The following is a 56,793-nucleotide window of genomic DNA, read 5'->3' as shown; positions in this document are numbered from 1 at the left end:
GGTCTCGTTTGCCAACTCTTTTACCCTGCTGCTGGTGGGGCGTGCCTGTCTTGGGCTGGCGCTCGGCGGCTTCTGGGCAATGTCGGCGTCGCTAACCATGCGTCTGGTGCCCGCTCGCACGGTGCCGAAAGCGCTGTCGGTTATCTTTGGCGCAGTCTCTATTGCGCTGGTGATTGCCGCCCCGTTGGGGAGTTTTTTAGGCGGTATTATTGGCTGGCGTAACGTATTTAATGCGGCGGCGGTGATGGGGGTGTTGTGCACCATCTGGGTGGTGAAATCACTGCCTTCGCTGCCCGGTGAGCCGTCGCACCAAAAACAAAATATGTTTAGCCTGCTGCAGCGTCCGGGCGTGATGGCTGGCATGATCGCCATCTTTATGTCGTTTGCCGGGCAGTTTGCCTTCTTTACCTACATCCGGCCGGTGTATATGAATCTGGCGGGCTTTGATGTTGATGGCCTGACGCTGGTGCTGTTGAGCTTTGGTATCGCCAGCTTTGTCGGCACGTCGCTCTCTTCGATGATCCTGAAGCGCTCGGTCAAACAGGCGTTAGCCGGAGCGCCGCTGGTGCTGGCACTCAGTGCGCTGATCCTGATCCTGTGGGGCAGTGACAAAGTGGTTGCGGCTGGCATTGCGATTGTCTGGGGGCTGGCATTTGCGCTGGTGCCGGTGGGTTGGTCGACATGGATCACCCGCTCGCTTGCCGATCAGGCGGAAAAAGCCGGTTCGGTGCAGGTCGCCGTGATCCAGCTGGCTAATACCTGCGGTGCTGCGGTGGGAGGTTATGCGCTCGATAACCTCGGACTGCTGTCGCCGTTGGTGATTTCCGGCAGCCTGATGCTGCTGACAGCGTTGGTGGTAGCAGCGAAAGTGCGCATAAAAGAGGCGCAGTAATCTCCAGCTTTGTGTGCCGGATGAGATGCTGACACCGCCATCCGGCATTTTGCCCACTTCTTAATCAAAACCATTATCTTCGGCGGTATGGGCAAACCACTCGCCGCTCTTTTTCACCGTACGTTTTTGCGTGTCTAAATCTAACTGAACAAAACCGTAGCGGTTTTTATATCCGTTGAGCCAGGACCAGTTATCAATAAAGGTCCACATATGGTAGCCAAGGCAATTACAGCCTTCGCTGATGCCTTTATGCAGCCATTTAAGGTGTTCTGAGACAAACTCAATACGGTAACTATCGTTAATCTGACCTTCCTGAATAAAACGTTGCTCGTTTTCTACGCCCATCCCGTTTTCAGAAATAAAGCAGCGCGGGTTGCCGTAATTATCACGCAGATTAGTAATAATATCGTAAATACCCGGCTCATAAATTTCCCAGCCGCGGTACGGATTCATTTTACGTCCCGGCATTTCGTAGTAATCAAACAGCGACTCTGGCATAAATGGCGCGTCAGGATTGACGGCGCTATCACGACATTTCACCCGGCGTGGCTGGTAATAGTTAATGCCGAGCAGGTCGATTTTGCCATCGGCTATCAACTGGCTGTCGCCGGGCTGACAGGCCGGTAGCTGATCGTATGCTTTCAGCAGTTCCACCAAATCCGCCGGATATTCCCCTTTTAGCACCGGGTCAAGGAAGCTGCGGTTAAACAGCAGATCCGCATAGTGCGCGGCTTTCACATCCGCCGTGTTTTGCGAGCGCGGGTAAGACGGTGTTAAATTCAGCACCACGCCGATTTCACCGTTGTAGTTTCCGGCGCGATAAGCCCGTACCGCCGCCGAATGCGCCAGTACGGTGTGATACGCCACGGTCGCCGCACGTTTGAAATCCACCACGTTAGGGTAATGGAAGTCATACAGGTATCCGCCTTCTACCGGAACAATCGGCTCGTTGAAGGTGAACCAGTGCTTCACCCGGTTGCCGAACAATGTAAAACACGTTTGGGCGTAGCGACCAAATGCTTCGACCACCTCACGGTTTTCCCAGCCGCCTTTCTCCTGCATGACCATTGGCATGTCGAAGTGGAACAGGGTGATAAAGGGCGTGATATCCTGCGCCAGCAGTTCGTCGATGACGTTGTTATAGAAATCGACCGCTTCAGGATTCACCTCGCCGGTACCGTCCGGGATCAGGCGCGACCAGCTCAGAGACGTACGAAAGCTGTTGTGCTTCAGTTGCTTTAGCAGCGCGATGTCCTGCTTCCAGTGCTGATAAAATGTCGAGGTGTTCGCCGGGCCGACCCCCTGATGGAAACGGCCTGGCTGGCGGTCGAACCACACGTCCCACGTGGTCTGGCTTTTGCCACCGTTCAGGCTATCCCCTTCGGTTTGCAGCGCCGAGCAGGCACTGCCCCACCAGAAGTTTTCGGGAAAACGGTATCGCATTATCTTGCTCCTTGATGTATTTCATTTCCCTACACAATAGGCGATTTTTATTATAAGAAACCGGTTACAGTGCTCGTTTTTCAATGTGATAGTTACATATCCGGGCATTCAATCTTGCCCAACGCTTCCCAGTAGTTGTTCTGATTACTCCTTTGAATCGCCACAATGGCTTCGCGGATATGCTGTTGGTTACGCGTATCGGCCATAATCGTTTTTTCCCATACTTCATCCGACGGCGACCCTTGCGGGGTACAAATCTTGCGTAAGTCCTTCAATATGGTGTTTTTTTCGTGGACTGACTGTAGAGAACCGTAAGCCGAGTCGGCCTGCGCCAGACCCGGCAGCGTGAAAAGGATGGCAATAATCGGAAAAACGGCTCGTTTCATGATAATAATCCTTGTTGTCGATGCGCATCATCTCAAGAGTAAGTGTAGACGGCCTACGACTCACTCATCAGGCTGTGTTAATGTCGAAAAAATAATCAGACAAAAGTTTTAGTTTTTCAGGAGGATAGAATGCAGATACAGATTACGGATACGGTTACTGAAGACGATCAAAACGCGCTACTAACCGGGTTGCGCACTTACAATCGGCAGTTCCTGAAAACGACCAATTTTGGCGATCTGGCGGTCTACTGGCGCAATGAACACAATGAAATACTGGGTGGGCTGATCGGCAAAATCAAAGGTGAATGGTTGTGTATCGAGTTTTTGTGGATGCATGATTCCCTGCGTAAAGGCGGTTACGGCACAAAATTGATGCAGGTCGCCGAACAGACGGCGCGTGAGCGAGGATGCCAGCATGCGCTGGTAGACACCATGAGTTTCCAGGCGCTGCCGTTTTATCAGAAAAACGGCTATCAGTTGCAAATGACCCTCGATAACTTTCCGGAAACCGGTTCCGCGCGCCATTATTTGTCGAAAACGTTTTGATGACCGGAAGGTCTGGACGCCGCTTCACTTTCTTGCACAGCAGAATAGTGTATGTTCTGAACAATCATTTATTTCTTAAGCGGTAAAGAGATGAGACGGATTGAGATAATACTGGGGGAGCTGGAACGGCTGACGCAAGGACTGAATCTTGCCCATCTGGCGCAGGAAACGGCGTTCACGGCGGAGGCTATCGGCTTTAACCTCGGTCTGGCGCGCAACTCGGTCAGTAAAGATCTCAATCAGCTCTGGAACGACGGTCTGGCGATTAAAAGCCGCGGGCGCCCGGTATTCTTTCTGCATCGTCAGGTGATTGAAACGCTGCTGGGACGCAAGCTGGATGAGTCCGAGCGCGAAGTGCAAACCGTTGCCGATCTGTTGCCTGCTCAGGAAAACCCGGCGACAGACGATCCCTTTTTCGGCCTGATTGGTTACGATCGCAGCCTGCGCGACGCGGTGGAAAAAGGCCGCGCGGCGGTGCTGTATCCTCACGGACTGCACGTTCTGCTGACCGGTCCCTCCGGTGTGGGCAAAACCTTTTTTGCCGAACTGATGCACCGTTTTGCCTGCGAACGCACGGCGGGAACGCCGCCACCGCTGGTTTACTTTAACTGCGCGGAATACGCCCATAACCCGGAGCTGCTATCTTCACATCTGTTTGGTCATCGACAGGGGGCGTTTACCGGCGCAAACGAGAATAAACCCGGTCTGGTTGAGCAGGCCGACGGCGGTTATCTGCTGCTCGATGAAGTGCATCGTCTGCCGTATGAAGGCCAGGAAAAGCTGTTCTCTATTCTCGACAAAGGCGAATACCGGCCGCTGGGTTCAAGCGCTACAGCGCGTTCTATTTCGGTTCGCCTGATTTGTGCCACCACCGAACCGGTGAATTCGGCGTTGCTGCGCACCTTCCAGCGACGTATTCAGGTGTGTATCGATTTGCCCGGCATCCGCCAGCGTTCGGTGGAAGAGCAGGTTGAGCTGATCGTTGGCTTCTTACAGCGTGAGAGCCGTAAAATAGAACGCACGGTAAGCATTGATAAAACGCTGTTGCTCTGGCTGCTGAACAAGCCGCTGGAAGGGAATATTGGCCAGCTCAAGAGCGATATTCAGTTTCTCTGCGCCCAGGCGTGGGCATCAGGAATGACCGAGCATAGTGATACGCTACAGCTGGATAAACGGCTGGCGGAAATACCGTTTAACGCCACGGCGGAACAGCGTCTGCTGGTTGATGCGCTGTTTGGCGGTAAAGAGCGTCTGAGCGTGGATGCCCGCACGCTCCCGACATTAAAACACTCGCTGGCAACCGGGGCGGAAATTGAAGAGAGCGATCTCTTTTACAGCTTCCTGACCCGGGAATATATCAACCTGCGTAACAGCAACGTCCCGCCAGCTGAAACGCTGGCTATCCTCAAAAACAAGCTCAGTTCGATTTTTGAATATGGTCTCTACAGCCGCGACAGTGTGACGCATCCCCCGCGCTATGGCGACCAGATTGAAGAGCGCGTCACGCTACTGATCGGCTGCGTTGAGCAGGTGCTCGGTTTTACGCTGCCGGAGAATCTGGTCAACCCGCTGCGCAAACACTTTCTGGCGCTGATTGGCTACGTTCAGCGTGGGCTTATTCCTCAGCTTTATTCTTCCAGCCTGATCCTCGATCGCTGTAAAGATGAATATGACAATGCCACGCTATTATGCCGGAAAATCAATGAACTGCTGCATATTCAGTGCCCGGCAACGGAAGTGGTCTGGCTGTGTCTGTTCCTCAAAGAGTGTCGCCATTATCGACAGCGTATCGACGCCAGCCCGGACTGTGGCGTGATTTTGATTGCCCACGGTGCGACGACGGCAACCAGCCAGGCGCAGTACGTGAATCGCGTGCTGGAGCGCGAGCTGTTCAGCGCCATCGACATGCCGTTTGAGCAGTCGGTGCACGACACGCTGGAAACGCTGACGCAGATGATCCAGACCCGGCAATATCGCCGGCTGATCCTGATGGTGGATATTGGTTCGCTGGTCCATTTTGGCAGCACGATCAGCAAATTATTCCAGATAGATGTACTACTAATGCCCAATATCACGCTGACCAGCCTGCTGGAATTGGGTCTGGACTTAAGCTATGAAACCAGCGACTTACCGCAACTGGCGGCGTTAATGCAGAGTAAAGATATTCCCTGTCAGCTCTGTACGCCGCAGCAGGAAAATAGCGGTAAAGTGCTGGTTATTTCCTGTATTACCGGCATGGGCACGGCGGAAAAAATCAAAAAGGTGCTGGAGGAGAGCTTCGGCGAGCTGATGTCGCAGGACACGCGGATGGTTATCCTCGATTACAACGAAGTCCGCAGTCTGGAGCGCGTTCAGCAGGCGATTAACGCCAGTGAACGGCTGGCGGGAATAGTCGGTACTTTCCAGCCGGGACTGCCGGATATTCCGTTTATCTCGCTGGAGGAGTTGTTCTCCGAACAGGGACCGGAACTGGTGTTGAGCCTGCTGACGCCGGATCTGTCCAGCAGCGAACGCCGTCTGGAGATGGAGCGCAGCGCGATGCGCTTTATCAGCGCGTTAACCATGGAGAGCATCATTAACCATATTTCGGTGCTCAACCCGCAGCGTATTCTCAAGGAGATGGAAGGCGTGCTTAACCATCTGACCACCTCACTTTCGCTGAAACCGAGCCGTCAGGTGACACTGCGCTTCCTGATCCACTGCTGCTGTATGGTCGAGCGTATCGTGATTAACCGCAAACCGTTACAGATGGCGCTGGAAAACAAGCCGGACCTGGATGCTCACGCGTTTAGTGTCATTAAATCCGCTTTCCTGCCGATCGAAGAAGCCTATGCCATTCGGTTATCGGACGCGGAATATTTTTATATCTACGAACTTCTGTATAGCTAATCCCTTTACTGGCGCGGCTCGCTGCCCCGCCAGCACCTCTCTCTTCCCCGCGTGACACAAATTCTGGCACAGCCTTTGCTCTGTTTACCTATGTCTATGTAATCGAGCCAGGAGGCCATTTTGACTACCACTGAATCCTTGCCCCAGATCCTGCTGCTGACCCATGGCGGCTGGGGGCAACAGCTTTGCAACAGCCTGCGCATGGTGGCGGGTGAAATCAAAGGCGTGACGGAAATTGCGCTGATGCCCGTTGATACGCTCGGCGAGTTTTATCAGCGTGTCGAAGCCGTGGTGAAAACCATGCCGGAAGGTTCACTGATCCTGACTGATTTTATTGGCGGCACCACCTCTAACGTGGCGGCGCGGCTGAGCGCCGATTACCCGGTGGCAGTGATTTCCGGGCTCAATGCCTCTTTGCTGCTGGAGGCGCTCGACAAACGCGAGCATGGGCAGTTGACCACCTGCGTGGCTGAACTGGTCGAAGCCGGGCGCAGCAGTTGCCTGGATGTCGCTGCCCATGTGCGTCAATTACAACAATCAAAGTAGGGAAGAAAACATCATGGCAAACATCGTCTTATGTCGTATCGATAGCCGTCTGATTCATGGACAGGTAGTAACGAAGTGGGTTGGACAATCTCAGGCCAACCGAATTGCGGTAGTCAGCGACGAGCTGGATGCCGATCCGTTTATGAAAAACATCTACCTGATGGCCGCGCCGCCAAACATCAAAGTGGATTGCTTCGGTAACCAAAGTTTTGCTGCCGCCTGGAAAGAAAATCAGCTTGGCGACGGTAAGGTTCTGGTGCTGTTTCCCTCTCTGGCGGCGGTTCAGGAGGCGGTCCAGTTGGGTTTTGATGTCACCACCATTCAGGTGGGTGGGCTGGGCGGCGGGCCAAACCGTAAAGCGGTATTCCAGAATATTACGCTGGATGAAAAAGACGTCGGCATTCTGAACGACCTGAAAAATCGTGGGATTAAGGCTGTCTTCCAGACTATCCCGGAAGATAAGCCGCAGTCGCTGGACGATATCCTGAAAAAATTCTAATCCTTTGATAACAGGGTAATTAATTATGGATACTTTAGTCTTCGCAAGCCTGATGGGGTTGTATTACTGGTTTGCGCGTTTACGCCTTGGCTACACCTTCTCCGCCATGCTGCTGCAACCGGTTGTTATCGCTGTTTTTGTGGGCCTGCTGTTAGGCAACATGGAAACGGCGATGATTATCGGCGCAGGGATGCAGCTGGTTTACCTTGGCGTGACCTCCACGCCGGGCGGTAACGTCCCGTCGGATCCGGCGCTGGCCGCCTGTATTTCAATTCCTATTGCCGTGAAGGCCGGTATGGACCCGAACCTGGCTATCGCGCTGGCGATCCCATTTGGCGTCATCGGCGTGTTCCTCGACCAGCTGCGCCGCACCTTAAACGCCGCCTGGGTACATATGGCCGACAAGCATGCGGAAACGGCCAATATGGCGGGCATTATGCGCTGTGCGTTCCTTTACCCGGCATTACTCGGGCTGGTACTGCGTTTCCCGGTTGTCTTCGCCGCCAACTATTTTGGTCAGGACGTGGTGGAAAGCTTCCTTAAGCTGATGCCGCACTGGCTGACGCACTCCTTTGAAATTATGGGCGGTATTCTGCCAGCGCTGGGCTTCGCCATTACCATTATGGTGATCGGTAAAAAGAGCCTGCTGCCGTGGTTTATCGGCGGATTTTTTGCGGTGCTGTACCTGAAGGTGGACATCATGGCGATGGCAATCTTTGGTACCTGCGTAGCCTTCCTGATTAAAGGTCTGGCGAAAAATGAAGGAGCAGCATGATGAGCAGCGATGTAATGCAACATGAACTGGTTGAACGTGCGCGAGAAAGCGGCACGCTGACCAAAGCGGATATCACCAAGGCCTGGTTTATCTACTGGCTGGGCGCGGAAGTTTCCAGTTCCTATGAGCGTTTGCAAAGCCTGATTTTCTGCGCCTCGATGACGCCGATCATCAAAAAACTCTACCCGCAAAAAGAAGAGCAGGTGGAAGCGCTGAAACGCCATCTGAACTTCTTCAACTCAGAGCAGACGTTTGGGGCGGTGATTCAGGGGATCTCCATTGCGATGGAGGAGCAGAAAACGCGCGGCGAGCCGATCAGCGATGCCTCCATTACCGGGATCAAAACCGGCTTGATGGGACCGCTGGCCGGGATGGGAGACTCCATCATCTGGGCTGCCGTCATGCCGCTATTAATTGCTATTTTCATCCCGTTCGCCGCCAATGGCAGCGCGATGGGCGGCATTGTGCCGTTAATTCTCTATCCTGCCATTACGCTGGCGATAAGCTACGGGCTGGTTCACAAAGGTTATACGCTGGGGCGTGATTCGATTATCGGCCTGCTGCAAGGGGGGCGAATAAAAGAACTGATCTACGGCGCTAACGTATTGGGTCTTATCATGATGGGCGCGCTTTCTGCGAGCTATATCAAGATAGTCACACCGCTAAAAATTAGCGCTCTGAAAGGCTCTGAAGTGGTGGTCCAGCAGATCCTCGACTCTATTGCCCCCGGCCTGTTGCCGCTGGCGGCGGTGTTCGCCATCTACTTCTATCTGGTGAAAAAAGGGCCGCGTTACACCACTATTTTGCTGTCGATTGTCGCGCTCAGCGTGGTCTGTTCGTTGCTGGGGGTGTTGTAAGCCATGACACAGAATATCTATCAACAACTGGGGCTAAAACAGGTGATTAACGCCTGCGGCAAAATGACGATTCTGGGCGTTTCCAGCGTGGTGCCGCAAGTGATGCAAGCCACCGCGCGGGCAGCCTCGGCCTTTGTTGAAATTGACCGGCTGGTGGACCGTACAGGTGAGCTGGTTTCCCGTTACACCGGTGCTGAAGACAGCTATGTCACTTCATGTGCCTCCGCAGGGATTGCGATTGCCGTTGCCGCGGCCATTACCCGCGGTGACCAGGCGCGAGTCACGCTGATGCCGGACAGCACCGGCATGGCGAATGAAGTGGTGATGCTGCGCGGGCATAACGTTGACTATGGTGCACCGATCACCAGCGCTATCCGCTTAGGCGGCGGGCGAGTGGTGGAGGTTGGTTCAAGTAATCTCGCAGCCCGCTGGCAACTGGAAAGCGCGATTACCGACAATACCGCCGCGCTGCTGTATGTGAAATCGCACCACTGCGTGCAGAAAGGCATGTTGAGCATTGCGGATTTTGTGCAGGTCGCGCAGGTCCATAATCTGCCGCTGATTGTCGATGCCGCTGCCGAGGAGGATTTACGTGCCTGGGTGGCGAGCGGGGCGGACATGGTGGTCTACAGCGGGGCAAAAGCCTTTAACGCGCCGACCTCGGGGTTTATCACCGGGAAGAAACAGTGGATTGCGGCGTGTAAAGCGCAGCACCACGGGATTGCCAGGGCGATGAAAATCGGCAAAGAGAATATGGTCGGGCTGGTGTATGCCCTGGAAAACTATCATCAGGGGCAAACCGTGGTTACTGCCGAAGAGCTCCGGCCCGTGGCGGAGGCGATTTCAGAGATTCGCGGACTGGATGCGGATATCGAGCAGGATGAGGCCGGACGCGCCATCTGGCGGATCCGTATTCGGGTGAACGCGCAAGTGCTGGGGATAGATGCTTACGCCGTAGAAGCGCAGCTGCGCGGGGGCGATATCGCGATTTACGCGCGTCGTTATAACCTTCATCAGGGTGTCTTTAGTCTTGACCCGCGTACGGTCGCAGAAGGGGAAATGGCACTGATCGTGGCGCGACTAAAGGAGATTGCAGAGCATGCAGCGCATTAATTTTTATCGTAATAAAGTGGCCATTAACGTGCTGGCGAAGGATATCGCCAACGCCCGGGAAATCTATGATGCTGCCGAAGGTCATGCGGTGATCGGCATTCTTTCTGCGCAGTTTTCCTCGGTTGAGGAAGGGGTTCAGGAAGTAAAACGTTGGATGACCGACGTGCCGTCGATTTCCGTGGGGTTGGGGGCAGGCGATCCGGCGCAGTATTACAAAGCGGCGATGATTGCCTCACAGGTCCACCCGGCACACGTCAACCAGACCTTTACCGGCTGCGGTTTTGCGGCTGGTGCGCTGGCGGCAACGGGCGGTGAACAGACTCATATCAACGCTCTGGTTAGCCCGACCGGAACGCCCGGTGAGGTGCTGATCTCCACCGGCGTCAGCAGCAGTCAGGGCATACCAGCGCGCGTTTCCTGCGATGCGGCGGTACGCATGATGCAAGATATGGGGGCGCATGCGGCGAAGTTCTTCCCAATGGGCGGTGAGCAGTCGCTGCCTGAGCTGTATGCACTGGCGACGACCGCTGCGCGAAACGGCATGACGCTGGTTGAACCGACCGGCGGTATCGATCTCGATAACTTCGGCATTATCCTGAAAACCTGTCTGGAGGCGGGAGTACCGCGGGTGATGCCGCATGTGTATAGCTCGATTATCGATCCACAGACCGGTAATACCCGACCTGAAGATGTCGTCAGGTTGATGGAGATAGTCAAAGCGCTGGTGTGATGCCTCCATCGTCAGATAGCGAATAAAAAATGCCCGGTAAGCCCTAACGCCGCCGGGCATTTTTGCGAACGCCATTCCCTGAATATGAATGCATTACACCAGTATATATTTATCCCCGAAAGCGTCTCGCAGAGGGATAATTTCCCTGATGTCGTCTGTGCTAGTGGCGAGTAATGTCCCGTCATCTTGTTCTTCTGGTGACGGACCGCCATGCAAAAATCAACAACCTCTACGCCGCATGATGCGGTATTTAAAAAGTTCTTAAGCCATCCAGAAACGGCACGGGATTTTCTTGATTTTCATCTTCCGGCATCTCTGCGTGAACTTTGCGATATGAAAGCATTGAAGCTTGAATCTGGCAGCTTTATTGAAGAGGATTTGCGAGCCTGTTACTCCGACGTGCTGTGGTCACTGAAAACCAGTGAAGGGGATGGCTATATTTATGTGGTTATTGAACATCAAAGCACGCCGGATGCGCATATGGCTTTTAGGTTGATGCGCTATGCAATAGCGGTGATGCAAAGGCATCTGGATGCTGGAAATAAAAAACTACCATTGGTGGTACCAATGCTTTTCTATCATGGAGTTACCAGCCCCTATCCGTACTCGCTATGTTGGTTGGATGAATTTGACGATCCAGAAACCGCGCGGCAGCTTTATGCCTCTGCATTTCCACTTGTGGATATTACAGTCATACCTGATGAAGAAATTGTGCAACATCGACGAGTGGCAATGTTGGAGCTGATCCAAAAACATATTCGTCAGCGCGATCTGATTGGGCTGGTGGAGCAATTGGCCTCTCTTTTGGTTAATGGATATGCTAATGACAGGCAGCTAAAAGCGCTGTTAAATTACATCATGCGTTCCGGAGATGCCCCCCGTTTTAATGAGTTTATCCATGAAATTACTGAACGCCTACCCCAACAAAAGGAGAGACTGATGACTATTGCGGACAGATTACGTGAGGCGGGCAAACAGGACGAAGCGTGGCGTATTGCCCGTCTTATGTTAGAGAATGGAATTGATAGTGAGGTAGTAGAGAAAATCACAGAACTGACTCTTGAAGAAATTATGGATGTTAATCATCAGCCTGCATTTTGGGCGTGGTAAGCATTAGCGTCATGGCCCTTTGTGTACAAGTCTTTGTTATGCTTTTTTCTTCTTGTTGATGCTTTTTCGTTTTTTAAACCGCAGCGGCCTTCCCGCTATAGTCATTTCATTACTCATCAGGCGGTTATTGCAAAAGGAAAAAAAGTGAAACTGAAGAGACCTTATTTCGGGGCCGGGGCTGTGGTATTGCTGGCGGGATTATTGCTGGCAGGTTGTGACCAGCAAAGCAATGATGCAAAACACATTAAAGTCGGCGTGATTAACGGCGCAGAGCAGGATGTGGCAGAGGTTGCGAAGAAAGTGGCCAAAGAGAAGTACGGCCTCGATGTTGAGCTAGTGGGCTTTAGCGGTTCTCTGCTGCCTAACGATGCCACCAATCATGGTGAACTGGATGCTAACGTCTTCCAGCATCGTCCGTTCCTGGAGCAGGATAATAAAGCGCATGGCTATAAGCTGGTGGCGGTAGGCAATACCTTTGTCTTCCCGATGGCCGGTTATTCGAAGAAAATCAAAACGGTTGCCGAGCTAAAAGACGGTGCGACGATTGCGATACCTAACGATCCAACCAATCTCGGACGTGCGTTGTTGTTGCTGCAAAAAGAAAAGTTAATCACGCTGAAAGACGGCACCGGGCTGCTGCCGACGGCGCTGGATATCACCGATAACCCGCGTCATCTGAATATCATGGAACTGGAAGGTGCGCAGCTGCCGCGCGTGCTGGACGATCAGAAAGTGGACGTGGCGATCATCAGTACCACCTACATTCAGCAAACCGGGCTTTCTCCGGTACATGACAGCGTATTTATCGAAGATAAAAATTCACCGTACGTGAACATCCTGGTGGCACGAGAAGACAACAAAGATGCCGAGAACGTAAAAGTGTTCCTGCAATCTTATCAGTCACCGGAAGTGGCGAAAGCGGCTGAGAAAATCTTTAACGGCGGCGCGGTTCCGGGTTGGTAATATCCCCCGTTGTCGCGCCGCTCGGTGTTATACCGTTCTGGCGCGGCGGCGGGAGTCCATTGAAATCAACACCACTGAAGAGAGGATCAGCAGTGTGCCCAGCCAATCGGGAAGGGTAAATGTAATCCCTAGCAACAACAGCGACAGCAGGGCGCTGCTCAACGGTTCCGCACAGCTTAAAATGCTCGCTTTCGGCCCGCCAATCATCTGTGCGCCTTTCAGGTACAGGCTAAACGTGAGTGACGTGCCGATGACTACCAGATAGAAAAACGCCAGAATTAAACTGCCATTAACCACGAAGTTTGTTCCTTCTCCGGCATAGAACGGGAGCAGGATCAAGCCACCTATCAACATGCTCCAGCCGACAATCGGCAGCGTACCGTAGCGGGCGATAAGCGTAGAGGGATACGTGGTGTAGAACGCGGCGGCAAAGGCTGAGGCTATCCCCCAAAACAGCGCGGCAGGTGAAATGGACAGCGATGTCGGGTTGCCGTGAGTCACCAGCAGGAACGTGCCGATAAGCGAGGTCAAAATGGCCGTTAGCACTAAAATGCCCGGTCGCGCTTTACGCACTACAGAGAACCACGCCACGATAATAGTCGGTGACAAAAATTGCAGTACCGTTGCGGTAGCGGCGTTGGATTTTTCAATGGTCAGCAGAAAAGTCAATTGTACGGTGAGCGCGCCGACCACCGAAAAAATCAGCAGACTGATGGCGTCTTTGCGATTTTCGAAGATGGAAAACACTTTGTCGCCGTGCACAAAAGAGAGCATCAGCAGAATGAACCCGGCGAAAATCAGGCGCGTCATGGTCAGAAACTGCGATGACATCTGGCTTTGCTCCATGATGTACTGCGCGCAAACGCCTGAACTTCCCCATAATACGGCGGCAATCAGGACGTTTATCATCCCTCTTCTGGTGGAACTCATTATTCCCTCGGTATGGTTGTATTGTCTTATTTGTGTGCAGGCATCATAGCAGAGATGGCGGGGCGAGGGAGGTCATGACTGACTGAATATCCCCCGCAAAGCGGGGGATCGTGTAGAGAATTAAGGCGCAATCGGCGTCAAATAATCCAGTTGCAGCGGCTCAGCGAGCAGATCGTCCATCTGCAGAATGAACGCCTGAAAATGTGGCAGGGCGATATGGGCGTCCAGCCCAGTTTGACTGCGCCAGGATTCGCGCACGTAGAATACATCCGGCGTGTCGCGTAACTGGAACAGAGCATACTCAATATTGCCCGGCTCCCGGCGAGTGGGCTGTAGCAGAGCTTGCAGCGCTTGTTTCAGTGCGTTGATTTTCCCATGTTTGGCCTTCAGCACCGCAATAATTGAAATCACCTCAGCCTCAGACATGTTAAAACCCCTCCAGAACAATCTTGCCAACCGAACGTCCGGTTTCAATTTGCGCGTGAGCTTTTTGCAGATTCGCCGCCGTGATCGCGCCAAAATGTTCCCCCAGCGTGGTGCGGATGGTGTAGTTGTCGATCAACTGCGCCACGCGGGTTAATAGTTGGTGCTGCGCGATGATGTCGTGGGTTTCAAACATTGAGCGAGTGAACATAAATTCCCAATGCAGCGAAATGCTTTTTGCCTTCAGCGGACGGGCATCAAGGAATTCAGGGTCGTCAATCAGCGTCAGTTTGCCCTGCGGCGCGAGCGCATCAATAATCTGCTGGTAGTGCTGCTCTGTATTGTTCAGGCTGGCAACGTGTGTTACCTCTTTAATGCCTATCCGCGCCAGCTCTTCGGTCAGTGGTTTGCTGTGATCGATCACATGATGTGCACCTGCTTCACGTACCCATTTCTGGCTTTCCGGGCGCGACGCTGTACCGATAACGGTCATTTTGGTCAGTTTGCTTGCCAGTTGGGTCAGGATGGAACCAACGCCGCCCGCAGCACCGACAATCAATAATGCGTCGCCTTCGTTGCCATTTTCCTTAACGCCCAGGCGGTCGAACAGCATTTCCCAGGCGGTGATCGCGGTCAGCGGCAGCGCCGCCGCAGAGGCGTTATCCAGCGATTGTGGCTTCAGCGCGACAATGCGTTCGTCAACCAGCTGAAATTCACTGTTGCTGCCCGTCCGGCCCAGCGCGCCGGCGTACCAGACTTCATCGCCAGGTGCGAACAGGGTGACTGCTTCGCCGACGGATTTCACCACGCCGACCGCATCCCAGCCCAGCACACGTGGGGTGTCAGCGTTGAAACCTGCGCGTACTTTGGTATCGACAGGATTAACAGAAATGGCTTTCACCTCAACCAGCAGGTCATGCCCTTTGGCGACCGGCACGGGCAGGTCAATTTCTTGTAAAAATGCGATGTTACTGCCGTCGGTTGCGGCGTGGGTAATGGCGATGGCTTTCATAATCTCTCCGGTTCAGAAACCTTATATCTGTTGAATAATTCGATGGTAAACCGGCAGCAGAACGGGAAAAATAGCCTCACGGCGACAGGACTTATACTCGGGGAGTGAAAATGTTCCGGCTTGAAGACCTCACGTTGTTTGTCCGCGCTGCGGCGCTGAACAGTTTTAGCGATGCCGCGCGCGAAGCCGGCGTCCAGCCAGCTCAGGTCAGCTCTGCCATCAAGCGCCTGGAGTCCACGCTGACCATCCGCTTGTTTGCCCGCTCCACGCGCAGCCTGCGACTGACGCCGGAAGGTGAGGTCTGGCTACCCTATGCTCGCCAGATGCTGGACGTGATGCACGCCGGACTGCAAAAAATTCAGACCCCGGAGGATGAAATTTGCGGCACGCTGCAAATTGCGGTGCCGTCCGATCTCGGGCGTAACCTGCTGCTGCCGGTTTTTCAGTCGTTTCGTCGTCGCTATCCCGCGCTGCGCCTGCGGGTCTTTTTCTCCGATCAGGTGACCGATGTCTTCAAAGATCCTGTCGATGTAGCGTTTCGTTACGGCAACACCGAGGATGCGTCTTACATCGCGCTGCCCGTGGCACCGGGTAACCGACGCGTGCTGGTGGCCTCTCCCGAATGGGTTGCGCAAAATGGTACGCCGCAAAAACCGGATGATTTAGCGCAGTTGAATGCGATGACCTTCGTATTACGCGGGCGTCTGCACGATCGCTGGACGTTTACGCGTAATGGTGAGGTCAGCAGCGTGCAGGTTAATGGCACCATTATGAGCGATGATGCCGAAGTGATCCGGCGACTGGCGATTGCCGGAGAAGGGGTTGCATACAAGTCGTGGCTGGACGTGAGTGAGGATGTGCGTGACGGTCGATTGCAGCTGCTGATGCCTGATTATCAGGGAGAAAAAGTTCCGCTGAATATGATTTGCCCACATCGCAAGCAGCTTTCAACGGCGGTACGTCTGCTGCACGACGCCGTAAAGGCGCGGTGTGAAATGCTGGCGCAGAGCTAATTTACGCTTTGCGCCAGATGATTATCGTACGGTGACTCAGTCTTTTTTCGCAGCGTTTGCAAAGAAGATATCAGTCTGAATATCTTTAGTGCGGATGGTAAACAGCTGATTAGTCAGATCTTCCGTCAGCTTCTCGGCGTCGGCCATGATGCGCAGGTTGAAGTCATTCAGCATCTTATCGGCGGCAGGTTTATCAGTTTTCGCCATCTTCAGATACTCGGCTTCGACCTCTTTTTGCTCCTTCGCCACTTTGTCTTCCCACGCTTTGTAGGCTTTTTTGACAATTGGCGCGAGCTTCGGATAGTCGGTCATGGTCAGCGTCTGTAATTTACGATACTTCCAGTAAATGGATTGATCGTCTGCTTTATCGGTACCCATCGTGTAGTTAGCCGGATACGCTTTCAGGCCGCTGTAGTAAGGAACAAAGGCGGTGAGATCGGCCATGCCCAGGCCAATGTAGGTCGTTTCGCCAATCTCTTTTGGCAGCCACGGGCGGACCTGCATGACGTGTGCTTCGTAGGTGCGGAAGACGCTCACAGGGCGCCACGGCTCTTTGCCGTTTAGACCGTTGGTGTACGGGTCATGGCTGGTACCTTCATAGTGACTACGCAGCACTGCCTTCACATCATCCAGCGTCATTTTCTTCTCAGGCTTCAGGAATACCGGGAACTCACGGCCTGCGGCCATATCCTGTTTGGCTGAAGGATTAAACGTTTTCTGGATGGTCCATACGCGGGGATCGTTATACGTACGGTCACGTTCGTCATCACGGGTATAGGCTTTGGAGAAGTTGAATTTTCCGTCTTTCGCCGGATTGTACAGACCTTTTTCGGTAGCGAATTCAACCAGGTTTTTGGACGCCATCATGTCCGGGTTCTTAGGATCGTAATCCTGTAAGCGCCCCTGATTACCGGTGGCAAAATACTGGTTGTTGGGCAAGCGTTGCGCCATCCACTGGTGACCGCTTCCGGTCTCCAGATACCAGATTTCTTTGTCATCGACGACGGCAACGCCAAAGCCTTCACCGGCTCCGGCGGTCTCGACGATATGCCCCAGCAGCGCTACTGCTTCACGTGCAGTTTTGCTCTGTGACAGCAGAATATCCGGGATATCATCTTCGGTGATCCCTTTATCCTCAACGTATGGGTCGGCGACCAGCGCTTCTGGCGAGGCAAAAATAGATTCCGTACCGCTGACGCCGACGCCCAGTTCGTTAAATCCGGTGGCACCGTGCAGCTGAGTTTTCCAGTTCGGAACGGTGGTATAACGCAGAGAATTTTTCGGCAGCGGCCAGGTGAAATCATTCGCGCCATTGTGCGCTTTGGTGCTGTATACCCCAGTCTGGTTCTGTTTTGCCGGATGAATCAAAAAATGTTGCGCTTTCAGAGCATCGCTGTCCGCGCTACGGGCGACTAGCATGGAACCATCTGCCGACGCTTCATTGCCGACCAGCAGGGTCGTACATGCAAAACCAGATGAAACAACCGCTAAGTTAACTGCAAGTGCAAGCAGGCACTTTTTAAAAGCAAACATTACGTATCCCTCATAAGTACGCCATAAATACACCGGAAACATACCGTTTCCTGAAAATGCGATAACGCCTGAATGCTCAGACATTGCTCGCCAGAGAGATAAACGCCCCTGCCCACGTTTTCTCCAAATATCCATGCGTATGTTGAAGTCTTCTGGACAAAATATAACGCCCATTTCGCTTAATTATTACGCAACGGATATCAAGGTATTCAGGATGTTTCCTGATTCGGGGAGAAGAATAGCAATGGCTTATTAGTGGATTCAGTGACCCACGTCGCGTAAGTTGATGAGAGCAAATATGAATCTCATCGAGAAAGGCGTGCTTTTTGTATCCGGATATTAAGTTACCTTTTACGACAGTAAAGCGAGGGAACATTTGAGCTTGCCACAATCCACGCTCCCTTATACTCCTCCATGATCAGGCTCAGGCGCTGTCCGGTTTGGCGATAAAAACTGGGCAACGTCTGGTTGATGTCATCTTCATTTGCCGAATCAGAAAAAGTTTTTACCAGTTGCGTTGACTGTAGCACGCGCGCATCGTGGTGTTGGGTATAGGCAAAATAGATATTTCTGCTAATCCCCGTGGTATCACGTCCGTAAAGTTTTCCGGTTAAGGTGGCCAACCCCTGATGATTATACAGTCGATACGACACCGTGCCGGTAAAGCGGTTGCTACCAATATTCCACTCAACGTTTCCGACGCAATTCAGAGGCTTGTCGGCATAGCGTGAATGCCATAACCAGGCGCCTGAACCCAGCATCGTTATCACTCCGATAGCAAGCAGGATAAAATTGCTTTTTTTGTTCATTTCCCGCGCATCCAGTAATAATGAGTGGAACAAAACGCGTTTACATCTATTCGCGCATCCTTATCGCATACAAAGGCCACCACTCTCTCCGCCTTACGGTACCCGGAAAGAAATACATGCTTATTATCTACACAGAGATCGGGGTGCGTTTGCATCAGGCTGAAATAGCTTTCCAGGTTGTGTTCATTCGGTGAGTAATAAATTTTACAGTTTTCTCGTGAGGGGATTTGCATAGATACCGACACGAATTTACTAAACGGCAGGGTAGGGCGTGTCTGATACCACACCAGCCAGATAACCAGAGTAGTAATAATCACTCCGGCGGTTAAGAAAATGTTCCAGCCGGGGATTGATGAAACCTGTGGTGGTGGCGGGGGTATTATCTCCGGGGCTTTGTTTTCCTCAATGAGTGGTGGTAAATCAACCTCAATTTGGGAATGTGTGATCGTCTCCACTTGCGTATTCTCATTCAATGTGAGTCCACGCCGGGAAATAGTTTTTACTGTATCACGCGGTAACCCTACATCTCCCAATGCATTGCGCAACGTCAAAATAGCCTGGTAAAAAGTATTAGTGGTAGTCACATTATTTCTGTCTCCCCAACCCACTTTCAGCAGCGTGTTCTGGGAAACAATGTCACTTGCGTGAGTAATTAAATAGAGAAAACAGAGCGAGGCTGGAAGCTGCAGTTGAATTGCTCGTCCTGTCTGCCGATTGACCAGGCTTTTGTTATCAGGATTAAATTCGACCAACTGGTTGATAAGGTACAATTGCCCGGCCCTCAGTAACGAAAACGTATCACGGGTGCTGTCGCACACCCATTTAATATTACATATAAATCGATAAGACGCCTCTACCTTTGTACATGATCAAAGATAAGAATTTTGTGTGTGTTATGAAAATCCTTTTCAAACAATGGCTTGTGTTGTTTATATCTTAGGTTGTAATTAACTAAGGTTAAATGATGAGAATTCATTACAGGTTTATCTGAATAGCCATTATATTTATCCACATCATCACAAAGGTTACTGAGTTTTCGGAATTTTGTAATTTACAAAGAACATTTATTACGGTTTTGTTTTAGCAAATAGTGCTGTATTTACATCTGTTATGATGTCTGGATTTGTGCATAAAATTCCTAATGCACAGATTGTTAATCCGAGATAAAGCATGGCAACGCACATCACCGTTACGGTATTTAGAGTTGACGATTATTTTTGTTAGGAGTTTATAACATCTTCACTGTTTGACTGTTATTAACAGAAAAGGAATTCACAATGTGTTGGATTGACACATTTATTTACCGATGAAATATTTAGGGAAAAATAACAAGGACACAGTCGATGATGAAGAGAAAACCGCTACAGAGTGTTCGTTGCTTAAGTTGTGAATTATCCTGTGAATTATTCCCGGATGCTGCGGTACGCGCTCAATACTGCCAACGTGCCGCTTTTGCTGTGTGGCCAGAGGGAAATTGTTTTTTGAAAAAAGGTGTTATTGAAAAACTTTTACTTAATAATCAAAACCATTTATCTCATGGGTTTATTTTTATAGATTTTTCATTCCCTAATCTGCGCCTGTTCATCGATCCGCAATGGGTGGATCGCCTGACACATAGCGGTATGCATATTGTGCTGATATCGGACCGGACTCTGACACCGTTAGCCAATTACTGGCTTTCAAAAAGCAATAAAATACAAGGTGTTATTTATTCTGACGATGATGATGATGTTCAACATCAGAAAATTCGCCGATTGTTCAGGGGCCAGCTCGTCAACAGCAAACGCGGGCGTTCATTAAATTATACAGAAATGATATTACTGGAACGGTTTATTTCAGGTAGAAGTATTCAGCAAATTACCAGAATGGATGATATCGATATTAAGAGAATATATGTCTACAAGCTGCGGCTTGAAGATAAGCTGGGTCTTCGTATTCATAAAATACTCTCGAATATTTTATAGCTGGTTCTCATTTTATTGTTTACACATTATTGCGATGTGGTGGACGCCCTACGCCCGAAAGCAGGAGGCTATTATGAAAAATCCTAAACATTACTCACGCGTTGCTATAGCGGTGTCAACCGCGTTAGCTTCAATGGTATTTTCAACCCACGCGGCCTGGATTGACGTTGATAGTCTTCCTGCCAGTGGGCTGGTGAGCAGTCTTTCTCCCGAATTGCAGGCTTTATTTCCTGCACAGGCGAATGCCAGTTTCCAGAAAACCAGCACTACGCCGAATTATATTTATCAGTGGAGCGCCGGCACCATTCCTGTTTTTGGTAATGGATTAACGCTCAATGGGCCAGGAACTGAGGCGTTTGAGCACTCCATTACCGTTATTCAGAACAGCAAATCAGGAAGCCCGGGGGTTATTTTCGGTGACGATCTGACGATTAACACTAATTCAAAAAACTCCGCCGATAACGGTAAGCATGTTGATGGTATCCGTACGCATGGTGCCAACACGCCGGATAACCCGGTCTTTATTATCACCGGGGATCGCACCAGTATTTATGTGGATGGCCTGGATGGCGACGGCATTAACGCTGGTTACAACGCCATCGGTCAGGGCGGGACAGGCTCAGCAAACATTTACGTCGGTGACGATCTGTACATCAAAACGACCGGTAATCAGGGGCGTGGTATTACCGCCAACGCGCTAAGAGATGCAACCCTTGCCAAAAATACGATTATTGTCGGCGATCGTGCTCACATTGTGACGACCGGAAACAGCTCAGAGGGTATCCGCTCCGGGCAGAGCGGCTCCTTCATCCGCCTTGGGAATGATGCCACTATTGAGACGTCGGGCACCTCCTCAATGGGGATCTATGCTGCTACATCGTCTAAAACGGAACTGGGCAATAACGCCACCATTTCGGTGAGCGGCGCCAGCGCCCATGCAGTCTATTCCACCAATGCGACGGTGAATCTGGGCGATAATGCGACGATTAATGTTAACAGCGTCGATAAAGTTTACTCGTTCAGCAAGGCCCCACGTGGCCTGTTTGCCACTGCACGCGGCACGGTAAACCTCGGCGGTGGCGCAGCGATTGTTATGGCGGGTGACCACAGCAATGAAAGCTATGCCATTAGCACCGAAACGGGTGGCATCGTTGACGGTTCTGCTGGCGGGCGCTTCCTCATCAACGGCGATCTTCACGCTGCCGGAGCGACCGCGGCAACCAGTTTGCTACCGCAGCAAGACAGCATGATTAAGCTCAACATGACTGACAACTCGTTGTGGAACGGGGCGTCATATATCACCAGCGTCGCGGCCGGAACGGGAATTATCTCGCTACAAATGAGCGATGCGGTCTGGAATATGACCAACAGTTCAACACTTACCGACCTGACGCTGAACGGCGGGTCCGTCGTGAACTTTGGGCATACTGACGGCGAGCCGTGGCAGACGCTTACCATTAATGAAGATTTCATCGGTAACGGCGGCAAACTGGTTTTCAATACCGTCCTGAATGACGATGCCTCCGAAACCGACAAGCTGAACGTGCTCGGCAATACCGCCGGTAACGCGTTTGTGGCGGTGAACAATATTGGCGGTACCGGGGCTCAAACCGTTGAAGGGATTGAGATAATCGAAGTGGCTGGCAATTCTGACGGTACTTTTGAGAAAGCGGGCCGTATTGTTGCTGGTGCGTACGACTATAACGTGGTGCAAAAGGGCAGCAACTGGTATCTGACCAGCTTTATCCCTGCTCCGCCGGATCCGGAAGACCCGGACCCCGTCGATCCGGACCCGGTTGATCCCATCGACCCAGATCCCGTTGACCCGGACCCGGTTGACCCTATTGACCCAGGTCCCGTCGATCCAGGCCCGATCGACCCCGTAGACCCGATTATCCCTGAGCCGGAAGAACCTGTTGCGCCTCCGGTAACCGAGCAGCAGTACCGCCCGGAAGCAGGCAGTTATCTGGCGAACAACTATGCCGCTAACACGCTGTTCATGACCCGACTGCACGATCGTCTGGGAGAAACGCAGTACATCGACATGCTGACTGGCGAGAAAAAAGTCACCAGCATGTGGATGCGTAACGTCGGGGCGCATACTCGCTTTAAAGATGGTAGCGGGCAGTTAAAAACCCAAAGCAACAGTTATGTATTGCAGCTAGGCGGCGACCTGGCACAGTGGAGTTCCGACGGTCTCGATCGCTGGCACATCGGCGCAATGGCAGGCTATGCCAACAGCCAGAACCGCACGCAGTCCAGCCTGACTGGTTACTATTCGCGTGGTCAGGTCAACGGTTACAGCGTGGGGTTGTATGGCACATGGTATGCCAATGACGCAGACAAGACCGGCACCTACGTGGATACCTGGATGCTGTACAACTGGTTTGATAACAAAGTGATGGGCCAGGAGCAGGCGACGGAGAAATATAAATCCAGCGGGATCACCGCCTCGGTTGAAGCGGGTTACAGCTTCAAACTGGGTGAAAGCGAGCGCAATAGCTACTGGCTGCAACCGAAAGCGCAGGTGGTGTGGATGGACGTGCAGGCCGACAGCCACCGCGAAGCGAACGGCACGCGCGTGAAGGACAACACCGATGGCAATCTGATGACCCGCCTGGGCGTTAAGGCCTTTATCAACGGTCACAACGCCATCGACGACGGTAAATCTCGCGAGTTCCAGCCGTTTGTGGAAGCCAACTGGATCCACAACACGCAGACCGCCAGCGTGAAGATGGACGATGTGAGCAACGACATGCGCGGCACCAAAAACATCGGTGAGCTGAAAGTCGGCGTAGAAGGGCAAATCACTCCGCGCCTCAACGTGTGGAGCAACGTGGCGCAACAGATCGGTGACAAAGGCTACAGCGATACCCGCGGTATGCTGGGCGTGAAATATAACTTCTGACGTAAGTGCAGATAATGGAAAAGCCGCTGATTAACCGATCGGCGGCTTTATTTTTTGGGGGAATTGTAAGCCGGATAAGCGTTAGCGCCATCCGGCAATACAGGCTGAGTGCAGCGCTAGCTATTACTATTTTTGCTACAAGCAAGTTCTTTGCCTAAAGCAATCATGGCCAATTCAGAAGGACTGTATTTTGTTCGTTCTTTTGGATGGGTCTGGAGGTAATTGCCAACAATATCAGCTTCCTGTCCAATGGTTATGCTCTCATTACAGATGATATTTTCTTTTGACAGTGTCCCCGCTACACCGGCAACAAAAGACATATACATCACCGCTGTCTGTTCATCCCGAACGTTCAAATAATCAAAACCTTTCTCATACAACTGATAGCCGTGATAAAGCGAGTTGCCGTCAATATTCAACGTCGATTTTGCCAGGACAGATGTCGAAAAACAGAGTAATAACACGGCAGGAATGGCGATTTTACTGATCATACGAGCACCAGCCACCCTTATGGTGTGAGCCAGTACCGCCGTGCGGATGTTCTCCTTTCGGGCATGCAAAACCGGTGGATGATGCGGTGATTGTGACGAGAGCGATAACCATTGCCATGAATACGTTTTTCATATGTAACCCAATAATTTAATTTATTAGAAACGAGGCTGCCCCTTCCTGATTAAAGAAAAAGGATGCCTGTGTATTTTTAGCGGGATTATAATATGGTGTTTATTGTGCTGTCATGTTTATCGTTTGGCATAGGCCATCAGGATAGTATTTTTATTATGATTTTTAGTATAGAGATTGAATGATTTCTGATGCGTTTCTGATTCATGGATAGTGAGTTGGTGCTTCAAATGTCATAATTATTGATTATTGCCCGTAAGTTTATAATGCTTTTTTTCATTTATTAAGCGCCATTAATTCATCAAAGAAATTATCGCCATTAACAATATTATCAAAATGAATATCACATTGTGCACATTGAATCCTGGCTTTCAGTAACTGAATCTTTATTTCTTCGACTTTTTCATCGCCGTCAATCGAAACGATTGTGTCTGGTTTTTCGTGGCGATTCATTTGTTTGGATTCCCGTTACACTTTGGCTTCATTTTCCAGGAAAGTAGGCCGGATAAGCGTCAGCGCCATCCGGCACCAAGTGAACCTGTAAGTAACGCTTACAGGTTCAGCCGTACTTCACTGGAGAGTCGCTAGCGTGCTCTCAATTCTATTTAAATTCTGCTGTGCCTCTTTCAGCTTATCCTGCAGCTGTTGCTCCTGCTCGCCATAGACCATCAGGACAATACAGCCATTCATTACTTTTACGGTAATTTGTTGTCCGGTATCAAACCCAGCCGCGCGTAGCCACTTACCGGAAAGAATAATTTTGGGTGTGGATTTGTCGAAAATATTCGGGCGGTATCCCACAATTAACGAATGCTCGGTTCCGGATTGGTCGGTGTCTGGGGTAGAATGCGAATTAGCCATAATCAACTCCTTGATAGTTGGTGAGGTTAGCTCTCGTCGGGTACTGCGAATACCGGGCGAGGGCGTTTATAAGTCAGGTAGCCAGATTAAAAGGTACGTACATGTCAACGGCTAAACGCGACCCAAATCAGTCCAAATCCGGAAAGGCTCCAACTTTTCAGATTCGCATTACACCGGAGCTAAAGGCGCAGTTTGAAGTTGCTGCAAAAGCAGAAGGGATGAGTCTGGGGAATTGGCTCAAAACCCTGGGAAGAAGGGAACTGGCAAGATTGGGTATTGAGCCACAGGATAAGTAGAGAATTGATTAATTTTTCTGTCTATTCGGAATGTTTATGATTTCCATTTTTAAGGCATCCTCTCCAGAAAAAATTGCAGCTAAACCCTTCCTAATTTTTAACTGATCGTTTTCTATTGCTCCGTGGGCTACAGGAGAATATATGGCTGTTTGTAATTGCACTCGCTCAAAGTCATATCCAATATCTTTTGCGATTTCTGACAATAGGTCTAAGAAAAGATTGTTACTTGTTTGGTTCCATATGGCACCTAAGGTATTATCGTTATCAGGGTAAGATGTATTCAAATGTGCAAAATATAGCTTCCATGAGGATAATACATTACCTTCAGAAGCACTTCTTTTGGCTTTTCCTCTTTTAATTTTCCCGTAAAATGCTAAGTCGATCATGTTTAGTGCACGAACATGTTCACTTGACAGCCTGGCATTCTGAGATCTGGTAGCCATAAGTTGTTTGAATATATCAATTTTTAATGATTTTTTCTGGGAATATCTTTCTATAAATTTTTGTGTCTGAATGGCTAATAATGGGCTAATTACAGTAGCAGCAATAGTCATAATTGTAAGAGCAGTGCTCATATTAGATTCTCGCTATGAAAAAATTTGGGCGAGGATCATAAAAGAATTTGTGTGCTGAAAAAATATGGCAAATGGCTGAGATAAGGTAAGAATTTTGGCGGAAGATCACAGGAGTCGAACCTGCCCGGGAACGCTGGCGTCCCCAACTGGATTTGAAGTCCAGCCACCTCACCGGAGATGACGATCTTCCGCGCCTCGATTGCTACATGGAGGCGGGGCGCATTATAGCTACTTCCTACGGTTTCCACACCCCCTCACTCACTTTTTTAACTTCCCTTTTGTCTTGCCATGATCGGTTTCATATAAATCCTCAATAAATCCGGTAGTTACATTTCATCACATTTTTCGACGCTACCCTGATCACAGAAAACAAGAATCGTAATTTGATAACGAGATATCGGAATATTCTCGCTTGCAGGGATGGTTTACAAGAACTGTAACCGGTATCAGCGAGCTTTTAGAACGTTAAGGATGCGTAATGAAAAATGAAATTCTCTCCGTTAAGGAGAAGATTGGCTATGGTATGGGCGATGCGGCGAGCCACATCATCTTCGATAACGTCATGTTTTATATGATGTTCTTTTATACCGATATTTTTGGTATTCCGGCCGGATTTGTCGGCACCATGTTCTTACTGGCCCGAGCGCTGGATGCCATTTCAGACCCTTGTATGGGACTGCTGGCTGACCGTACCCGCTCGCGCTGGGGGAAATTCCGCCCGTGGGTGCTGTTTGGCGCACTGCCGTTTGGCCTGGTTTGCGTGCTGGCCTACAGCACGCCGGATCTCAGCCTGAACGGCAAAATGATTTATGCCGCTATTACCTACACCCTGCTGACCCTGCTCTACACCGTGGTCAATATTCCCTACTGTGCGCTGGGCGGCGTCATCACCAATGACCCGACGCAGCGCATCTCCCTGCAATCCTGGCGCTTTGTGCTGGCGACGGCGGGCGGCATGCTCTCCACCGTGCTGATGATGCCGCTGGTGAATCTGATTGGCGGTGAAAATAAAACGCTGGGTTTTCAGGGCGGGATTGCCGTGCTCTCGGTGGTGGCGTTCCTGATGCTGGCATTCTGTTTCTTCACAACCAAAGAACGTGTGGAGGCGCCGCCGAGCAACACCTCGATGCGTGAAGATCTGCGCGATATCTGGAACAACGATCAGTGGCGTATCGTGGGCCTGCTGACCATCCTCAATATCCTGGCCGTCTGCGTTCGCGGCGGGGCGATGATGTATTACGTCACCTGGATTTTAGGTACGCCGGAGGTGTTTGTCGCCTTTCTCACCACCTATTGCGTTGGCAACCTGATCGGCTCTGCGCTGGCGAAGCCGCTCACCGACTGGAAATGCAAAGTCAGTGTCTTTTGGTGGACCAACGCCGCACTGGCGGTAGCGAGCCTGGCGATGTTCTTTGTACCGATGCACGCCAGCATCACCATGTTCGGCTTTATCTTTGTCATTGGTGTACTGCACCAGCTCGTTACGCCAATCCAGTGGGTGATGATGTCCGACACCGTTGACTACGGCGAGTGGTGTAACGGAAAACGCCTGACGGGCATCAGCTTTGCGGGCACGTTGTTCGTGCTCAAGCTGGGTCTGGCGCTCGGGGGGGCGATGATCGGCTGGATGCTGGCTGGCGGCGGCTACGATGCCGCAGCGACAACGCAAAACAGCGCCACTATTAGCATTATCATCGCGCTGTTCACCATTGTCCCGGCTATTTGTTACCTGCTGAGCGCCGTGATTGCCAAACGCTTCTACACCCTGAAAACCCCGTATCTGACTGAAATCATGCGCCAGCTGTCGCAGGGTGCGCGCCGTAATCAGCAGGATTTCACGACTACAGAATTACAGAACTAAGGAACCGATGATGAAAATTAGCGACGGAAACTGGCTGATTCAGCCCGGACTGAATGTGATTAACCCGATCCAGGTGTTTGAGGTTGAGCAACAGGGCAATGAGATGATTGTCTATGTTGCGCCGCGCGACGTGCGTGAGCGTACCTGGCAACTGGATACCCCATTGTTTACGCTGCGCTTTTTCTCGCCGCAGGAAGGGGTGGTCGGCGTTCGCATGGAACACTTCCAGGGCGCGCTGGATACCGGCCCCCATTATCCGCTTAACGTGCTGCAGGACGTGAAGGTCGAAATACAAAACAACGCCGGATTTGCCGAGTTGAAGAGCGGCAATTTGAGCGTACGCGTCACCAAGGGCGAGTTCTGGTCGCTGGATTTCCTGCGCAACGGTGAGCGCATTACCGGCAGTCAGCTGAAAAATAACGGCTACGTGCAGGATACCAACAGCGGGCGCAACTATATGTTTGAGCGCCTGGATTTGGGCGTCGGCGAAACCGTCTACGGGCTGGGCGAGCGTTTTACCGCGCTGGCGCGCAATGGTCAGACGGTGGAGACCTGGAACCGCGACGGTGGTACCAGTACCGAACAATCTTACAAGAACATCCCGTTTTATCTCACCAACCGTGGCTACGGTGTGCTGGTGAACCATCCGCAGTGCGTGTCGTTTGAAATCGGCTCTGAGAAAGTGTCGAAAGTACAGTTCAGCGTTGAAAGCGAGTATCTGGAATACTTTGTCATCGACGGCCCGACGCCGAAAGCGGTGCTGGATCGCTATACCCGCTTTACCGGTCGTCCGGCGCTGCCGCCCGCCTGGTCGTTCGGCCTGTGGCTGACCACGTCATTCACAACTAACTACGACGAAGCGACGGTCAACAGCTTTATCGACGGAATGGCCGAGCGCAATTTGCCGCTGCACGTGTTCCACTTCGACTGCTTCTGGATGAAGGCCTTCCAGTGGTGCGACTTTGAGTGGGATCCAGTGACCTTCCCGGATCCGGAAGGCATGATCCGCCGCCTGAAAGAGAAAGGGCTGAAGGTCTGCGTGTGGATCAACCCGTACATCGGGCAGAAATCACCGATTTTCAGCGAGCTGAAAGAGAAGGGTTATCTGCTCAAGCGCCCGGACGGCTCCCTGTGGCAATGGGACAAATGGCAGCCGGGCCTGGCGATTTATGACTTCACCAATCCGGAGGCCTGCGAATGGTATGCCAACAAGCTGAAGGGTCTGGTGGATATCGGTGTGGATTGCTTCAAAACTGACTTTGGCGAGCGCATCCCAACGGATGTCCAGTGGTTCGACGGCTCCGATCCGCAGAAAATGCACAACCATTATGCGTACATCTACAACGAACTGGTGTGGAACGTGCTGAAAGAGACCGTCGGTGAAGAGGAGGCGGTATTGTTCGCTCGTTCTGCTTCGGTGGGCGCGCAGCAGTTCCCGGTGCATTGGGGGGGTGACTGCTACGCCAACTATGAGTCGATGGCGGAAAGTCTGCGCGGCGGTTTATCCATTGGTCTCTCTGGTTTTGGTTTCTGGAGCCACGATATCGGCGGCTTCGAAAATACCGCGCCAACCCATGTCTATAAGCGCTGGTGCGCGTTTGGGCTGCTTTCCAGCCACAGCCGCCTGCATGGCAGCAAATCCTACCGTGTGCCGTGGGCGTACGACGACGAATCCTGCGACGTGGTGCGCTACTTCACCGAGCAGAAATGCCGCATGATGCCTTACCTGTATCGCGAAGCAGCCCGCGCCAGTAAACACGGTACGCCGATGATGCGCGCGATGATGCTGGAGTTTCCGGACGATCCGGCGTGCGATTACCTCGACCGCCAGTACATGTTGGGCGATAGCGTGATGGTGGCGCCGGTGTTTAGCGAGGCGGGTGATGTGCAGTTCTATCTGCCGGAAGGACGCTGGACGCACCTGTGGCAGAACGATGAGTTGACAGGCAGCCGCTGGCATAAACAGCAGCACGACTTCCTGAGCCTGCCGGTCTACGTGCGTGAAAACACCCTGCTGGCGCTGGGCCGCAATAACCAGAAGCCGGACTACGCCTGGCACGAAGGGACTGCGTTCCAGCTGTTCCATCTGCAAGAGGGCCGGGAGGCGATTTGCGAAGTTCCGGCGGCTGACGGTTCGGTTATCTTCACGCTGAAGGCGAAACGTGTGGGTAATGCCATCACCGTGCAAGGTCTCGGCGAAGCACGTAATTGGACGCTGTGCCTGCGTAATGTTCAGCAAATTAGCGGCATTAAATGCGGGTCGCACCTGGGCAGCGAGCTGGGCGTGGTCATCACTCCACAGGGCAATGAGCTGACGATTACCCTGTAAGCGTGTGTCGATGTGGTGCCGGATGCGTTTTATCCGGCACCACGATGCGAGCAGCGTTCCAGATCTGAAAATCAAAAATATCCTGACTTAAAATTTCACCTGGCCATATTTGCGAGCGCTGTCACTCTAATTTCCGCGAAAAATGTGATCTGCGCTGTAAATATTTCACTATTTCCCTTTTTTGTCTTATTTCTGTCCGGAATACAGGACACGATTTAGTATTGTTGCCACATCGTAGTCCTCTTATATTTACCATCACGGATTACACGTGGAGCGCAAGCGCTTCTTTAGATATTTAATCTGGTGTGTGATAAGGGTAAATAATGCAAATGATTACCTCTCGACAAAACAGATTATTAAAGTTTCTTCTGCCCCGGAAGGAATATGTCACGCTGCTGAAAATTGCCGAGTATTTATCTGTTTCAGAGAAAACCGTGCAGCGCGATCTCCGCCTGTTGGAGCAGTGGTTAGCAGAATGGAAAATATCCATCGATAAACGTGCCGGTGCAGGTGTGATATTAAATGCTGATAATATTACTGACCTTTTATATTTGGATCAGTTATTAGGCTCGGAGGGTGATGACGCTGACGGCATGATGAATAATTCCCGGCGTGTCAAGATAGCGTCGCAATTGTTAAGCGAAACGCCGCATGAAACGTCGATCAGCAAATTATCTGAACGATATTTCATTAGCAGCGCATCGATTGTTAACGACCTGAAAGTCATTGAGTCCTGGATCACCCCGCTGGGTCTGTCGTTGATTCGCAGCCAGAGCGGAACACACATTGAAGGCAGTGAGAGTGGTGTGCGTCAGGCGATGGCATCGCTGATTAATGGCGTAATTAACCATAATGAACCCGGTAGCGTGGTTTATTCACGCCTCGATCCGGGTAGTTATAAAGCGCTGGTGCATTACTTCGGCGAAGAGGATGTTTTATTCGTCCAGGCCCTGCTGCAGGAAATGGAAAACGATCTGTGCTGGTCGCTGGGCGAACCTTACTACGTCAATATCTTTACCCATATTCTGATCATGATGTATCGCATCACGCGGGGCAACGCGCTACCGAGAAAAGATGAAAACGTTACTTCATGTGACGAGAGCATCTTTTCCATTGCCAGCCGGATGATTCGACATATCGAAAAACGCATTGCCCATCCGCTGCCGGAAGACGAAGTTTGGTTTGTTTATCAGTATATTATCTCCTCAGGTGTGGTGATTGAAGAGCATAACGATGTCAGCGTGATTGGTCACATGCACTCCAGCGATGAAGCGCGGTTGATTACCCATCGGCTGATTGCCACCTTCGCCGAGATGGTCGACAGCGATCTCAGTGAGGATGCCGCGCTGTATGACGGATTGCTGATCCATATTAAGCCGCTGATTAACCGTCTGAACTACCAGATCCGTATTCGTAATCCGCTGCTGGAGGATATTAAAGGTGAATTACAGGATGTCTGGCGTCTGACCCAGCGTGCGGTGAATCGGGTATTTAGCCGCTGGGGCGATCGGGCGGTGTCGGAAGATGAGGTGGGGTATTTAACCGTGCATTTTCAGGCCGCAATGGAGCGCCAGATAGCGCGTAAGCGCGTGCTGCTGGTCTGCTCAACCGGCATCGGCACCTCGCATTTACTCAAAAGCCGCATTCTGCGCGCTTTTCCGGACTGGACTATCGTCGGTGTGGTGTCGGCAGGCAGTTTGCTCTCGGTACTGACGGACGATATTGAACTGGTGGTCTCGACGATCAATTTACCCACGATTGCCAGGCCAGTCGTGTATGTCACCGCCTTCTTCAATGACGCTGATATTAAGCGAGTAACGGAAACGGTTATTACGGAAAAACTACATCGGGCGACGTCGCTGGTCGTTGAAAATTAATGTCTGACTCCATGAGGTATGATTGATGGACATCACGAAAATACTCAATACAAATCGCGTTATTTTGGACATGAAGGCCACAAACAAAACGGAAGCTATTGAGGAACTGACGGATATTCTGCAAAAGGATGGGGCAATTAGCTGTCGGGAAACATTTATTCAGGATGTCTGGCAGCGTGAGTCAGAAGGCTCAACCGGTTTCGAAAATCATATTGCGATCCCGCATGGGAAATCCTCGGCGGTGGTCAATACCACATTGGCGATTGGTCGTACTCGCCAGGATATTCCCTGGGAAACCCTGGACGGCAGCAGCGTGCGGTGCATCATTCTGTTTGCCGTACGTCTTGAAGATCAGAACACCACCCATATTCGTCTGCTCTCGCAGGTTGCTGGCGCGTTGGCGGATGACGATATTATTGAACAATTACTGGTAGAGAGTAGTCCACAAAAAATTATTGAGCTGTTTAGCCAATATGCTGAATCCAATGTCTGCTAAATAAAATGTGGAGCATGTTATGAATATTGTTTGTGTTGCCGCCTGTACGGCGGGTATTGCGCACACCTATATTGCCCGTGAAAAATTAATTAAAGGTGCTAAAGCGCTTGGCCATAATATAAAAGTTGAAACCCAGGGCACCATCGGAACTGAAAACGAACTGCTGGCAGAAGATATTTTTTCTGCTGATGTCGTGATTCTCGCCGTGGATGTCAAAATAAAAGGGGAGGAACGGTTTTCCAATAAACGCATTGTACGAGTAAAAACGGAAATTGTCATAAAGTCGCCGATTCAGTTCCTTGAAAAGGTCGAAAAATCATTGGGTAATACCAACCAGTAGCGATCCTCATTCTGGAGGGGTTTCACATGAGTGAAAATAAAATTCCGCTATCTCAGGAAATAAAAAGACATTTATTAACGGGGATTTCGTGGATGATTCCGTTAATTGTGGCCGCTGGGATCTGTATTGCCCTCGGGCAAATACTTGGCGGTACTAACGTCGGTGAAAAAACAGGAACTATACCCTGGATGCTCAACCAGATTGGCGGTTGGGGGATGGGCTTAATTGTGCCGCTGATTAGCGCGGCGATTGCGTACTCCATTGCCGATCGCCCCGGATTTGCGCCGGGTCTGATTGTCGGTTTTGTCTGCGGCGAAATTCATACCGGTTTTATTGGCGGAATGCTGGGCGGGTTTCTGGTCGGTTATACCGTCCTGCTGCTCAAGCGCTATATCCGTTTACCGCAGTCGATGCAGGGGTTGATGCCCATCATGGTGCTGCCGGTACTGAGCACTGTCATTGGCGGTCTGTTGATGATGACGCTGATTGGCAAGCCGATTGCCTGGCTGCAGGATGCGTTAATTCACCTGCTGGAGTCCATGCAGGGTGGGTCACGTTTTCTGATGGGCGCCATCCTCGGCGCAATGGCGACATTCGACTTCGGCGGGCCAGTGAATAAAACCATGTCGTTGTTCGCGGACGGCATGCTGGTCAGCGGCGTGTATGGCCCGGAAGCGGTGAAATTTGTCGGTTCGATGATCCCGCCGTTCGGCATTACGCTCTCGTTCCTGCTGACGCGTCACAAGTACACCCGTGCGGAGCGCGAAGCGTTGAAAGCGGCGTTTCCGATGGGGATCTGCATGATTACCGAAGGGGTGATTCCCATTGCGGCGCGCGACCTGCTGCGCGTGGTGGGGTCCTGCGTGGTGGCCTCGGCGATAGCGGGCGGCCTGATTATGGTGTGGGGCGTTGAAAGCCCGGTCCCACACGGCGGTATGTTCGTGGTCCCACTCTTTACGCACCCGCTGTTGTTTTGCCTGGCGCTGGGGATCGGCACGGTGATTTGCGGTGTCATGCTGTCGCTGTGGAAGAAACCGGTGACCGAGCGTGATGAAGAGTTTGACGAGCTCAGCGATCAAAAGCTGAAAGACGAAGAAATCACCTTCACCCTGGAATAACCGGAGGCCGTATGTTTGCCGATATGAAAAGTATGGTGACGAACGCCTGGCGTGAGCAGTACGCGCTGCTGGCCATCAACTGTATGAACCTGGAAAGCGCCCGCGCGGCGGTTCGGGTGGCAGAGAAACACCGTGCGCCCATCATTCTGAATCTTTATCAGGGGCATCTGGACCATTTTCCTGCGCCGTTAGCAGTAGCGATCGTCAAAACACTGGCGGAAGAAGCCTCCGTACCGGTCGCGCTGGCGTTGGATCATGGCAAACATCCTGTGCGTATTCGCCAGGCTTTTCGCGCCGGATTCAGCGGGTTGATGATTGACGCCTCGGCGTTTGCACTGGAGGAGAACATTCGTCAGACCCAGGCGGTAGTAGAACTTGCTGCCAGCGTTTCTCTGTGCGTGGAAGGCGAGCTGGGTCATTTGGCCGACGCTCCGCGCTATGACCACGCGACTAACGTTGATCTGATGACTCAGGCAGCCGACGTTGTACCGTTTATCCAACAAACCGGGATCGATTTACTGGCAGTATCGGTCGGTACGGCGCACGGCATGTATGCGCCGGGCGTCACGCCAGCCATTGATTTCCGGCGGCTGGAGGAGATTGCCCGTTTATCGACGGTGCCACTGGCGCTACATGGCGGCAGCGGTACGCCGTTTGATCAGCTCCAGCGCTGTCCGGCGTTTGGCATCGCCAAAATAAACGTCGGTGCGGCGATCTTCGAAGCCGGAAAGGCTGCGCTATTGCATACCCTGTGTCGCGACACATCCTGTGAGCTCGTTGATGCTTTGAACCTGATGGAGCAGGCCTGCGAGGAAGCCATTATTCCGTACCTGCAGGCCAGCGGCGCTATCGACAAAGCCTGATTCATTTTCTGTAACGCCTTCTATGCCTCTGCGACGACGCACTGGCAGGGCTTTCTACACCCTGAAACTGGAGAATTAACATGTTAGTTTCGATGAAAGAATTACTGCAACCTACCCGTCAGCACGGTTTTGCCATCGGCGCATTCAACGTGGCGGATAGCTGCTTTGTACGCGCGGTAGTGGAAGAAGCGGAAGCGACCAACACCCCGGCAATTATCTCCATTCACCCCAGTGAGCATGATTTTGTCGGCGATGCGTTTTTTAGCTATGTCCGTGATATCACGATGCGTAGCCCAGTGCCGTTTACTCTGCATCTGGACCACGGCGCTTCGGTCGAGCATGTCCTGCGGGCGATTCAGTGTGGGTTTACCTCGGTGATGATTGATGGCTCGCTGCTGCCGTATGAAGAGAACGTGGCGCTGACTCGCGAAGTGGTCAAACTGGCACATGCGGTGGGTGTATCGGTTGAAGGTGAACTGGGCACGATTGGTCAGACTGGCACTTCAGTGGAAGGGGGCGTGTCGAAAGTCACCTATACCGACCCTGCCCAGGCAGAGGATTTTATCGCTCGAACTGGGGCCGATACGCTGGCTGTGGCGATTGGCACCGCACATGGGATCTACCCGAAAGGTATGCAGCCGGAGCTGCAAATGAACATCCTGCGCGACATTGCCGGACGGCTGAGTATTCCACTTGTTCTGCACGGCGGTTCGGCGAACCCGGATGCGGAAATTGCCGAATCCGTCACGCTGGGGGTTGGCAAAATTAACATTTCCAGCGATATGAAATATGCCTATTTCCAGAAAGTCCGTGAAATTCTGGCGAAAGAAACCTGGTGGGATCCGAACGTGATCTACCCGGAAGCGATTGGCGCCGCGCGGGACGTGATCCGCCACAAAATGAAACTATTCGGCTCCACTGGCAAAGCATCACTGTACTAACGGCGTGCTGGCGGGGTGACCCGCCTCTTTCGTGACTGAGGAGAAATATATGTACTATCTGGGGCTGGATATCGGGGGAACAAAAATCGCGGCAGTGGTAATGGATGCGTCCGGACAGGAGGTTCGGCGCTATCGTTGTCCAACGCAGAAAGAGAGCTATTCGCAGTTTGTGACATCCGTTGTGGTCTTTATTGACCAGATCCGCAGCGATATCCAGCACCCCATGATGACGGGAATTGCGTTACCCGGCAGTGTCTCGCCGCTTAGCGGGATGATTAAAAATGCCAATATTCAAGTGATCAATGGGCGGGCTTTGCAGTCGGATCTTGAGCACTTGTTAGGGCAGCCGGTGGTTATGGCGAATGATGGCAACTGCTTTGCGTTATCGGAAGCCTGTGATGGTGCGGGTCAGGAGTATGACGTCGTGTTTGGTATTACGCTGGGCACGGGGTGTGGCGGCGGCATTGCTATTCATCGACAAGCTTTTATCGGCGCGTGGGGGAATGCGGCTGAGTGTGGTCACATCGCATTGCCGGGATATTGTGAGCAAGATGATGGCCCGTCAGTCGCTTGTTATTGTGGCAAGCAAAACTGCGTGGAGTCGTTTGTTTCTGGAACTGGGATGCGCGAGCGCTATCACATGCTCACAGGACAATCGCTCTCCGCAAGCGCCATTGTTGCTCTGGCACAGCAGAATGAACCGTATGCCGTACAGCTGGTGGGGCTGTTTCGCCAGCAGCTTGCCAGAACATTGGCGACGGTTGTTAATATTCTCGACCCTGGCGTGATAGTGATTGGCGGTGGGCTATCTAATGCCGATCTGTTAGTTGCTAATCTGGACGCAGAGGTTGCCCCTTTCGTTTTTACCGATAGTTTCTCAACCCCCATAGTTAAAGCGCATCACGGTGATAGCAGCGGAATGCGGGGAGCTGCGTGGCTTGCCGCCCAAACAGGGAGAACAGAAAAGAATGAAGCGTTCACACATTAATTATGCCGTTGATAAGGCGCATGCCATCGCCGAGACCTTTCGGGTCTGTCTGCCCGACTTTGCGTATTTTACGGTTGACGCCTGGCGACAGCAGGATCGGTCTCTGTGGCGCGAAGTGCTCGACCTGCAACTGGGCTGGGACATTACCGACTTTGGCCGTGGAGATTTTGCGCAAACAGGGCTGACGTTACTGACATTGCGCAATGGCCTGCAGGATTCAGCCAGCTACCCTAAACCGTATGCCGAAAAGATGCTGCAAATTCAGCAGGATCAGCAAACGCCGTGGCATTTTCATCGCCATAAAATGGAAGATATCGTTAATCGTGGTGGCGGTGATTTATGTATGCAGCTGGCGTGGGCCACGTCCGATGACGGGTATGACGCGAGGCGCACTGTTGAGGTTAGCGTTGATGGTCAGCTGCATCGTGTTAAACCCGGCGAGACGCTGGTGCTGAAACCGGGGCAGGGCGTGTGCCTGCCGCCGCGGCTGTATCATCGCTTTTGGGCGGAGAAAGCGTTTGTGCTGGGCTGGGAGATCTCGATGGTGAATGACGACCAGCACGACAACCACTTTCTTGAACCGGGCGGTCGCTTCCCGGCGATAGAAGAGGACGAGCCGGTGAAATGGCTGCTGTGCAATGAATATGCGCGTTTATGAGCGGGGATAGGCCCGGTAAGCGAAGCGACACCGGGCAATAAATCACAGCGCAGGTGGTGGCGCCGTGACTTCACTCCCCGATATCACGCCCGCCTGCATAGCCTGCGTTACCTGCTGCTTATCGGCATTAACCGCATGAAGCTGGCCGTTCACCGTGGGTTTGAGCGGCGCATCTGTCTGCATATTGCCGCTGGCGGTGAGCTGGATGTTGCCGTCGCCGGAAATTGGCAACGCAGGCCAGCCCCACTGCTGCAGAATCGTCATTGGCACACCGCGCCCGTTCAGGCTGACCTGCGTCTGACGCTGAGGCAGTTGCGAGATACTGGCGGTGGCCTCCAGCAGCCCTTTTTCCGTATAAGCGCTCAGTTCACTGATATTGATGGTGCTGCTGTTCGCGGTCAGCGCCAGCGAAGGGCGGCGTACATCGGTGCGGTTAAAGGTGGCGGCAGCGGCATTGAGCGTGGCGCTACCGCTCCAGACCCCCCACTGATTATTCTGTACCAGCCCGAGGTTAGCGCCATAGCCGTCCAGCGCGGTGAGCTGCCACGGGAAGGCCGGGTCAATATCAATCACCAGATTACGGCTGGCGCTGAATTTTTTCAGCGCCAGGCTGTTCAACCAGGTCGGCAGGGGGGTCATCCACAGCTGTTTCCAGTTTTCTGGCAGCGTATATTCCAGCCCGGCAATGGCAGTATCGTCGAGGACCAGCGCTTTGTTGCTACGCAGCCAGTTACCCGACGTTCTGACCATACCGCCTTCCCAGCGGGTGGTGAACTGGCGCAGCGCAACGCCCTGTGGTGAGAACTCGGCGTTCAGAATCGGATCGAAGAAGTGCAGCGAGCCGTAGATAAACTCGCTGGCGTTCATCGACAGTTTTCCTTCCTGTGTTTGCCAGTCGTCCTTGCTGAAGGTCATGTTGCGCAAGCTGAGATCGAGATCCGTTACCGCCCAGTCAGGGCCTTGCAGGCGGGCATCTGTTACCTCAAGTCGACCAATTTGCAGGGAGGGGATGGACATTAATGGTGCAAAAAAATCGGCCAAAGACTTTTCGCTTTGTAGCCGAATATCGTTCAGACGCAGATTCTCCACCACCCAACTGCCGTCTGGATTTCGCTGCGCCACTCCGGTTAATGCGCCACGCGCCACGTCTGCGCCAATGTTGCTGAGCGTCACTCGATCATGATCAATGCTGCCTTCAATCAACACGTTAGTGGTGGGGACGTCGTTCAGCGTCAACGAACTGGCGCTGAGCTGAATTTGTGCTTTGCTGCCGAGAATTTTACCGGCCTCAGGGCTCCAGGGAATGACGCCGCCATTCACGCGTTGAGCGCTGAGGTTCCACTCGCTGCCGGGGCTGTTGAGCGCCATATCCTGCAACTGCAGGCGATCGGCCTGGAATGGCAGCGGCGCGGTCTGCTGGGAAATATTCAACGTACCGCTTTGCAGCAGAATGGTGTCCACGTGCAGCGGGTCGGTGATTTGGCGGCTACTCAGGCCAATATCGACCGTTTTTGCTACCAGCGTGGCGGGCTGACCATCCCGGCCAAAAGTAACGTTTTCCAGCAGAATGTGAGATGGGGAGGAAAAACGGTGATCGATGGCATCGAATGCCAGATGGTAGCTGCTGTTATCCGAGACCCAGGCGCTGACATGCTCTGCGCCCCAGCGGGTTTGCAGTAGAAAATACAGGCCGAGGATCGCTACTGCAAGGGCGATCAGCACGTAAAGAAGCAGCTTTCCAATAAATTTCATAGTCTTCCATCCCGCAAAGTACACGTAGTCAAGTTATGCACGATTTACGCGCAATCCTCAAGGCGGGAATGGTGAAAGAGCGTTACAGCGGCGTTGATTCAGAACCAACGCCGCACTTCGCCTATTGTTTTTCTGGTGGGAAAACGAGGTTCAGAACAATAGCGGTAATACCACCTGCGGCAATACCGGAAGAGAGCAGGTTTTTCACCCAGTCGGGGGCGAACTGCAGGATCAGCGGCTGCTGGGATACGCCCAGACCGACAGCCAGCGACAGGGCGATTATCAAGATTGCGCGACGGTTCAGCGGCTCGCGAGAAACAATGCGCACCCCGGATGCCGCGATTGTGCCGAACATCACCAGCGTGGCGCCGCCCAGAACCGGTTCTGGAATGTGCTGTACAAAACCACTGACCGCAGGGAACAAGCCCAGCACAATCAGCATCAGTGCCACCACAAAGCCGACGTAGCGGCTGGCAACGCCGGTTAACTGGATGACCCCGTTGTTCTGTCCAAAACAGGAGTTCGGGAAGGTATTGAACACGGCGGAAACAAATGAGTTCAGACCGTTCGCCAGCACGCCGCCTTTCAGACGTTTCATATACAGCGGGCCAGAAACCGGCTGTTCGGAGACATCAGACGTCGCCGTAATATCACCGATGGTTTCCAGCGAGGTAATCATAAAGACCAGCATCAGCGGCAGCAGTAAGCTCCAGTCAATGCCCAGGCCATAATACAGCGGTGTTGGCACCATCAGCAGGTCCTGACTCACCGGTGCGGTGTTTTGCGGCAGCATGTCCATAAACCAGGCTAGCAGGTAGCCTGCCGCCATTGCGATCACCAGTGACGCAACGCGCAGGTACGGGTTGCGCTGGCGGTTAAGCAGAATAATTAGCGCCAGCACGACGCCTGCCAGCATTAGATTTTTCGGTGCACCAAAGGTGTTGTCGCTCATGGCTGCGTAACCGCCGCCAATCGACGTCAGACCCACCTGAATCAGTGACAGGCCGATGATCATCACCACCACACCTGAGACCAGTGGGGTAATAATACGGCGCGCCAGATGCAGTACGCGTGAGATAACCATCTCGGTGCAGCTTGCCAACATCAGTGTGCCGAACAGCGCCGCCATCATGGTTGGGACATCTGCTCCGCCGGTTTTTAGCGCCGTACCGCCCATAATTAGCGGCGCAACAAAGTTAAAGCTGGTGCCCTGAATGGATAACAGTCCTGAGCCGACCGGCCCCCAGGCTTTGATCTGAATGATAGAAGCTACGCCGGACGCGAACAGCGACATACTGATAATGTGTTGAGTATCCTGAGCCGGTAAACCGAGCGCCTGGCAAATTAACAGAGCAGGGGTGATCACCGCGACGAACATCGCCAGCAGGTGCTGACAGGCGGCAAACAGGGTCTGGGCTAACGGGGGGCGATCTTCAAGACGGTAAATCAGTTCACTGTTGTGAGCCTGCGCAACCGGTTGCGCATTTGCTGACTCTACGGCGTTAACGGACATCAGAGGCAATCCCATGGTGGAAAAGCGGTGATTTTATCTGACCAGGGCAGAAAAGCAAACGATTGCTAGTAGATATTCTTAATATTTAAAACGGATAAACAAACATTTTTATATAACTTTTCATCATTTTCTGCTTAAAATCCACCCCGAAAACTCAATATAGAGCTAAAAATCGGTCTGGAATGCATCGTGCGCGATTGTGCTAAACGCGCTAATGGAGCTGTAAATGTTTTATCTCGATACGCTATCAACACTGGTTGCGGCAACTCTTGTGTTGCTGCTGGGACGTAAGCTCGTCCAGTCTGTTCCCTTCCTGAAGAAATACACGATACCTGAACCCGTTGCAGGTGGTTTACTGGTGGCGATCGCACTGCTGGTACTGAAAAAAAGCATGGGCTGGGAAGTCAATTTCGATATGACCCTGCGCGATCCGCTGATGCTGGCGTTCTTCGCCACTATCGGTCTGAATGCCAATATTGCCAGTCTGCGCGCCGGTGGCCGCGTGGTAGGTATCTTTCTGATTGTGGTTGTTGGCCTGCTGCTGATGCAAAACGCCATCGGTATTGGTATGGCAACTCTGCTGGGCCTGGACCCGTTGATGGGGCTGATTGCCGGTTCGATAACCCTCTCTGGCGGGCACGGCACCGGGGCCGCGTGGAGCAAGTTATTTATTGAACGCTATGGCTTCACCAATGCCACTGAAGTGGCGATGGCGTGCGCAACGTTTGGTCTGGTGCTGGGCGGACTGATTGGCGGCCCGGTAGCGCGCTATCTGGTCAAACACTCCACCACGCCAGACGGTATGCCGGACGATCAGGCCGTGCCAACCGCGTTTGAGAAACCGGATGTCGGACGCATGATCACCTCGCTGGTGCTGATTGAAACCATCGCGCTGATCGCTATCTGTCTGACGGTGGGCAAAATCGTTGCGCAATTGCTGGTGGGCACGGTACTGGAACTGCCCACCTTCGTCTGTGTGCTGTTTGTCGGGGTGATCCTCAGCAATGGCCTGGCGTTAATGGGTTTTTATCGGGTGTTTGAGCGTGCGGTTTCAGTGTTGGGTAACGTAAGCCTGTCGCTGTTCCTGGCGATGGCGCTGATGAGCCTGAAGCTGTGGGAACTGGCTTCTCTGGCGCTGCCAATGCTGGCAATCCTGGTCGTGCAAACCATTTTCATGGCGCTGTACGCGATATTCGTCACCTGGCGCATGATGGGTAAGAACTACGATGCCGCCGTGCTGGCAGCCGGGCATTGTGGTTTTGGTCTCGGCGCAACGCCGACGGCAATTGCCAACATGCAGGCGATTACCGAACGTTTTGGGCCATCGCATATGGCGTTTCTGGTGGTACCGATGGTGGGGGCGTTCTTTATCGATATCGTCAATGCGCTGGTGATTAAGCTGTATCTGCTGTTACCGATTTTTGCATAATAACTGCTGTGCGGCGGTGTGACAGCCGCCGCCGTTATTTATCGATTAAGCGTTGGAATAGCGCTCGGTTTCCGGCATCCAGCGCTCAATCAGCGCCACCGCCTGTTGCGGGTAACGTTCGTGAATATGACGAGCAATGCGCTGAACTTCCGGGATAATCGCCTGATCGCGCAGTAAGTCAGCGACTTTAAACTCTGCCGTTCCCGTCTGGCGCGTACCCAGTAGCTCGCCTGGCCCCCGGATCTCCAAATCTTTTTGTGCAATCACAAATCCGTCGTTGCTGTCCCGCAGGACCTGCAGGCGTTTCTGCGCAGTTTTTGACAGCGGTGATTTGTAGAGCAGCACGCAGTGAGAGGCCACCGCGCCACGACCGACTCGACCGCGCAGCTGGTGCAACTGGGCCAGACCTAAGCGCTCCGGGTTTTCGATAATCATCAGGCTGGCGTTGGGGACGTCCACCCCTACTTCAATCACCGTGGTGGCGATTAGCAAATGCAGTTCACCTTGCTTAAAAGCGGCCATTACCGACTGTTTCTCGGCGGGTTTCATGCGTCCGTGAACCAGGCCAATATTGAGTTCCGGTAGGGCAAGTTTAAGCTCTTCCCATGTGGCTTCTGCCGCCTGAGCTTCTAACAGGTCAGATTCTTCAATCAGCGTGCAGACCCAGTATGCCTGACGCCCTTCATGGGTACAGGCGTTGCGCACGCGGTCAATGATATCGCGGCGACGGGTATCCGGAATGGCGACCGTGGTGACCGGCGTACGACCCGGCGGGAGTTCGTCAATTACCGAAGTGTCGAGATCGGCGTAAGCGGTCATTGCCAGCGTGCGCGGGATCGGCGTGGCGGTCATGATCAGCTGATGCGGGTGAAAACCTTGCTGCTGACCTTTTTCCCACAGCGCCAGGCGCTGATGCACGCCAAAACGGTGCTGTTCGTCGATGATAACCAGCGCCAGACCGTTGAATTGCACCTGTTCCTGGAAAATGGCATGCGTACCGACGATCATCTGTACTTGACCGCTGGCGATGGACTCCTGCTGTGCAAGACGCGCCTTACCTTTCTGTTTACCTGCCAGCCAGCCGACTTCAACACCCAGTGGTGCAAACCAGTTGCGGAAGTTGTTGGCGTGCTGTTCAGCCAACAGTTCGGTAGGGGCCATCAGCGCGACCTGCTTACCATGCGCGATAGCCCGAAGGGCGGCCAGCGCCGCAACCAACGTTTTGCCGGAGCCGACATCGCCCTGTACCAGGCGCATCATCGGTACATCCAGCGCCATATCGCGTTCGATCTCAGTGGTGACGCGGGCCTGCGCAGCGGTTGGTTTAAACGGTAACGCCGCCAGTAGCTTATCTTTCAGCGCGTTGTTGGCGCTCAAAGGCTGGGCGTGAAAACGCTGTGCCCCGGCACGTAATGCCAGCATGCTGAGGTTATGCGCCAGTAGTTCTTCCAGAATCAGGCGTCGCTGCGCAGGATGTTGTCCGGTTTCGAGATCGCTGAGCTGCAGCGACGGCGGTGGACGGTGCAGCGTGCGCAGCGCTTCCGGCAGGCTCATCATGCCCTGCAACAGCTCTGGCGGCAGCAGTTCGGCAATGGCGCAGGTATCGAGCAGATCCAGCGCCTGATCGGTGAGTTTGCGCAGCGTGGCTTGCTTCACGCCTTCGGTGGTTGGATACACCGGCGTAAGCGTTTCCTGCAATTCCGGCGTGCTGAGATCGCCCTGTACGCGGTATTCCGGGTGGATCATCTCTGCGCCGTATTTCCCGCGCTTAGCTTCCCCATAGGCCAGTACTCGTCGACCTGTCGCCAGACTGTTTTTCATCGCCGCGCTGAAGTTGAAAAAGCGCATCGTCAGGATGCCGGAACCATCGCTTATCTGGCAGGTCATCATCCGGCGGCCGCCAAAGGTGATAGCGCAGTTCAGTACTTCACCTTCCACGGTGGCATAGACGCCCGGCAGAAGCTCGCCAATAGGGTACAAATGCGTACGGTCTTCGTAACGCAGAGGAAGGTGTAACAGGAGATCCTGTACGGTGTGCAGGCCGATTTTAGCCAGTTTACTGCTTTGCGCTGCGCCAACGCCCGTCAGGGAATTGAGTGGAATAGCATCCAGTAAACGGCCTTTCATCGGATTTATCTCGCGGACTGCATAGTGGCCCACCACGCGGCGTCGGCTTCAATTTCGCCCTGCGTATTGACGTGGGGATAGGGGAGACCTTTACGCTTAGCCACGTTGGCCAGCACCGGATAACCCCCTTCGAACAGCAGGCGTTGCTGTACATCTTCTGGCAGCATGCTGTTTTCTCGCCGGTACATCCCGGCGTTTTGCCGTTGGCGTTGTGCTTCGTACAGAATCAGCGCGGAGGCGACCGACACGTTCAACGACTGCACCATGCCAGTCATGGGTATGATGATGTCCTGATCTGCAAGGTCTAACGCTTCCTGGGTGATACCGGTTTTTTCTTGTCCCATCAGGATACAGGTGGGGCGCGTGTAATCAATCTCGCGGAAGTCGACTGCCTTATCAGAGAGATGCGTTGCCAGAATCTGCATGCCCTGGCTTTTTAAATGAGTGACCGCATCACCAATGGTACGGTGAGTCTTCACCTGCACCCAGCTATTGCTACCCGCTGCAGCAGAGGCCATGGTACGCATGCGGCTGCCCGGCCAGACGGCATGGACTTCGTGTACGCCGACAGCATCTGCGGTACGAATGATCGCAGAAACGTTATGAGGTTTATGGACCTGCTCCATGCAGACGGTCAGATCGGGCTGACGCCGTGCGAGCATCTCACAGATTCGTGCATAACGCTGTTCATTCATATACACATCATCCTTCAAATTGCCTCGGCGTTAGCTGCTCTCACTCACCCCAGTCACGTACTTTAGTACGCTCATGGGGATTCATTCGCTTGCCGCCTTGATGCAATTCGAATGATTTCGTGTAGAAAATTAGTTTCTGTTACGGGTGACTTTAATCACGTCCGGCATGACGCGGATTTTGCGCATGATATTCGCCAGATGCACACGATCCCGGGCGGTCAGGCGAATAAAGGCGCTGTAGACGCGGCCGTCTTTTTCTTCAGTATTCAGACTCTGAATATTGGAGGTGGTTGTGTTGATTGCCGCCGTCAGGTTAGCCAGAGCACCCTGGTGGTTAAACATCTCCACCTTGATTTCGGTGATGAATTCCTGCTCCGTTTCTTTGTCCCATTCCACAGCCATAAATTTCTCTGGCTCTTTCTGGTAACCACGGATGTTACGGCAGGATTCATGGTGGATAACCAGACCTTTACCCGGGCTGACGTGGGCAATGATCGGATCGCCAGGAAGTGGACGACAGCATTTCGCGAAGGTGATCAGCACACCGTCGGCGCCTTTGATTGGCAGATGGCCGTGGCCGGATTGTGCGGGAACATTCGCCGACACGTCACCCTGCTGGAGGTTTTTCGCCACCACTACGCTCATGGCGTTACCCAGACCGATTTCTGCGAGCAGATCGTCAAGCGTGGCGAGCTTCATGCGCTCAAGCTCACGCTGGATGCTCTCCTGCGGGATCTCAGCCAGTTTACGGCTGCCACCTAAGGCATGGTTAAGCAGGCGACGCCCCAGGCTGACGGAATCATCGCGCTTGAGATTTTTCAACAGCTGGCGAATTTTGGCGCGGGCTTTCGAACTGACGACAAAGTTGAGCCATGCCGCATTCGGACGCGCGCCCGGTGCGGTAATGATCTCAACGGTCTGACCGCTGGAAAGTGACTGCGAAAGCGGGTAAGGCTGTCTGTCGACGCGCGCACCAACGCAGGCATGCCCAATGTCGGTATGCACGGCGTAAGCGAAGTCGACAGGTGTAGCACCGGCAGGCAGCTCAACAATGCGCCCTTCCGGTGTGAAAACATAAATCTCATCCGGGAAGAGATCAGATTTGACGCTTTCAATGAATTCAAATGAGCTACCAGCGCTCTGCTGCAGTTCCAGCAGGCTTTGCATCCAGCGCTGGGCGCGGATTTGTGCCGTGGTGCTCGTTTCACCGTGCTCTTTATAAGCCCAGTGCGCCGCTACCCCCATCTCCGCCATTTGGTCCATGTCATCAGTACGAATTTGTACTTCAACCGGAACTCCGTGCGGGCCGATCATCGAGGTGTGCAAAGACTGATATCCGTTCGCTTTCGGAATGGCGATATAGTCTTTAACACGGCCTGGACGGGGTTTATACAGGCTGTGCATCTGGCCGAGTACGCGATAGCAGGTATCGGCGTCATGAACGATAACGCGAAACGCGTAGATATCCATGATCGAGTGAAAACGCTGCTCTTTGAGCACCATTTTGCAGTAGATAGAGTACAGGTGTTTCTCACGACCGCTTACGCGACACGGAATGCCTGCCTCCTGCAAACGCCCTTCGATTTCCGAGAGGATTTTTTGAATCATCTCTTTGCGGTTGCCGCGAGCGGCTTTAACCACTTCTTTAATCACGCGATAGCGGTTTGGGTACAGCGCTTCAAAACCCAGCTCTTCCAGCTCGGTTTTAATGTGATGAATACCTAAACGGTGTGCCAGCGGACTGTAGATTTCGAGGGTTTCACGGGCGATGCGGCGACGCTTATCCGGGCGTAATGAGCCCAGCGTGCGCATATTGTGGGTACGGTCGGCAAGTTTGATGAGAATGACGCGGATATCCTGCACCATCGCCATAATCATCTTGCGAAAGTTTTCGGCCTGCGCCTCTTTCTTATCGCGAAACTTAAGCTTATCAAGCTTAGAGACCCCTTCAACCAGTTCTGCAACGCTTTTACCAAAAAGCTGTTCCATGTCCTGGTAGGTGGCAGGGGTATCTTCAATCACGTCATGCAGCAGCGCGGCCATCAGCGTTTCATAGTCGAGTTTCATCTCGGCCAGAATGCAGGCTACTGCTACCGGGTGCGTGATATAGGGTTCACCGCTTGAACGTGTCTGGCCCTCGTGAGCGTCACGTGCAACGAGATACGCCTGCCGAAGACGCTTAATCTGGTCTTCCGGCAGGTAGTTTTGAATCAGTTGATTCAGGCTTTCAAACAGATACAAGGGCGACCCGCTTTGTGATTAACGACGACCTTCAGCAATTGCGGTAACGGCTTGTAATTCAGCGGCTTCCTGCTCTTGCTGTTCCTGGCGCTCACGTACGTCGAGGATCTGGTTGTTGATCAGACCTTCTTCGATTTCGCGCAGCGCGATTACGGTAGTTTTATCGTTTTCTTCCGGTACAAGCGGATCCTTTCCGCCAGTCTGCATCTGACGAGCGCGACGCGCGGCGACCAGTACCAGGTCAAAACGGTTACCAATTTTCTCTACAGCGTCCTGAACAGTTACGCGTGCCATACTTAAAATGCTCCACAGGTGAAGAAATGACTGGGCATGATACTGAATGTGGGTTCAGTCTGCCAACAGTTTGCTGATTAAAGCGTCATGACGCTGCTTTTGGCGGCTCATGCGCAGACGTTCGGCGCGAATGATTGTTTTCAAATCGCCCAGGGCAGTATCGAAGTCATCATTCACAATCAGATAATCATATTCGGCGTAATGGCTCATTTCTGCAACAGCTTGCGCCATACGTTTTGCGATAACTTCTTCGCTATCCTGACCACGGCCACGCAGGCGGCGGTCTAGCTCAATCTTAGAAGGTGGCAAAATAAAAATACTGCGTGCATGCGGCATTTTTTCACGAATTTGCTGCGCACCTTGCCAGTCGATATCTAAAAAAACATCGACGCCCGATGCCAGTACTTGCTCAATTGCCTCACGCGAGGTGCCGTAGTAATTGCCGAATACCTCAGCGTGTTCCAGGAACGCATCTCTGCCAATCATGGTTCTGAATTCATCATGGTTCACAAAAAAATAGTGTTCGCCATGCACTTCCCCCGGACGCGGAGCGCGCGTGGTGTGCGAAACAGAAACCTGGGTGTCATACAACGGTTGGGTTTTTAATAAAGCCTGAATCAGGCTGGATTTACCCGCGCCACTGGGGGCAGAAACAATATAAAGCGTGCCTTGAGCCATGAGTATCTTATGTATGTGATTGTCGAAAGAGAGCCTACATACGGGCTTATTATACACGTAGCCGCTATGTGACGTAGCCCTTGTCACACTTTTTGCGCAGGATTATTGCGTTTTGCGTATCTTTTTCCTGTTTTATAGGGGATTTGCTGCAACAAGTAAAAATGTCCGGAAAGCCGCTCGTACGATGAATTTTTACCCCTCTGTTTCTCTGCTACTTCGCGCTATACCTGCCGGGCAACGTATTGTTCATGGAGGTGGCAATGGGGTTATGGAAAAGCATGGTGCTGATTTTACTGATATGGCACTTGCCGGTATGGGCGGCGTGTCCCGTCTGGTCACCAGCCCGGGCAAACGAGGAAATTTCACGACTACAACAGCAGATAACCCAGTGGGATACCAGCTACTGGCAACAAGGAATCAGCGTCGTTGACGATGGTGTTTATGACCAGCTCAATGCGCAGTTAACGCAATGGCAGCGCTGTTTTGGTGAGGATGCCCAGGTAGACCCGTCTACCCCACCGATTAACGGGACGATATCGCATCCTGTTCCCCACACCGGTGTCCGTAAACTTGCCGATAAGCAAGCTGTGCAGCAATGGTTGCGTAACCGCAGCGATATATGGGTGCAACCGAAGGTCGACGGAGTTGCGGTAACGCTGGTTTATCGGAATGGCAATCTGATCAGGGCGATTAGCCGCGGAAATGGACTAAAAGGTGAAGACTGGACGCAAAAAGTTCTCCTGATCCCTTCAGTACCGCATACCACCAAAGGTCTGCTGGCGAACAGCACGCTGCAAGGGGAGATATTTTTGCTGCAAGAGCAGCACATCCAACAACAGAGTGGTGGAATGAATGCCCGCTCGAAGGTGGCCGGAATGATGATGCGCCAGGGTGACTCTGAGTTGCTGCGTTCCCTGGCCATTTTCATCTGGGCCTGGCCAGATGGTCCGGCGGTCATGCCGGAAAGACTCAGGCTGCTTGCTGATGCAGGATTCGGCTTTACTCAACGCTATACCCTGTCCGTGAAAGATGCCGATGAGGTCGAGCGCGCCCGTGCACGCTGGTGGAGCACTGAATTACCTTTCGTGACGGATGGCGTGGTGGTGCGCATGGGAAAAGAACCGCAAGCGCGAAACTGGTTACCCGGACAAGGAGACTGGCTGGTGGCCTGGAAGTATTCTCCGGTATCCCGGGTGTCAGAGGTCACGGATATTCAGTTCTCTGTCGGTAAAAGTGGGAAAATTGCCGTGGTCGCTATACTGGCACCCGTCATGCTGGATGATAAACGGGTGCAGCGCGTCAATGTCGGCTCTGTACGGCGTTGGGACGAATGGGATATTGCCCCAGGCGATCATCTTCTGATAAGTCTGGCCGGGCAGGGTATTCCCCGCATCGATGAGGTTGTCTGGCGTAGCACCCAGCGTACTAAACCCACGCCACCAAAAGGGCACTTCAATTCATTGAGCTGTTTTTATGGCACGCCGGAGTGCCAGGAACAGTTTATTGCCCGACTGGCCTGGCTGAGTGCAAAAGAAGTACTTGATATTGAGGGGATCGGCGAAGCGGGATGGCGGGAACTTCATCAGGTGTATCGTTTTGAGCATATTTTTTCCTGGCTGGCGTTAACCCAGGAGCAATTACAGTCTGCACTTGGGATAAGCAGAGGAGGGAAGTTGTGGTATCAGTTCAACCTGTCACGCCAGCGTCCTTTTACTCGCTGGATAAGCGCCATGGGGGTACCGTTAACGCAGGCGACGCTAAATGCCAGTCGTGATAGTTCGTGGCAGCAATTACAGGCACGCGACGAAAGCAGTTGGCGCCAGCTTCCATCAATGGGGGAACGTCGTACCAGGCAGATGATTCAGTGGCGGGATAATCGGGAAGTCAACGCGCTGAGCAACTGGTTAGCCGCTCAGCGTATTACCGGTTTTATGCCTTAATGGCCTTCATGGCGATAATAAAATACCGGCAGTCCTAACTTCAGGCGCAGTGCCAGTAATCGCGCGGTAAAACCGAAAAGCAGGGTGGAGATAACCACTACATCGTGGTTGGAAACATAATGTTGTAGCACGATGTACAACACCGCAGCGGCAAATGACACTCCGGCATACAGTTCTTTCTGGAACACGAGCGGAATACGTTTGCAGAACATGTCGCGTAACACGCCACCAAAGACACCGGTAGTGACGGCAGCAACAACGGCAATGATCGGCCCGTGTCCCATATCCAGTGCAACCTGCGCGCCGATAATTGAGAAGACCACCAGTCCCAGCGCGTCCAGTACGAGGAATATTTTGCGCAGATAGGGCATGACGGGAGCAATAATCGTGGTAAGCACCGCGGCGGTCGCCACGATTATGACGTACTCGGGGTGTTTGACCCAACCGAGAGGGTAATGGCCAAGAAGAATGTCACGTACGGACCCGCCGCCAATGGCTGTCGCGGTGGCAATAATAATGACGCCAAATGTGTCCATGCGACGACGACCCGCCGCCAGTGCGCCCGTCATGGCTTCAGCAGTGATGCCAATTAAGTATAAAACGTGTAACAGCATGTATTTCCCCTGATTTTCTGGGGGCTAAGCTTAGCGATTTGTGCGCGTTGTCACGATTGAGATTTTCTAAGGTGAAGCGATTTTAATAATTATGGCTAATGCGAATTGAGTAAAAATACCAGACGGTATGCACTTTAAATTATAAATAGTGATAATAAATGATGAGAAAATATAATCTGAAGTGACGGTGAAAGAGACTGACAGCTGAAAAATACACGTAGCGCCGCCGCTTATCGACGGGCTACGTGGGGAAATGGCTTACTCGATGTTCTGGATCTGCTCGCGCATTTGTTCGATCAATACCTTCAGCTCAATGGCTGAGTTAGTGACTTCGGCATTGATGGATTTGGAAGCCAGAGTGTTCGACTCACGATTGAATTCTTGCATCATAAAGTCCAGACGACGGCCAACCGCCTCTTTTTTCTTCAGGATGTTGTAGGTTTCTTTAACGTGGGCTTCCAGACGATCTAGCTCTTCCGCCACATCGATGCGCTGTGCCATCAGCACCAGCTCTTGTTCAAGGCGGTTATTTTCCAGCTGAACCTGGGCGTCTTCCAGTTTAGCAACCAGACGTTCACGCTGCCACAGCAGGATTTCCGGCATATGCGCGCGGACTTTCGCCACTTCGGTGCTGACGCCTTCCAGACGTTGTTCGATTAACGCTTTCAGCGCCTGGCCTTCGGTTTCACGAGCGACGATAAAATCATCCAACGCACCGTCAAGCGCGGCAAGGATCTCAGCGGTAATGGCATCCAGGTCTTGTTCCTGTGCTGCCATTACGCCTGGCCAACGCAGGATATCAACCGGATTAATTTCACCTTCATCGCTCTGCATTTTGACCCAGTTTGCGGCGGTGACGAGTTGTTTAGCGAGCTTTTCATTCAGCAGCAGCTCACCTTGTGCGCTGGCATCAGGCTCAAAACGCAGCGTACATTCGATTTTACCGCGTGTCAGACGCGTGCGGATGCGTTCACGTACAACAGGTTCAAGACTACGGAACTGTTCCGGCAGACGAAAATAGGTTTCCAGATAACGCTGGTTTACCGAGCGCATTTCCCAGGTAGCGCTACCCCATTCACCCTTGATTTCACGCCGGGCGTAGGCGGTCATGCTGCGGATCATAGACGTTCCTGTTTTTAAAAATAAGATGGAAGGATTATAGCCATCCCTGTCTTGTCAGGATAGGAATAACAGTCGGAACTCCGTATAATGCGCAGCCACATTCGTTTCAAGCCGGAGATTTTATCATGCGTCCAGCAGGTCGTAGTGCCAACCAGGTGCGTCCCGTCACCCTGACCCGTAATTATACAAAACACGCTGAAGGCTCTGTGCTGGTCGAATTTGGTGATACCAAAGTGCTGTGCACCGCTTCTATAGATGAAGGCGTACCGCGCTTTCTGAAAGGCCAGGGCCAGGGCTGGATCACCGCAGAATATGGCATGTTGCCACGCGCCACCCATACCCGTAACGCGCGTGAAGCGGCAAAAGGTAAGCAGGGCGGTCGTACCATGGAAATTCAGCGTCTGATCGCCCGTGCACTGCGTGCAGCTGTTGATCTGAAGACGCTCGGTGAATTCACTATTACCCTGGATTGCGACGTCATTCAGGCGGACGGCGGTACCCGTACTGCATCGATTACCGGTGCTTGCGTTGCACTGGCAGATGCGCTGAATAAACTTGTCGCCAGCGGAAAACTGAAAACCAACCCAATGAAAGGAATGGTCGCTGCGGTGTCTGTGGGTATTGTGAATGGCGAAGCGCTCTGCGATCTGGAGTACGTTGAAGACTCTGCGGCAGAAACTGACATGAACGTGGTGATGACCGAAGACGGTCGCATTATTGAAGTGCAGGGCACGGCGGAAGGTGAGCCGTTCACTCATGAAGAACTTCTCACCCTACTGGCGCTGGCCCGAGGGGGAATCGAATCCATTGTAGCGACGCAGAAAGCGGCGTTAGAAAATTGATTTTAAAGGCGACCGATGAGTCGCCTTTTTTTTTGTCTGTAATAAAGTGAGATGAGGAGCGAATCCATGAAACCGTATCAGCGCCAGTTTATTGAGTTTGCGCTTAGCAAGCAGGTACTAAAGTTTGGCGAATTTACGCTGAAATCCGGGCGCAAGAGCCCCTATTTCTTCAACGCCGGGCTGTTTAATACCGGGCGCGACCTGGCACTGTTAGGCCGTTTTTATGCCGAAGCGCTGGTGGATTCCGGCATTGATTTCGATTTGCTGTTTGGCCCGGCGTACAAAGGTATTCCCATTGCTACGACGACCGCCGTTGCGCTGGCGGAACACCACGATTTAGATTTGCCGTACTGCTTTAACCGTAAAGAGGCGAAGACCCACGGTGAAGGTGGCAATCTTGTCGGTAGCGCATTACAGGGGCGTGTAATGCTGGTGGATGACGTGATAACCGCCGGTACGGCAATTCGTGAGTCTATGGAGATAATCCAGGCGAATGGCGCGACGTTGGCTGGAGTACTGATTTCTCTCGATCGTCAGGAACGGGGCCGTGGTGAGATTTCCGCTATCCAGGAAGTGGAACGTGATTATGGCTGCAAGGTTATTTCAATCATTACTCTGAAAGACCTGATTGCGTATCTGGAAGAGAAGCCAGAGATGGCAGAGCATCTGGCCGCTGTGCGGGCGTATCGCGAAGAGTTTGGAGTGTAAATCAATTGCCCGATAGGCGCAGCGCCATCGGGCAACAGTGTTACTGCAATTGAGCAGCCACTAACGGCCAGCGGATGTCAAAATCGTCCGTTGGGCGGTATTTAAATTCGCTACGGACAAAACGAGACAGCATGCCTTCGCAGAAAGCCAGTAACTGGCTGGCCAGCAGCGTTTCATCCATGACGTAACCTTCGCCTTCACGCATTCTTTTTTCTCGTAGAACCTGGCGCAACTGGGCCTCGATGCGCTCAAACAGCTGGTTAATGCGTCCCTGCAGACGATCTTGCTCAAACATCAGGGCGTGACCGGTCAGAATGCGCGTCAGACCAGGATTACGTTCACCAAACCCTAAAATCAGCAATACGATCAGACGCAGACGCGCGCTGGTGTCTTTTTCATCTTTCAGAATCAGATTGATACGGGTAATCAGACTGTCTTCGATAAACTCAATCAGGCTATCGAACATGCGGGTCTTGCTGGGAAAATGGCGATACAATGCCGCTTCGGATACGCCAACAGAGGCTGCCAGTTTTGCTGTCGTAATGCGCTGGCTTCCATCACTGGATTCCAGCATCAGCGCCAGCGACTGAAGTATTTCTTCGCGACGATTCCTTTTCGCAGTTTGTTTTTCTACCATGTTACAAAATACCCCTGAAAATAAGCACTTGCCAGGCAGGCATCCACACAGCGACCGCAAACGGCTGTTTGCGGTATGTTATTGCGTTATTACGCTGTGGGATGGTTCTCTACGGGTTACTTGCGCCCGGAATGGCCGAAGCCGCCTTCGCCACGATCGGTGGCTTCAAACTCTTCCACCAGATTAAATTCGGCCTGCACGACGGGTACAAAGACCATCTGTGCAATACGCTCGCCCGGTTCGATAGTGAAGCTGTCCTGGCCACGGTTCCAGACAGATACCATCAACTGACCCTGATAGTCGGAATCAATCAAACCTACCAGGTTGCCGAGCACAATACCGTGCTTATGGCCCAACCCGGAGCGCGGTAGCATCACTGCTGCCAGCGAGGGATCGGCGATATGAATGGCTAACCCGGTTGGCACCAATGTGGTTGCGCCAGGGGCCAGTTCTACGGCGTCATCAAGACAGGCGCGCAGGTCAAGTCCGGCAGAGCCAGAAGTGGCGTACGTCGGGAGTGGAAATTGTTGCCCTACGCGCGGGTCCAGAATCTTAACGTCGATTTTTTTCATCATAACGGGTCACGATCTCGTCGAGTAATAATTGGCCCAGGAGTTCTTTGCGCTCAAGCGGTAAGACTTTATCTCCATCCTGCCAGAAAAGGTGTAATGCGTTGCTGTCGCTGTTAAATCCTTGAGTAGACAGCGAAACATCGTTCGCACAGATCACATCAAGGTTTTTGCGGATGCGTTTTTGCCGGGCATATTCTTCCACATTATTTGTTTCGGCGGCAAACCCAACGACAAAAGGACGGTTAGCATCCAGTGCGGCAACACCGGCGATGATGTCCGGGTTTTTGACCATTTTTACTGTTAATTCATCACCCTGCGTCGCCTGCTTTTTGATTTTTTCACGGGCTACGGTTTCAGCGCGATAATCAGCAACGGCGGCGCAGCCGATAAAGATATGCTGATGCTGCACTGCTGATTGCACGGCAGCTTCCATTTCCAGCGCCGTCATCACATCAACACGCTGGACAAAAGGCGGTGTGGGTAACGAAACCGGACCTGATACCAGCGTGACGTTAGCGCCACGCTTTGCTGCGGCAGCGGCGATGGCGAAACCCATCTTCCCGGAGCTGTGGTTGGAAATGTAGCGCACGGGATCAAGTGGTTCGCGTGTAGGACCCGCTGTAATAATGATGTTCAGATGTTGCAAATCGTTGACAGGCGAGAAATGCTCCGCCGCCAGATCCACAATTGTTAACGGATCCAGCATACGCCCAGGACCAACATCGCCACAGGCCTGGCTGCCGCTGTCTGGTCCCCAGATGAGCAAGCCACGTGACGAGAGAACGCTCAGATTGTGCTGCGTCGCGGCGGCGCGGTACATCTGCTGGTTCATTGCTGGCAGTACGGCAACAGGCGCTGGCGTTGCCAGGCAGATCGTTGAAACCAGATCGTTGGCCATGCCTGCGGCAATACGCGCAATCAGATCTGCCGTGGCGGGTGCAAGGATAACTAAATCGGCCCATTTCCCCAGTTCAATATGACCCATCGCGGCTTCTGCGGCGGGGTCAAGCAGGCTGTCGGAAACGGGATAGCCCGAAACTGCCTGTAAGCTCAGGGGCGTAATAAAGGCTTTTGCCGCTTCGGTCATTGCCACGCGAACGTCTGCGCCACGTTCCCGTAAACGGCGTACCAGCTCGGGAGTTTTGTATGCAGCGATGCCGCCACTGACGCCAAGTACGATTTTTTTACCGGCCAGGCTCATCATGATCTTTCCTGTTGGGTTTCACCAGAAGGCGGATATTTTATCACAATCCGCAATGAGTCGTGCTTTTGCCGGCGCTTCACTTTGCGAGGCATCACGAAGAAGTGAAAACAGTGCGTCGCTTCGTGGTTGGCGTTATGCAACCATCTGAGCACTAAAGGAGGGGAAGCATGGAAGAGATGGAATATTTGATGCCCAGGGAAAAGATGATGGCTTTAGGGGTTGAATCGCTTACAGATGTTGAGCTATTGGCACTTTTCTTACGTACCGGATCGCGGGGTACAGGTGTTTTGACGCTGGCAAAAGAGATACTGCAACATTTTGGTTCTCTTTATGGCTTGTTGTCGGCTGATTACATGGATTTTAGCCAGGTTCAAGGCATGGGGGTGGCGAAGTATTCCCAGCTAAAAGGCATTGCTGAACTGGCAAAACGTTACTATAACGTGCGTGTGATGGAGGAGCGTTCGCTACTGAGCCCGGAAATGGTGCGTGAGTTTCTGCAAAGTCAGCTCTCGCAAGAAGAACGGGAGATCTTTCTGGTGATCTTTCTTGATGCCCAGCATCGCGTGATTAAACACAGTACGCTTTTTTCTGGCACCTTGAGTCATGTTGAGGTACATCCGCGAGAAATTGTCCGCGAGGCGATAAAAATGAATGCGTCAGCGCTGATCCTTGCGCATAATCACCCTTCGGGGTGTGCAGAGCCGAGCAAAGCAGATAAACTCATCACCGAGCGTGTGGTGAAATGCTGTCAGTTCATGGATGTTCGGGTGCTTGATCATCTCGTCATTGGGCGCGGAGAGTACGTTTCTTTTGCAGAACGTGGTTGGATTTAACGCACTTTACGCGATCCATCGGGATCTTTGTCTGTTCGGGACTTGAGCACATCGCTGACTCAGCGTATACTACGCCACCTTTGAGAATCTCGGGTTTGGCATTTGGGCCTGGCAATCGAGAGTTCACTTAGAACTATGCGATGACCGGGCTGTAAAGCCTGACGAGGCGCCGATACCCCATACGAAGCTCGAGCTAATTTGATTTTTGGAGAATAGACATGTCCCGAGTCTGCCAAGTTACTGGCAAGCGTCCGGTGACCGGTAACAACCGTTCCCACGCACTGAACGCGACTAAACGCCGTTTCCTGCCTAATCTGCACTCTCACCGTTTTTGGGTTGAGAGCGAGAAGCGTTTTGTCACCCTGCGTGTATCTGCTAAAGGTATGCGTGTAATTGATAAGAAAGGCATCGAAACAGTTCTGTCTGA

The 56,793-nt window shown here is 52.5% G+C and carries 55 protein-coding genes and 1 tRNA gene (2 of these 56 only partly in view); 31 read left to right on the top strand and 25 right to left on the bottom strand.

Annotated features, from left to right (window positions below; translation table 11 throughout):
* On the top strand, nt 1–892 hold the 3' portion of the coding sequence (gene nepI, locus JQ822_RS16475; RefSeq protein ID WP_213134368.1) for a purine ribonucleoside efflux pump NepI. The gene continues 302 nt to the left of window position 1, outside the view; 892 of the gene's 1,194 nt are visible here — the last part of the coding sequence; its start codon lies beyond the left edge, outside the window; the stop codon is at nt 890–892.
* A 60-nt stretch (nt 893–952) separates the two neighbouring features.
* On the opposite strand, the gene JQ822_RS16470 is transcribed toward nepI, so the two are convergent.
* Together JQ822_RS16470 and JQ822_RS16465 are read right to left on the bottom strand one after the other, a co-directional pair.
* Nucleotides 953–2,335 carry a glycoside hydrolase family 1 protein gene (locus tag JQ822_RS16470; protein WP_213134367.1) on the bottom strand — a complete coding sequence of 461 codons (1,383 nt, stop codon included), beginning with the start codon at nt 2,333–2,335 and terminating at the stop codon, nt 953–955.
* A 92-nt stretch (nt 2,336–2,427) separates the two neighbouring features.
* Entirely contained in the window at nt 2,428–2,721 is a 294-nt protein-coding gene (locus tag JQ822_RS16465) for a YicS family protein (RefSeq protein WP_135323826.1), read from the bottom strand.
* Between the two features lie 129 nt (nt 2,722–2,850).
* On the opposite strand from JQ822_RS16465, the gene JQ822_RS16460 reads away from it, so the two are divergent.
* The 10 genes from JQ822_RS16460 to nlpA all read left to right on the top strand — a co-directional run bounded on the left by JQ822_RS16460 (nt 2,851) and on the right by nlpA (nt 12,749).
* On the top strand, nt 2,851–3,267 hold the full coding sequence (locus JQ822_RS16460) for a GNAT family N-acetyltransferase (RefSeq protein ID WP_213134366.1): 417 nt from the start codon (nt 2,851–2,853) through the stop codon (nt 3,265–3,267).
* A 90-nt stretch (nt 3,268–3,357) separates the two neighbouring features.
* Nucleotides 3,358–6,156, top strand: a complete 2,799-nt coding sequence (dagR, locus tag JQ822_RS16455) for a transcriptional regulator DagR (RefSeq protein ID WP_213134365.1) — start codon at nt 3,358–3,360, stop codon at nt 6,154–6,156.
* 120 nt (nt 6,157–6,276) lie between these two features.
* A complete protein-coding gene (locus JQ822_RS16450) occupies nt 6,277–6,702 on the top strand; it encodes a PTS sugar transporter subunit IIA (protein WP_213134364.1) in 426 nt (141 codons plus the stop codon).
* Nucleotides 6,703–6,715: 13 nt separating this feature from the next.
* A complete protein-coding gene (locus tag JQ822_RS16445; RefSeq protein WP_213134363.1) occupies nt 6,716–7,201 on the top strand; it encodes a PTS system mannose/fructose/N-acetylgalactosamine-transporter subunit IIB in 486 nt (161 codons plus the stop codon).
* A gap of 25 nt (nt 7,202–7,226) precedes the next feature.
* A complete protein-coding gene (locus tag JQ822_RS16440) occupies nt 7,227–7,976 on the top strand; it encodes a PTS mannose/fructose/sorbose/N-acetylgalactosamine transporter subunit IIC (RefSeq protein ID WP_003023960.1) in 750 nt (249 codons plus the stop codon).
* A complete protein-coding gene (locus JQ822_RS16435) occupies nt 7,973–8,833 on the top strand; it encodes a PTS system mannose/fructose/sorbose family transporter subunit IID (RefSeq protein ID WP_213134362.1) in 861 nt (286 codons plus the stop codon). The genes JQ822_RS16440 and JQ822_RS16435 overlap by 4 nt, the downstream gene beginning before the upstream one ends.
* 3 nt (nt 8,834–8,836) lie before the next feature.
* Nucleotides 8,837–9,946: a D-glucosaminate-6-phosphate ammonia lyase gene (gene dgaE / locus JQ822_RS16430; protein WP_213134361.1), complete on the top strand. Its 1,110-nt coding sequence runs from the start codon at nt 8,837–8,839 to the stop codon at nt 9,944–9,946.
* Nucleotides 9,933–10,676: a 2-dehydro-3-deoxy-phosphogluconate aldolase gene (gene dagF / locus JQ822_RS16425; protein WP_213134360.1), complete on the top strand. Its 744-nt coding sequence runs from the start codon at nt 9,933–9,935 to the stop codon at nt 10,674–10,676. Before dgaE ends, dagF begins: the two co-directional genes overlap by 14 nt.
* Before the next feature lie 210 nt (nt 10,677–10,886).
* Nucleotides 10,887–11,786: an Rpn family recombination-promoting nuclease/putative transposase gene (locus JQ822_RS16420; protein WP_213134359.1), complete on the top strand. Its 900-nt coding sequence runs from the start codon at nt 10,887–10,889 to the stop codon at nt 11,784–11,786.
* Nucleotides 11,787–11,930: 144 nt separating this feature from the next.
* Nucleotides 11,931–12,749: a lipoprotein NlpA gene (nlpA, locus tag JQ822_RS16415; protein WP_213134358.1), complete on the top strand. Its 819-nt coding sequence runs from the start codon at nt 11,931–11,933 to the stop codon at nt 12,747–12,749.
* A 27-nt stretch (nt 12,750–12,776) separates the two neighbouring features.
* Here nlpA and JQ822_RS16410 read toward each other — a convergent pair whose 3' ends face one another.
* The 3 genes from JQ822_RS16410 to JQ822_RS16400 all read right to left on the bottom strand — a co-directional run bounded on the left by JQ822_RS16410 (nt 12,777) and on the right by JQ822_RS16400 (nt 15,114).
* Nucleotides 12,777–13,679, bottom strand: a complete 903-nt coding sequence (locus JQ822_RS16410; protein WP_213134357.1) for a carboxylate/amino acid/amine transporter — start codon at nt 13,677–13,679, stop codon at nt 12,777–12,779.
* A gap of 120 nt (nt 13,680–13,799) precedes the next feature.
* The gene (locus JQ822_RS16405; protein WP_213134356.1) at nt 13,800–14,105 is read right to left on the bottom strand and encodes a putative quinol monooxygenase; all 306 of its coding nucleotides are present in this window, start codon (nt 14,103–14,105) and stop codon (nt 13,800–13,802) included.
* A 1-nt stretch (nt 14,106) separates the two neighbouring features.
* On the bottom strand, nt 14,107–15,114 hold the full coding sequence (locus JQ822_RS16400; protein WP_213134355.1) for a zinc-binding alcohol dehydrogenase family protein: 1,008 nt from the start codon (nt 15,112–15,114) through the stop codon (nt 14,107–14,109).
* Nucleotides 15,115–15,224: 110 nt separating this feature from the next.
* Here JQ822_RS16400 and JQ822_RS16395 point away from each other — a divergent pair, with 110 nt between their 5' ends.
* Nucleotides 15,225–16,127, top strand: coding sequence for a LysR family transcriptional regulator (locus JQ822_RS16395; RefSeq protein ID WP_213134354.1), 903 nt, complete (start codon nt 15,225–15,227; stop codon nt 16,125–16,127).
* A 36-nt stretch (nt 16,128–16,163) separates the two neighbouring features.
* On the opposite strand, the gene JQ822_RS16390 is transcribed toward JQ822_RS16395, so the two are convergent.
* The 3 genes from JQ822_RS16390 to JQ822_RS16380 form a co-directional block, all read right to left on the bottom strand.
* A complete protein-coding gene (locus JQ822_RS16390; RefSeq protein ID WP_213134353.1) occupies nt 16,164–17,660 on the bottom strand; it encodes a C69 family dipeptidase in 1,497 nt (498 codons plus the stop codon).
* A 344-nt stretch (nt 17,661–18,004) separates the two neighbouring features.
* The gene (locus JQ822_RS16385) at nt 18,005–18,469 is read right to left on the bottom strand and encodes a hypothetical protein (protein ID WP_213134352.1); all 465 of its coding nucleotides are present in this window, start codon (nt 18,467–18,469) and stop codon (nt 18,005–18,007) included.
* Complete coding sequence (locus JQ822_RS16380) at nt 18,466–19,239, bottom strand: winged helix-turn-helix domain-containing protein (protein ID WP_213134351.1); 774 nt, start codon at nt 19,237–19,239, stop codon at nt 18,466–18,468. Before JQ822_RS16380 ends, JQ822_RS16385 begins: the two co-directional genes overlap by 4 nt.
* Before the next feature lie 576 nt (nt 19,240–19,815).
* Here JQ822_RS16380 and JQ822_RS16375 point away from each other — a divergent pair.
* On the top strand, nt 19,816–20,433 hold the full coding sequence (locus JQ822_RS16375) for a helix-turn-helix transcriptional regulator (RefSeq protein ID WP_213134423.1): 618 nt from the start codon (nt 19,816–19,818) through the stop codon (nt 20,431–20,433).
* A 73-nt stretch (nt 20,434–20,506) separates the two neighbouring features.
* A complete protein-coding gene (gene misL / locus JQ822_RS16370) occupies nt 20,507–23,341 on the top strand; it encodes an intestinal colonization autotransporter adhesin MisL (RefSeq protein WP_213134350.1) in 2,835 nt (944 codons plus the stop codon).
* 116 nt (nt 23,342–23,457) lie between these two features.
* Here misL and JQ822_RS16365 read toward each other — a convergent pair whose 3' ends face one another.
* From JQ822_RS16365 to JQ822_RS16355, 3 genes are all read right to left on the bottom strand, one after another.
* The gene (locus tag JQ822_RS16365) at nt 23,458–23,832 is read right to left on the bottom strand and encodes a Rap1a/Tai family immunity protein (RefSeq protein ID WP_213134349.1); all 375 of its coding nucleotides are present in this window, start codon (nt 23,830–23,832) and stop codon (nt 23,458–23,460) included.
* A gap of 406 nt (nt 23,833–24,238) precedes the next feature.
* Nucleotides 24,239–24,415, bottom strand: a complete 177-nt coding sequence (locus tag JQ822_RS16360) for a prevent-host-death protein (RefSeq protein ID WP_213134348.1) — start codon at nt 24,413–24,415, stop codon at nt 24,239–24,241.
* Nucleotides 24,416–24,532: 117 nt separating this feature from the next.
* Nucleotides 24,533–24,823 (bottom strand): SymE family type I addiction module toxin, encoded by a 291-nt coding sequence (locus JQ822_RS16355; RefSeq protein ID WP_213134347.1) that lies wholly within the window; start codon nt 24,821–24,823, stop codon nt 24,533–24,535.
* A 101-nt stretch (nt 24,824–24,924) separates the two neighbouring features.
* On the opposite strand from JQ822_RS16355, the gene JQ822_RS16350 reads away from it, so the two are divergent.
* Nucleotides 24,925–25,119 (top strand): toxin-antitoxin system HicB family antitoxin, encoded by a 195-nt coding sequence (locus JQ822_RS16350; RefSeq protein ID WP_213134346.1) that lies wholly within the window; start codon nt 24,925–24,927, stop codon nt 25,117–25,119.
* Between the two features lie 8 nt (nt 25,120–25,127).
* On the opposite strand, the gene JQ822_RS16345 is transcribed toward JQ822_RS16350, so the two are convergent.
* A complete protein-coding gene (locus JQ822_RS16345) occupies nt 25,128–25,694 on the bottom strand; it encodes a DUF6680 family protein (RefSeq protein WP_213134345.1) in 567 nt (188 codons plus the stop codon).
* A 95-nt stretch (nt 25,695–25,789) separates the two neighbouring features.
* A tRNA-Sec gene (locus JQ822_RS16340) sits at nt 25,790–25,884 on the bottom strand.
* Nucleotides 25,885–26,172: 288 nt separating this feature from the next.
* Between JQ822_RS16340 and JQ822_RS16335 the strand changes: the two genes are divergently transcribed.
* From JQ822_RS16335 to JQ822_RS16290, 10 genes are all read left to right on the top strand, one after another.
* Nucleotides 26,173–27,555 (top strand): glycoside-pentoside-hexuronide family transporter, encoded by a 1,383-nt coding sequence (locus JQ822_RS16335; RefSeq protein ID WP_213134344.1) that lies wholly within the window; start codon nt 26,173–26,175, stop codon nt 27,553–27,555.
* A 10-nt stretch (nt 27,556–27,565) separates the two neighbouring features.
* The gene (gene yicI / locus JQ822_RS16330) at nt 27,566–29,884 is read left to right on the top strand and encodes an alpha-xylosidase (RefSeq protein WP_213134343.1); all 2,319 of its coding nucleotides are present in this window, start codon (nt 27,566–27,568) and stop codon (nt 29,882–29,884) included.
* Between the two features lie 323 nt (nt 29,885–30,207).
* On the top strand, nt 30,208–31,761 hold the full coding sequence (locus tag JQ822_RS16325) for a BglG family transcription antiterminator (RefSeq protein WP_213134342.1): 1,554 nt from the start codon (nt 30,208–30,210) through the stop codon (nt 31,759–31,761).
* 25 nt (nt 31,762–31,786) lie between these two features.
* Nucleotides 31,787–32,257 carry a PTS sugar transporter subunit IIA gene (locus tag JQ822_RS16320; protein ID WP_213134341.1) on the top strand — a complete coding sequence of 157 codons (471 nt, stop codon included), beginning with the start codon at nt 31,787–31,789 and terminating at the stop codon, nt 32,255–32,257.
* Nucleotides 32,258–32,276: 19 nt separating this feature from the next.
* Nucleotides 32,277–32,597, top strand: coding sequence for a PTS fructose transporter subunit IIB (locus JQ822_RS16315; RefSeq protein WP_213134340.1), 321 nt, complete (start codon nt 32,277–32,279; stop codon nt 32,595–32,597).
* 26 nt (nt 32,598–32,623) lie between these two features.
* A complete protein-coding gene (locus tag JQ822_RS16310) occupies nt 32,624–33,715 on the top strand; it encodes a PTS fructose transporter subunit IIC (RefSeq protein ID WP_003837581.1) in 1,092 nt (363 codons plus the stop codon).
* Between the two features lie 11 nt (nt 33,716–33,726).
* A complete protein-coding gene (locus tag JQ822_RS16305; RefSeq protein ID WP_213134339.1) occupies nt 33,727–34,578 on the top strand; it encodes a class II fructose-bisphosphate aldolase in 852 nt (283 codons plus the stop codon).
* Nucleotides 34,579–34,658: 80 nt separating this feature from the next.
* The gene (locus JQ822_RS16300; protein ID WP_213134338.1) at nt 34,659–35,519 is read left to right on the top strand and encodes a ketose-bisphosphate aldolase; all 861 of its coding nucleotides are present in this window, start codon (nt 34,659–34,661) and stop codon (nt 35,517–35,519) included.
* Between the two features lie 49 nt (nt 35,520–35,568).
* The gene (locus JQ822_RS16295; RefSeq protein WP_213134337.1) at nt 35,569–36,507 is read left to right on the top strand and encodes an ROK family protein; all 939 of its coding nucleotides are present in this window, start codon (nt 35,569–35,571) and stop codon (nt 36,505–36,507) included.
* A complete protein-coding gene (locus JQ822_RS16290; protein ID WP_213134336.1) occupies nt 36,488–37,165 on the top strand; it encodes a D-lyxose/D-mannose family sugar isomerase in 678 nt (225 codons plus the stop codon). The genes JQ822_RS16295 and JQ822_RS16290 overlap by 20 nt, the downstream gene beginning before the upstream one ends.
* Before the next feature lie 42 nt (nt 37,166–37,207).
* On the opposite strand, the gene JQ822_RS16285 is transcribed toward JQ822_RS16290, so the two are convergent.
* Nucleotides 37,208–38,917 carry an AsmA family protein gene (locus JQ822_RS16285; protein WP_213134335.1) on the bottom strand — a complete coding sequence of 570 codons (1,710 nt, stop codon included), beginning with the start codon at nt 38,915–38,917 and terminating at the stop codon, nt 37,208–37,210.
* 121 nt (nt 38,918–39,038) lie between these two features.
* Nucleotides 39,039–40,430: a xanthine/proton symporter XanP gene (gene xanP / locus JQ822_RS16280; protein ID WP_213134334.1), complete on the bottom strand. Its 1,392-nt coding sequence runs from the start codon at nt 40,428–40,430 to the stop codon at nt 39,039–39,041.
* Nucleotides 40,431–40,656: 226 nt separating this feature from the next.
* Between xanP and gltS the strand changes: the two genes are divergently transcribed.
* On the top strand, nt 40,657–41,859 hold the full coding sequence (gene gltS, locus JQ822_RS16275) for a sodium/glutamate symporter (RefSeq protein WP_213134333.1): 1,203 nt from the start codon (nt 40,657–40,659) through the stop codon (nt 41,857–41,859).
* Between the two features lie 45 nt (nt 41,860–41,904).
* On the opposite strand, the gene recG is transcribed toward gltS, so the two are convergent.
* From recG to gmk, 5 genes are all read right to left on the bottom strand, one after another.
* The gene (recG, locus tag JQ822_RS16270; RefSeq protein WP_213134332.1) at nt 41,905–43,986 is read right to left on the bottom strand and encodes an ATP-dependent DNA helicase RecG; all 2,082 of its coding nucleotides are present in this window, start codon (nt 43,984–43,986) and stop codon (nt 41,905–41,907) included.
* Between the two features lie 5 nt (nt 43,987–43,991).
* Complete coding sequence (gene trmH, locus JQ822_RS16265; RefSeq protein ID WP_213134331.1) at nt 43,992–44,681, bottom strand: tRNA (guanosine(18)-2'-O)-methyltransferase TrmH; 690 nt, start codon at nt 44,679–44,681, stop codon at nt 43,992–43,994.
* Between the two features lie 129 nt (nt 44,682–44,810).
* On the bottom strand, nt 44,811–46,922 hold the full coding sequence (gene spoT / locus JQ822_RS16260; protein ID WP_213134330.1) for a bifunctional GTP diphosphokinase/guanosine-3',5'-bis pyrophosphate 3'-pyrophosphohydrolase: 2,112 nt from the start codon (nt 46,920–46,922) through the stop codon (nt 44,811–44,813).
* An 18-nt stretch (nt 46,923–46,940) separates the two neighbouring features.
* Nucleotides 46,941–47,216, bottom strand: coding sequence for a DNA-directed RNA polymerase subunit omega (gene rpoZ, locus JQ822_RS16255; protein ID WP_002442542.1), 276 nt, complete (start codon nt 47,214–47,216; stop codon nt 46,941–46,943).
* Between the two features lie 54 nt (nt 47,217–47,270).
* Nucleotides 47,271–47,894, bottom strand: a complete 624-nt coding sequence (gene gmk, locus JQ822_RS16250) for a guanylate kinase (RefSeq protein WP_005122601.1) — start codon at nt 47,892–47,894, stop codon at nt 47,271–47,273.
* A gap of 260 nt (nt 47,895–48,154) precedes the next feature.
* Between gmk and ligB the strand changes: the two genes are divergently transcribed.
* Entirely contained in the window at nt 48,155–49,834 is a 1,680-nt protein-coding gene (gene ligB, locus JQ822_RS16245) for an NAD-dependent DNA ligase LigB (RefSeq protein WP_213134329.1), read from the top strand.
* On the opposite strand, the gene JQ822_RS16240 is transcribed toward ligB, so the two are convergent.
* Together JQ822_RS16240 and JQ822_RS16235 are read right to left on the bottom strand one after the other, a co-directional pair.
* A complete protein-coding gene (locus JQ822_RS16240) occupies nt 49,831–50,448 on the bottom strand; it encodes a trimeric intracellular cation channel family protein (RefSeq protein WP_213134328.1) in 618 nt (205 codons plus the stop codon). The genes ligB and JQ822_RS16240 overlap by 4 nt on opposite strands.
* 258 nt (nt 50,449–50,706) lie before the next feature.
* Nucleotides 50,707–51,570 (bottom strand): YicC/YloC family endoribonuclease, encoded by an 864-nt coding sequence (locus tag JQ822_RS16235; protein WP_213134327.1) that lies wholly within the window; start codon nt 51,568–51,570, stop codon nt 50,707–50,709.
* A gap of 125 nt (nt 51,571–51,695) precedes the next feature.
* On the opposite strand from JQ822_RS16235, the gene rph reads away from it, so the two are divergent.
* Both rph and pyrE read left to right on the top strand, forming a co-directional pair.
* On the top strand, nt 51,696–52,412 hold the full coding sequence (gene rph / locus JQ822_RS16230) for a ribonuclease PH (protein WP_135323855.1): 717 nt from the start codon (nt 51,696–51,698) through the stop codon (nt 52,410–52,412).
* Between the two features lie 66 nt (nt 52,413–52,478).
* Nucleotides 52,479–53,120, top strand: a complete 642-nt coding sequence (gene pyrE / locus JQ822_RS16225) for an orotate phosphoribosyltransferase (RefSeq protein ID WP_213134326.1) — start codon at nt 52,479–52,481, stop codon at nt 53,118–53,120.
* Nucleotides 53,121–53,160: 40 nt separating this feature from the next.
* Here the strand turns inward: pyrE and slmA are convergent, their stop codons facing one another.
* The 3 genes from slmA to coaBC form a co-directional block, all read right to left on the bottom strand.
* Nucleotides 53,161–53,757, bottom strand: coding sequence for a nucleoid occlusion factor SlmA (gene slmA, locus JQ822_RS16220; protein ID WP_213134325.1), 597 nt, complete (start codon nt 53,755–53,757; stop codon nt 53,161–53,163).
* 116 nt (nt 53,758–53,873) lie between these two features.
* Nucleotides 53,874–54,332, bottom strand: coding sequence for a dUTP diphosphatase (gene dut / locus JQ822_RS16215; protein ID WP_003827259.1), 459 nt, complete (start codon nt 54,330–54,332; stop codon nt 53,874–53,876).
* Nucleotides 54,310–55,530 (bottom strand): bifunctional phosphopantothenoylcysteine decarboxylase/phosphopantothenate--cysteine ligase CoaBC, encoded by a 1,221-nt coding sequence (gene coaBC / locus JQ822_RS16210; protein WP_213134422.1) that lies wholly within the window; start codon nt 55,528–55,530, stop codon nt 54,310–54,312. The genes dut and coaBC overlap by 23 nt, the downstream gene beginning before the upstream one ends.
* A 170-nt stretch (nt 55,531–55,700) precedes the next feature.
* Here coaBC and radC point away from each other — a divergent pair, with 170 nt between their 5' ends.
* Together radC and rpmB are read left to right on the top strand one after the other, a co-directional pair.
* On the top strand, nt 55,701–56,366 hold the full coding sequence (gene radC, locus JQ822_RS16205; RefSeq protein ID WP_213134324.1) for a RadC family protein: 666 nt from the start codon (nt 55,701–55,703) through the stop codon (nt 56,364–56,366).
* A gap of 218 nt (nt 56,367–56,584) precedes the next feature.
* Nucleotides 56,585–56,793: the 5' portion of a 50S ribosomal protein L28 gene (gene rpmB, locus JQ822_RS16200; protein ID WP_003024071.1), read on the top strand. It continues 28 nt past the right edge of the window; 209 of the gene's 237 nt are visible here — the first part of the coding sequence; the start codon lies at nt 56,585–56,587; the stop codon falls past the right edge of the window.

The organism is Citrobacter sp. FP75 (genome assembly GCF_018342065.1).
Classification (GTDB): Bacteria; Pseudomonadota; Gammaproteobacteria; order Enterobacterales; family Enterobacteriaceae; genus Citrobacter.
Note: the sequence above shows the minus strand (reverse complement) of the source record. Positions and strands in the feature narration are given on the sequence as shown.

Excerpts from the sequence above, each read along its gene's own strand:
- JQ822_RS16470 (WP_213134367.1), bottom strand. The coding sequence starts at position 2,335 with ATGCGATACCGTTTTCCCGAAAACTTCTGGTGGGGCAGTGCCTGCTCG.
- JQ822_RS16465 (WP_135323826.1), bottom strand. The coding sequence starts at position 2,721 with ATGAAACGAGCCGTTTTTCCGATTATTGCCATCCTTTTCACGCTGCCG.
- JQ822_RS16460 (WP_213134366.1), top strand. The coding sequence starts at position 2,851 with ATGCAGATACAGATTACGGATACGGTTACTGAAGACGATCAAAACGCG.
- dagR (WP_213134365.1), top strand. The coding sequence starts at position 3,358 with ATGAGACGGATTGAGATAATACTGGGGGAGCTGGAACGGCTGACGCAA.
- JQ822_RS16445 (WP_213134363.1), top strand. The coding sequence starts at position 6,716 with ATGGCAAACATCGTCTTATGTCGTATCGATAGCCGTCTGATTCATGGA.
- JQ822_RS16440 (WP_003023960.1), top strand. The coding sequence starts at position 7,227 with ATGGATACTTTAGTCTTCGCAAGCCTGATGGGGTTGTATTACTGGTTT.
- JQ822_RS16435 (WP_213134362.1), top strand. The coding sequence starts at position 7,973 with ATGATGAGCAGCGATGTAATGCAACATGAACTGGTTGAACGTGCGCGA.
- dgaE (WP_213134361.1), top strand. The coding sequence starts at position 8,837 with ATGACACAGAATATCTATCAACAACTGGGGCTAAAACAGGTGATTAAC.
- dagF (WP_213134360.1), top strand. The coding sequence starts at position 9,933 with ATGCAGCGCATTAATTTTTATCGTAATAAAGTGGCCATTAACGTGCTG.
- JQ822_RS16420 (WP_213134359.1), top strand. The coding sequence starts at position 10,887 with ATGCAAAAATCAACAACCTCTACGCCGCATGATGCGGTATTTAAAAAG.
- JQ822_RS16410 (WP_213134357.1), bottom strand. The coding sequence starts at position 13,679 with ATGAGTTCCACCAGAAGAGGGATGATAAACGTCCTGATTGCCGCCGTA.
- JQ822_RS16405 (WP_213134356.1), bottom strand. The coding sequence starts at position 14,105 with ATGTCTGAGGCTGAGGTGATTTCAATTATTGCGGTGCTGAAGGCCAAA.
- JQ822_RS16400 (WP_213134355.1), bottom strand. The coding sequence starts at position 15,114 with ATGAAAGCCATCGCCATTACCCACGCCGCAACCGACGGCAGTAACATC.
- JQ822_RS16395 (WP_213134354.1), top strand. The coding sequence starts at position 15,225 with ATGTTCCGGCTTGAAGACCTCACGTTGTTTGTCCGCGCTGCGGCGCTG.
- JQ822_RS16390 (WP_213134353.1), bottom strand. The coding sequence starts at position 17,660 with ATGTTTGCTTTTAAAAAGTGCCTGCTTGCACTTGCAGTTAACTTAGCG.
- JQ822_RS16385 (WP_213134352.1), bottom strand. The coding sequence starts at position 18,469 with ATGAACAAAAAAAGCAATTTTATCCTGCTTGCTATCGGAGTGATAACG.
- JQ822_RS16375 (WP_213134423.1), top strand. The coding sequence starts at position 19,816 with ATGAAGAGAAAACCGCTACAGAGTGTTCGTTGCTTAAGTTGTGAATTA.
- misL (WP_213134350.1), top strand. The coding sequence starts at position 20,507 with ATGAAAAATCCTAAACATTACTCACGCGTTGCTATAGCGGTGTCAACC.
- JQ822_RS16365 (WP_213134349.1), bottom strand. The coding sequence starts at position 23,832 with ATGATCAGTAAAATCGCCATTCCTGCCGTGTTATTACTCTGTTTTTCG.
- JQ822_RS16360 (WP_213134348.1), bottom strand. The coding sequence starts at position 24,415 with ATGAATCGCCACGAAAAACCAGACACAATCGTTTCGATTGACGGCGAT.
- JQ822_RS16355 (WP_213134347.1), bottom strand. The coding sequence starts at position 24,823 with ATGGCTAATTCGCATTCTACCCCAGACACCGACCAATCCGGAACCGAG.
- JQ822_RS16350 (WP_213134346.1), top strand. The coding sequence starts at position 24,925 with ATGTCAACGGCTAAACGCGACCCAAATCAGTCCAAATCCGGAAAGGCT.
- JQ822_RS16345 (WP_213134345.1), bottom strand. The coding sequence starts at position 25,694 with ATGAGCACTGCTCTTACAATTATGACTATTGCTGCTACTGTAATTAGC.
- JQ822_RS16335 (WP_213134344.1), top strand. The coding sequence starts at position 26,173 with ATGAAAAATGAAATTCTCTCCGTTAAGGAGAAGATTGGCTATGGTATG.
- yicI (WP_213134343.1), top strand. The coding sequence starts at position 27,566 with ATGAAAATTAGCGACGGAAACTGGCTGATTCAGCCCGGACTGAATGTG.
- JQ822_RS16325 (WP_213134342.1), top strand. The coding sequence starts at position 30,208 with ATGCAAATGATTACCTCTCGACAAAACAGATTATTAAAGTTTCTTCTG.
- JQ822_RS16320 (WP_213134341.1), top strand. The coding sequence starts at position 31,787 with ATGGACATCACGAAAATACTCAATACAAATCGCGTTATTTTGGACATG.
- JQ822_RS16315 (WP_213134340.1), top strand. The coding sequence starts at position 32,277 with ATGAATATTGTTTGTGTTGCCGCCTGTACGGCGGGTATTGCGCACACC.
- JQ822_RS16310 (WP_003837581.1), top strand. The coding sequence starts at position 32,624 with ATGAGTGAAAATAAAATTCCGCTATCTCAGGAAATAAAAAGACATTTA.
- JQ822_RS16305 (WP_213134339.1), top strand. The coding sequence starts at position 33,727 with ATGTTTGCCGATATGAAAAGTATGGTGACGAACGCCTGGCGTGAGCAG.
- JQ822_RS16300 (WP_213134338.1), top strand. The coding sequence starts at position 34,659 with ATGTTAGTTTCGATGAAAGAATTACTGCAACCTACCCGTCAGCACGGT.
- JQ822_RS16295 (WP_213134337.1), top strand. The coding sequence starts at position 35,569 with ATGTACTATCTGGGGCTGGATATCGGGGGAACAAAAATCGCGGCAGTG.
- JQ822_RS16290 (WP_213134336.1), top strand. The coding sequence starts at position 36,488 with ATGAAGCGTTCACACATTAATTATGCCGTTGATAAGGCGCATGCCATC.
- JQ822_RS16285 (WP_213134335.1), bottom strand. The coding sequence starts at position 38,917 with ATGAAATTTATTGGAAAGCTGCTTCTTTACGTGCTGATCGCCCTTGCA.
- xanP (WP_213134334.1), bottom strand. The coding sequence starts at position 40,430 with ATGTCCGTTAACGCCGTAGAGTCAGCAAATGCGCAACCGGTTGCGCAG.
- gltS (WP_213134333.1), top strand. The coding sequence starts at position 40,657 with ATGTTTTATCTCGATACGCTATCAACACTGGTTGCGGCAACTCTTGTG.
- recG (WP_213134332.1), bottom strand. The coding sequence starts at position 43,986 with ATGAAAGGCCGTTTACTGGATGCTATTCCACTCAATTCCCTGACGGGC.
- trmH (WP_213134331.1), bottom strand. The coding sequence starts at position 44,681 with ATGAATGAACAGCGTTATGCACGAATCTGTGAGATGCTCGCACGGCGT.
- rpoZ (WP_002442542.1), bottom strand. The coding sequence starts at position 47,216 with ATGGCACGCGTAACTGTTCAGGACGCTGTAGAGAAAATTGGTAACCGT.
- gmk (WP_005122601.1), bottom strand. The coding sequence starts at position 47,894 with ATGGCTCAAGGCACGCTTTATATTGTTTCTGCCCCCAGTGGCGCGGGT.
- ligB (WP_213134329.1), top strand. The coding sequence starts at position 48,155 with ATGGGGTTATGGAAAAGCATGGTGCTGATTTTACTGATATGGCACTTG.
- JQ822_RS16240 (WP_213134328.1), bottom strand. The coding sequence starts at position 50,448 with ATGCTGTTACACGTTTTATACTTAATTGGCATCACTGCTGAAGCCATG.
- JQ822_RS16235 (WP_213134327.1), bottom strand. The coding sequence starts at position 51,570 with ATGATCCGCAGCATGACCGCCTACGCCCGGCGTGAAATCAAGGGTGAA.
- rph (WP_135323855.1), top strand. The coding sequence starts at position 51,696 with ATGCGTCCAGCAGGTCGTAGTGCCAACCAGGTGCGTCCCGTCACCCTG.
- pyrE (WP_213134326.1), top strand. The coding sequence starts at position 52,479 with ATGAAACCGTATCAGCGCCAGTTTATTGAGTTTGCGCTTAGCAAGCAG.
- slmA (WP_213134325.1), bottom strand. The coding sequence starts at position 53,757 with ATGGTAGAAAAACAAACTGCGAAAAGGAATCGTCGCGAAGAAATACTT.
- dut (WP_003827259.1), bottom strand. The coding sequence starts at position 54,332 with ATGATGAAAAAAATCGACGTTAAGATTCTGGACCCGCGCGTAGGGCAA.
- coaBC (WP_213134422.1), bottom strand. The coding sequence starts at position 55,530 with ATGAGCCTGGCCGGTAAAAAAATCGTACTTGGCGTCAGTGGCGGCATC.
- radC (WP_213134324.1), top strand. The coding sequence starts at position 55,701 with ATGGAAGAGATGGAATATTTGATGCCCAGGGAAAAGATGATGGCTTTA.